61 protein-coding genes and 1 tRNA gene (1 of these 62 running past the window's edge) are annotated in these 57,671 nt (G+C 38.5%); 47 read left to right on the plus strand and 15 right to left on the minus strand.

Going from position 1 to position 57,671, the window contains the following annotated elements; genetic code table 11:
- Positions 1 to 133: 133 nt before the first annotated feature.
- Positions 134 to 2,137, minus strand: a complete 2,004-nt coding sequence (locus AC27HL_RS16290) for a methyl-accepting chemotaxis protein (RefSeq protein ID WP_487082116.1) — start codon at positions 2,135 to 2,137, stop codon at positions 134 to 136.
- A 188-nt stretch (positions 2,138 to 2,325) separates the two neighbouring features.
- Entirely contained in the window at positions 2,326 to 4,413 is a 2,088-nt protein-coding gene (gene fusA, locus AC27HL_RS16295) for an elongation factor G (RefSeq protein WP_487082117.1), read from the minus strand.
- Positions 4,414 to 4,924: 511 nt separating this feature from the next.
- Between fusA and rpsJ the strand changes: the two genes are divergently transcribed.
- The 30 genes from rpsJ (at position 4,925) to AC27HL_RS16445 (ending at position 21,131) form a co-directional block, all read left to right on the plus strand.
- Positions 4,925 to 5,236 (plus strand): 30S ribosomal protein S10, encoded by a 312-nt coding sequence (gene rpsJ / locus AC27HL_RS16300; protein WP_130601364.1) that lies wholly within the window; start codon positions 4,925 to 4,927, stop codon positions 5,234 to 5,236.
- 13 nt (positions 5,237 to 5,249) lie between these two features.
- Positions 5,250 to 5,888 (plus strand): 50S ribosomal protein L3, encoded by a 639-nt coding sequence (gene rplC / locus AC27HL_RS16305; RefSeq protein WP_487082118.1) that lies wholly within the window; start codon positions 5,250 to 5,252, stop codon positions 5,886 to 5,888.
- Positions 5,889 to 5,903: 15 nt separating this feature from the next.
- Positions 5,904 to 6,509, plus strand: a complete 606-nt coding sequence (rplD, locus tag AC27HL_RS16310) for a 50S ribosomal protein L4 (protein WP_487082119.1) — start codon at positions 5,904 to 5,906, stop codon at positions 6,507 to 6,509.
- The gene (gene rplW / locus AC27HL_RS16315) at positions 6,506 to 6,808 is read left to right on the plus strand and encodes a 50S ribosomal protein L23 (RefSeq protein ID WP_303455051.1); all 303 of its coding nucleotides are present in this window, start codon (positions 6,506 to 6,508) and stop codon (positions 6,806 to 6,808) included. The genes rplD and rplW overlap by 4 nt, the downstream gene beginning before the upstream one ends.
- A 12-nt stretch (positions 6,809 to 6,820) precedes the next feature.
- Positions 6,821 to 7,645, plus strand: a complete 825-nt coding sequence (gene rplB / locus AC27HL_RS16320; protein WP_085284013.1) for a 50S ribosomal protein L2 — start codon at positions 6,821 to 6,823, stop codon at positions 7,643 to 7,645.
- Positions 7,646 to 7,670: 25 nt separating this feature from the next.
- On the plus strand, positions 7,671 to 7,946 hold the full coding sequence (gene rpsS, locus AC27HL_RS16325) for a 30S ribosomal protein S19 (RefSeq protein WP_077287496.1): 276 nt from the start codon (positions 7,671 to 7,673) through the stop codon (positions 7,944 to 7,946).
- 10 nt (positions 7,947 to 7,956) lie between these two features.
- Complete coding sequence (gene rplV / locus AC27HL_RS16330) at positions 7,957 to 8,289, plus strand: 50S ribosomal protein L22 (protein ID WP_487082120.1); 333 nt, start codon at positions 7,957 to 7,959, stop codon at positions 8,287 to 8,289.
- A gap of 11 nt (positions 8,290 to 8,300) precedes the next feature.
- Positions 8,301 to 8,999 carry a 30S ribosomal protein S3 gene (rpsC, locus tag AC27HL_RS16335; protein ID WP_487082121.1) on the plus strand — a complete coding sequence of 233 codons (699 nt, stop codon included), beginning with the start codon at positions 8,301 to 8,303 and terminating at the stop codon, positions 8,997 to 8,999.
- Positions 9,000 to 9,010: 11 nt separating this feature from the next.
- Entirely contained in the window at positions 9,011 to 9,424 is a 414-nt protein-coding gene (gene rplP / locus AC27HL_RS16340) for a 50S ribosomal protein L16 (RefSeq protein ID WP_085301057.1), read from the plus strand.
- Complete coding sequence (gene rpmC / locus AC27HL_RS16345; RefSeq protein WP_085284009.1) at positions 9,424 to 9,615, plus strand: 50S ribosomal protein L29; 192 nt, start codon at positions 9,424 to 9,426, stop codon at positions 9,613 to 9,615. The genes rplP and rpmC overlap by 1 nt, the downstream gene beginning before the upstream one ends.
- Positions 9,615 to 9,866, plus strand: coding sequence for a 30S ribosomal protein S17 (gene rpsQ, locus AC27HL_RS16350; protein ID WP_487082122.1), 252 nt, complete (start codon positions 9,615 to 9,617; stop codon positions 9,864 to 9,866). The genes rpmC and rpsQ overlap by 1 nt, the downstream gene beginning before the upstream one ends.
- A 420-nt stretch (positions 9,867 to 10,286) precedes the next feature.
- On the plus strand, positions 10,287 to 10,655 hold the full coding sequence (gene rplN, locus AC27HL_RS16355; protein WP_077287485.1) for a 50S ribosomal protein L14: 369 nt from the start codon (positions 10,287 to 10,289) through the stop codon (positions 10,653 to 10,655).
- A 12-nt stretch (positions 10,656 to 10,667) separates the two neighbouring features.
- Positions 10,668 to 10,982, plus strand: a complete 315-nt coding sequence (gene rplX, locus AC27HL_RS16360) for a 50S ribosomal protein L24 (protein ID WP_487082123.1) — start codon at positions 10,668 to 10,670, stop codon at positions 10,980 to 10,982.
- 12 nt (positions 10,983 to 10,994) lie between these two features.
- Complete coding sequence (gene rplE / locus AC27HL_RS16365) at positions 10,995 to 11,540, plus strand: 50S ribosomal protein L5 (protein WP_487082124.1); 546 nt, start codon at positions 10,995 to 10,997, stop codon at positions 11,538 to 11,540.
- A gap of 4 nt (positions 11,541 to 11,544) precedes the next feature.
- Positions 11,545 to 11,850 carry a 30S ribosomal protein S14 gene (rpsN, locus tag AC27HL_RS16370; RefSeq protein WP_487082125.1) on the plus strand — a complete coding sequence of 102 codons (306 nt, stop codon included), beginning with the start codon at positions 11,545 to 11,547 and terminating at the stop codon, positions 11,848 to 11,850.
- Between the two features lie 19 nt (positions 11,851 to 11,869).
- Positions 11,870 to 12,259 (plus strand): 30S ribosomal protein S8, encoded by a 390-nt coding sequence (rpsH, locus tag AC27HL_RS16375; protein ID WP_487082126.1) that lies wholly within the window; start codon positions 11,870 to 11,872, stop codon positions 12,257 to 12,259.
- A 12-nt stretch (positions 12,260 to 12,271) separates the two neighbouring features.
- Entirely contained in the window at positions 12,272 to 12,805 is a 534-nt protein-coding gene (gene rplF, locus AC27HL_RS16380) for a 50S ribosomal protein L6 (RefSeq protein ID WP_487082127.1), read from the plus strand.
- Positions 12,806 to 12,814: 9 nt separating this feature from the next.
- Complete coding sequence (gene rplR, locus AC27HL_RS16385) at positions 12,815 to 13,168, plus strand: 50S ribosomal protein L18 (RefSeq protein ID WP_487082128.1); 354 nt, start codon at positions 12,815 to 12,817, stop codon at positions 13,166 to 13,168.
- A 9-nt stretch (positions 13,169 to 13,177) separates the two neighbouring features.
- The gene (gene rpsE / locus AC27HL_RS16390; RefSeq protein ID WP_487082129.1) at positions 13,178 to 13,687 is read left to right on the plus strand and encodes a 30S ribosomal protein S5; all 510 of its coding nucleotides are present in this window, start codon (positions 13,178 to 13,180) and stop codon (positions 13,685 to 13,687) included.
- A gap of 6 nt (positions 13,688 to 13,693) precedes the next feature.
- Positions 13,694 to 13,873 (plus strand): 50S ribosomal protein L30, encoded by a 180-nt coding sequence (gene rpmD, locus AC27HL_RS16395; RefSeq protein WP_487082130.1) that lies wholly within the window; start codon positions 13,694 to 13,696, stop codon positions 13,871 to 13,873.
- Positions 13,874 to 13,875: 2 nt separating this feature from the next.
- A complete protein-coding gene (gene rplO, locus AC27HL_RS16400; protein WP_487082131.1) occupies positions 13,876 to 14,310 on the plus strand; it encodes a 50S ribosomal protein L15 in 435 nt (144 codons plus the stop codon).
- Positions 14,311 to 14,318: 8 nt separating this feature from the next.
- Positions 14,319 to 15,644, plus strand: a complete 1,326-nt coding sequence (gene secY, locus AC27HL_RS16405; RefSeq protein WP_487082132.1) for a preprotein translocase subunit SecY — start codon at positions 14,319 to 14,321, stop codon at positions 15,642 to 15,644.
- 28 nt (positions 15,645 to 15,672) lie between these two features.
- The gene (rpmJ, locus tag AC27HL_RS16410; protein WP_077287462.1) at positions 15,673 to 15,786 is read left to right on the plus strand and encodes a 50S ribosomal protein L36; all 114 of its coding nucleotides are present in this window, start codon (positions 15,673 to 15,675) and stop codon (positions 15,784 to 15,786) included.
- Between the two features lie 153 nt (positions 15,787 to 15,939).
- Entirely contained in the window at positions 15,940 to 16,296 is a 357-nt protein-coding gene (gene rpsM / locus AC27HL_RS16415) for a 30S ribosomal protein S13 (protein WP_044833209.1), read from the plus strand.
- Positions 16,297 to 16,310: 14 nt separating this feature from the next.
- The gene (gene rpsK, locus AC27HL_RS16420) at positions 16,311 to 16,700 is read left to right on the plus strand and encodes a 30S ribosomal protein S11 (RefSeq protein ID WP_085300443.1); all 390 of its coding nucleotides are present in this window, start codon (positions 16,311 to 16,313) and stop codon (positions 16,698 to 16,700) included.
- Positions 16,701 to 16,721: 21 nt separating this feature from the next.
- Entirely contained in the window at positions 16,722 to 17,342 is a 621-nt protein-coding gene (gene rpsD / locus AC27HL_RS16425; protein ID WP_077287458.1) for a 30S ribosomal protein S4, read from the plus strand.
- Between the two features lie 25 nt (positions 17,343 to 17,367).
- Positions 17,368 to 18,357, plus strand: coding sequence for a DNA-directed RNA polymerase subunit alpha (locus AC27HL_RS16430; RefSeq protein ID WP_487082133.1), 990 nt, complete (start codon positions 17,368 to 17,370; stop codon positions 18,355 to 18,357).
- 41 nt (positions 18,358 to 18,398) lie between these two features.
- Complete coding sequence (gene rplQ / locus AC27HL_RS16435) at positions 18,399 to 18,806, plus strand: 50S ribosomal protein L17 (protein ID WP_487082134.1); 408 nt, start codon at positions 18,399 to 18,401, stop codon at positions 18,804 to 18,806.
- Between the two features lie 154 nt (positions 18,807 to 18,960).
- Entirely contained in the window at positions 18,961 to 19,860 is a 900-nt protein-coding gene (locus AC27HL_RS16440) for a phosphoribulokinase (protein WP_487082135.1), read from the plus strand.
- A gap of 2 nt (positions 19,861 to 19,862) precedes the next feature.
- Positions 19,863 to 21,131, plus strand: coding sequence for a hypothetical protein (locus tag AC27HL_RS16445; protein WP_487082136.1), 1,269 nt, complete (start codon positions 19,863 to 19,865; stop codon positions 21,129 to 21,131).
- A gap of 31 nt (positions 21,132 to 21,162) precedes the next feature.
- Here AC27HL_RS16445 and AC27HL_RS16450 read toward each other — a convergent pair whose 3' ends face one another.
- Both AC27HL_RS16450 and AC27HL_RS16455 read right to left on the minus strand, forming a co-directional pair.
- Entirely contained in the window at positions 21,163 to 21,567 is a 405-nt protein-coding gene (locus AC27HL_RS16450) for an OsmC family protein (protein ID WP_487082137.1), read from the minus strand.
- A 121-nt stretch (positions 21,568 to 21,688) separates the two neighbouring features.
- Positions 21,689 to 21,765, minus strand: a tRNA-Arg gene (locus AC27HL_RS16455).
- A gap of 295 nt (positions 21,766 to 22,060) precedes the next feature.
- Between AC27HL_RS16455 and AC27HL_RS16460 the strand changes: the two genes are divergently transcribed.
- The 4 genes from AC27HL_RS16460 to prsR are packed head-to-tail and all read left to right on the plus strand — an operon-like array spanning position 22,061 to position 29,527.
- A complete protein-coding gene (locus AC27HL_RS16460) occupies positions 22,061 to 23,053 on the plus strand; it encodes an efflux RND transporter periplasmic adaptor subunit (protein WP_487082138.1) in 993 nt (330 codons plus the stop codon).
- A gap of 4 nt (positions 23,054 to 23,057) precedes the next feature.
- On the plus strand, positions 23,058 to 26,093 hold the full coding sequence (locus tag AC27HL_RS16465; RefSeq protein ID WP_487082139.1) for an efflux RND transporter permease subunit: 3,036 nt from the start codon (positions 23,058 to 23,060) through the stop codon (positions 26,091 to 26,093).
- A gap of 11 nt (positions 26,094 to 26,104) precedes the next feature.
- On the plus strand, positions 26,105 to 28,150 hold the full coding sequence (prsK, locus tag AC27HL_RS16470) for an XrtA/PEP-CTERM system histidine kinase PrsK (protein WP_487082140.1): 2,046 nt from the start codon (positions 26,105 to 26,107) through the stop codon (positions 28,148 to 28,150).
- A 24-nt stretch (positions 28,151 to 28,174) separates the two neighbouring features.
- Positions 28,175 to 29,527 (plus strand): PEP-CTERM-box response regulator transcription factor, encoded by a 1,353-nt coding sequence (gene prsR / locus AC27HL_RS16475; RefSeq protein WP_487082141.1) that lies wholly within the window; start codon positions 28,175 to 28,177, stop codon positions 29,525 to 29,527.
- A gap of 68 nt (positions 29,528 to 29,595) precedes the next feature.
- Here the strand turns inward: prsR and AC27HL_RS16480 are convergent, their stop codons facing one another.
- Genes AC27HL_RS16480 through AC27HL_RS16500 form a run of 5 tightly spaced genes read right to left on the minus strand, consistent with a single transcriptional unit; the run spans position 29,596 to position 35,320 of the window.
- Positions 29,596 to 30,627, minus strand: a complete 1,032-nt coding sequence (locus AC27HL_RS16480) for an XrtA/PEP-CTERM system-associated ATPase (protein ID WP_487082142.1) — start codon at positions 30,625 to 30,627, stop codon at positions 29,596 to 29,598.
- Positions 30,628 to 30,631: 4 nt separating this feature from the next.
- A complete protein-coding gene (locus tag AC27HL_RS16485) occupies positions 30,632 to 32,233 on the minus strand; it encodes a TIGR03016 family PEP-CTERM system-associated outer membrane protein (protein ID WP_487082143.1) in 1,602 nt (533 codons plus the stop codon).
- On the minus strand, positions 32,196 to 33,062 hold the full coding sequence (locus AC27HL_RS16490; protein WP_487082144.1) for an XrtA-associated tyrosine autokinase: 867 nt from the start codon (positions 33,060 to 33,062) through the stop codon (positions 32,196 to 32,198). The genes AC27HL_RS16485 and AC27HL_RS16490 overlap by 38 nt, the downstream gene beginning before the upstream one ends.
- A 3-nt stretch (positions 33,063 to 33,065) precedes the next feature.
- The gene (locus AC27HL_RS16495) at positions 33,066 to 34,658 is read right to left on the minus strand and encodes an XrtA system polysaccharide chain length determinant (protein ID WP_487082145.1); all 1,593 of its coding nucleotides are present in this window, start codon (positions 34,656 to 34,658) and stop codon (positions 33,066 to 33,068) included.
- A 38-nt stretch (positions 34,659 to 34,696) separates the two neighbouring features.
- On the minus strand, positions 34,697 to 35,320 hold the full coding sequence (locus AC27HL_RS16500; RefSeq protein WP_487082146.1) for an XrtA/PEP-CTERM system exopolysaccharide export protein: 624 nt from the start codon (positions 35,318 to 35,320) through the stop codon (positions 34,697 to 34,699).
- Positions 35,321 to 35,558: 238 nt separating this feature from the next.
- On the opposite strand from AC27HL_RS16500, the gene AC27HL_RS16505 reads away from it, so the two are divergent.
- From AC27HL_RS16505 to AC27HL_RS16565, 13 genes are all read left to right on the plus strand, one after another.
- Positions 35,559 to 36,968 (plus strand): TIGR03013 family XrtA/PEP-CTERM system glycosyltransferase, encoded by a 1,410-nt coding sequence (locus tag AC27HL_RS16505; protein WP_487082147.1) that lies wholly within the window; start codon positions 35,559 to 35,561, stop codon positions 36,966 to 36,968.
- Between the two features lie 39 nt (positions 36,969 to 37,007).
- Positions 37,008 to 38,210 carry a TIGR04063 family PEP-CTERM/XrtA system glycosyltransferase gene (locus AC27HL_RS16510; protein WP_487082148.1) on the plus strand — a complete coding sequence of 401 codons (1,203 nt, stop codon included), beginning with the start codon at positions 37,008 to 37,010 and terminating at the stop codon, positions 38,208 to 38,210.
- A gap of 4 nt (positions 38,211 to 38,214) precedes the next feature.
- The gene (locus tag AC27HL_RS16515; protein WP_487082149.1) at positions 38,215 to 39,327 is read left to right on the plus strand and encodes a glycosyltransferase; all 1,113 of its coding nucleotides are present in this window, start codon (positions 38,215 to 38,217) and stop codon (positions 39,325 to 39,327) included.
- Positions 39,324 to 39,836, plus strand: a complete 513-nt coding sequence (locus AC27HL_RS16520) for a serine O-acetyltransferase (protein WP_487082150.1) — start codon at positions 39,324 to 39,326, stop codon at positions 39,834 to 39,836. The genes AC27HL_RS16515 and AC27HL_RS16520 overlap by 4 nt, the downstream gene beginning before the upstream one ends.
- Entirely contained in the window at positions 39,836 to 40,978 is a 1,143-nt protein-coding gene (locus AC27HL_RS16525; protein ID WP_487082152.1) for a glycosyltransferase family 2 protein, read from the plus strand. The genes AC27HL_RS16520 and AC27HL_RS16525 overlap by 1 nt, the downstream gene beginning before the upstream one ends.
- On the plus strand, positions 40,978 to 42,135 hold the full coding sequence (locus AC27HL_RS16530) for a hypothetical protein (RefSeq protein ID WP_487082153.1): 1,158 nt from the start codon (positions 40,978 to 40,980) through the stop codon (positions 42,133 to 42,135). The genes AC27HL_RS16525 and AC27HL_RS16530 overlap by 1 nt, the downstream gene beginning before the upstream one ends.
- Before the next feature lie 3 nt (positions 42,136 to 42,138).
- Positions 42,139 to 43,131, plus strand: coding sequence for a polysaccharide deacetylase family protein (locus tag AC27HL_RS16535; protein ID WP_487082154.1), 993 nt, complete (start codon positions 42,139 to 42,141; stop codon positions 43,129 to 43,131).
- Entirely contained in the window at positions 43,128 to 44,303 is a 1,176-nt protein-coding gene (locus tag AC27HL_RS16540) for a carboxylate--amine ligase (protein ID WP_487082155.1), read from the plus strand. Before AC27HL_RS16535 ends, AC27HL_RS16540 begins: the two co-directional genes overlap by 4 nt.
- 1 nt (position 44,304) lies before the next feature.
- Positions 44,305 to 45,996 carry an asparagine synthase-related protein gene (locus AC27HL_RS16545; protein ID WP_487082156.1) on the plus strand — a complete coding sequence of 564 codons (1,692 nt, stop codon included), beginning with the start codon at positions 44,305 to 44,307 and terminating at the stop codon, positions 45,994 to 45,996.
- 103 nt (positions 45,997 to 46,099) lie between these two features.
- On the plus strand, positions 46,100 to 47,212 hold the full coding sequence (locus tag AC27HL_RS16550; RefSeq protein ID WP_487082157.1) for a GNAT family N-acetyltransferase: 1,113 nt from the start codon (positions 46,100 to 46,102) through the stop codon (positions 47,210 to 47,212).
- 84 nt (positions 47,213 to 47,296) lie between these two features.
- On the plus strand, positions 47,297 to 48,034 hold the full coding sequence (locus tag AC27HL_RS16555; RefSeq protein WP_487082158.1) for a hypothetical protein: 738 nt from the start codon (positions 47,297 to 47,299) through the stop codon (positions 48,032 to 48,034).
- Positions 48,035 to 48,046: 12 nt separating this feature from the next.
- Entirely contained in the window at positions 48,047 to 49,072 is a 1,026-nt protein-coding gene (locus tag AC27HL_RS16560) for a glycosyltransferase family 4 protein (protein WP_487082159.1), read from the plus strand.
- Positions 49,073 to 49,075: 3 nt separating this feature from the next.
- A complete protein-coding gene (locus AC27HL_RS16565; protein ID WP_487082160.1) occupies positions 49,076 to 50,572 on the plus strand; it encodes an oligosaccharide flippase family protein in 1,497 nt (498 codons plus the stop codon).
- Positions 50,573 to 50,575: 3 nt separating this feature from the next.
- Here the strand turns inward: AC27HL_RS16565 and AC27HL_RS16570 are convergent, their stop codons facing one another.
- The 6 genes from AC27HL_RS16570 to xrt form a co-directional block, all read right to left on the minus strand.
- The gene (locus AC27HL_RS16570) at positions 50,576 to 51,871 is read right to left on the minus strand and encodes an O-antigen ligase family protein (RefSeq protein WP_487082162.1); all 1,296 of its coding nucleotides are present in this window, start codon (positions 51,869 to 51,871) and stop codon (positions 50,576 to 50,578) included.
- A 3-nt stretch (positions 51,872 to 51,874) separates the two neighbouring features.
- Entirely contained in the window at positions 51,875 to 52,915 is a 1,041-nt protein-coding gene (locus tag AC27HL_RS16575; protein ID WP_487082163.1) for an acyltransferase family protein, read from the minus strand.
- A gap of 122 nt (positions 52,916 to 53,037) precedes the next feature.
- Entirely contained in the window at positions 53,038 to 53,529 is a 492-nt protein-coding gene (locus AC27HL_RS16580) for a GNAT family N-acetyltransferase (RefSeq protein WP_487082164.1), read from the minus strand.
- Positions 53,530 to 53,720: 191 nt separating this feature from the next.
- Positions 53,721 to 55,214, minus strand: a complete 1,494-nt coding sequence (locus AC27HL_RS16585; RefSeq protein ID WP_487082165.1) for a right-handed parallel beta-helix repeat-containing protein — start codon at positions 55,212 to 55,214, stop codon at positions 53,721 to 53,723.
- Between the two features lie 278 nt (positions 55,215 to 55,492).
- Positions 55,493 to 56,500, minus strand: a complete 1,008-nt coding sequence (locus tag AC27HL_RS16590; RefSeq protein ID WP_487082166.1) for a THxN family PEP-CTERM protein — start codon at positions 56,498 to 56,500, stop codon at positions 55,493 to 55,495.
- 176 nt (positions 56,501 to 56,676) lie between these two features.
- Positions 56,677 to 57,671 carry the 3' portion of an exosortase gene (xrt, locus tag AC27HL_RS16595; RefSeq protein WP_487082167.1) on the minus strand. 343 nt of this gene lie beyond the right edge of the window, so only the last 995 of its 1,338 coding nucleotides appear in the window; the start codon falls outside the window, past its right edge; it ends in the stop codon at positions 56,677 to 56,679.

Below are 57,671 nucleotides of genomic sequence, written 5' to 3' on the forward strand. Positions count from 1 at the left end.
CAAGCGGCCTTTTTTGTTTTTCAGATACTTGAACAATGTCATTTCGAAGGGCGTTTTTTTAAACACGTATAGTAGAAAAAAGGCCACGAAGAAGTGACCTTTAGACGTTGAAACTATTGCTTAGCTGCCATTCCTAAACACTAAATTGATTGACAACCGTAGAGAGAGAATTTGACTGATTAGATAAGCCAGCAAGACTGTTGCGCATGGTACTAGATGCTGCAACGGTGTCGTCAGTAAGAGACCTGACATTTTCAATGTTTTTTGAAACATCGTCGGCAACCGTCGCTTGCTGTTCTACCGCATTAGCAATCTCGAATGTTTGACTTTGAAACTGATTAATAACTTCGGCGATATCAGATAGCACCTGTTGAACCTGTTCCGTTAGTTGAACGCTGTTTTCCGCCTCAGTACAACTCGCCTCCATCACTTGCACTGCATTGGCTGCTGTTGTTTGTAGTTCATCTATAATTCCCTCAATATTAGCTGTAGACTCTTGTGTACGAGATGCCAAAGTACGTACTTCATCGGCAACGACAGCAAAACCTCGTCCTTGTTCACCAGCTCGAGCTGCCTCTATCGCTGCGTTCAAGGCCAGTAGGTTAGTTTGTTCTGCAATACTACGGATCACAGTAACTACATCGCCGATACTTTGTGTGCCAGCTTTTAGTTGCTGGACGACATTCGAGGCATTATCGACATTATCAGATAGTTTTTGCATACCTGATGTTGCTTGCTCAACCACATTAGAACCCAATGACACTTTTTCTTCGGCGCTAGAAACTAGCTCTTTTGATTGATTGGTATTACTTGATATTTCTACGCTGGTTTGTGCCAATTGAGTCGCAGCAGCCGCTACTAAATCTATTTCACGTTTTTGTGACTCTACAATGCTGGCCGTATTGCGACTGATCACTTCTGTTGCTTCGGACGAAGAAGTAACATCTTTCGTAATAGCAACAGTCTTTTGTACTAACTCTTGAATAGAGTCGACAAATATATTGAATTCATCAACGAGCTGGCCTATTTCGTCGTTTTTCAAAGGGGCTATTCTTTGGGTAAGGTCTCCATCCCCTTCAGCAATATCTTTCATTGCATTCTGTAAACGGGTTATGCGTTTTACAAAAGGCAGGACTGTTAACCATACCACTAAAGATATCATGATGATTATGGCGATAACGATAATGCTAGACGACCAGAATGCGTTCCGTACAGGTTCGGTAATGAGGCGCTCGGGAACTAGAAAACCAAGTTTCCAGTTCATCATAGGGTAATCACTTTTAACTTCATTAAAAATAACTTGATACTTTTCTCCCTGCCAAGTGACCATAGCACTGCCATTTGCTTGTTGTGCAAGGGTCATTTGCAATTTGTCGAAGCCACTCGTATCGGTAAATTCATTTTCTATACTTTGCATCGAACTGCCGGGCTTAAAGGTATTATTAAAACCTGGGAAAAATACTAATTTGCCAGTATCAGTGATCAAGAAAGCGTCACCTTCACCTTTGTATTTGATATTTGATAATAAATCTTCACCAATGGTGCTGATCAGAATATCCATACCGCCGATGCCGAGTAATTTGCCATTAGGCAGATAATAAGGCGAGGTGATCGTTGCAGATACTGAACCGTCATTATTATCGACAGCAGGCTCTGTAACATACATTTTTCCTTTGCTTATACCATTTTCCCACCAAGGGCGTTTATTCGTAAAATAAGTTGCATCATCGTAACGACCATTTAAATCAAAGTACTCATAGGTATTCGCACTACCAAAAAAAACACTTTTTATTGCCGGATCTTGAGTTGAAAAGTATTTAAAATAACGAGTTACATCTTGATATGATTGATTGCTACTAATATCACTAAGCCTATTTTGATATTGGCTAAACCAATCAATTACCTGTGGGCTTGAAAAGACACTGTGATTAATTTGCCCTTTGGCGACGAAAAACTCTTTCACTTTTGTCGATTGTAAGGTGACAATGTTCTCAATATCGCTAATTAGCTCTTTACGGGTGCTATCACTAATATTTGATAATATGAAATATGAGGTCACTATCAGCAAAACAGCTACGGTACTTGAAATTGTAATGACCAGCTGACGCATAATAGAGCGGTGTATAAATTTGAACATCTTGATTAGAGCCTATTATTATAATTATTATATATGGGTCACAATTTATATTACTGATTTAAATTGTGCTTAGAAACTCTACCACGTGAATTGTTTTATGGCTAGAAAATGTACGGTTGATGTTGACTGTATTTTAGGCAAAAAAAAGGATGCCGAAGCATCCTTTTAATAATAATTAGCAAGAATTATTATTTTTTCTCGTTACGCTCTTTAACTTCAGCAATTACTGTTTCAGCAACGTTTTGAGGTGCTGCAGCGTAGTGGCTGAATTCCATAGAGAATTGACCACGACCTGAAGTCATTGTACGTAAGTGACCAATGTAGCCAAACATTTCTGAAAGTGGAACGTCAGCCTTGATGCGAACACCGGTAGTGCCAGCTTCTTGGTCTTTAATCATACCACGACGACGGTTAAGGTCACCGATAACATCACCAACGTGATCTTCAGGAGTAAATACGTCTACTTTCATTACTGGTTCAAGTAATTGTGCACCAGCCTTAGGCATAGATTGACGGAATGCACCTTTTGCTGCAATTTCGAAAGCTACTGCCGATGAATCGACTGCGTGGAAACCACCATCGAATAATTCAACTTCAACATCTAGTACAGGGAAGCCAGCAACAGGACCTTCTTCCATCATACTCTTGAAACCCTTCTCGATTGCTGGGAAGAATTCTTTAGGTACGTTACCACCAACAACTGATGATGTGAAAGTAAAGCCTGAGTTTTGCTCGCCTGGCTTGATGCGGTAATCAATCTTACCGAATTGACCAGAACCACCAGATTGTTTCTTGTGTGTATAGCTATCTTCGATCTCTTGCGTGATTGTTTCACGGTATGCCACTTGTGGTTTACCAACTACTAGGTCAACACCGTAAGTACGCTTAAGGATATCTACTTTGATATCTAAGTGAAGCTCACCCATACCTTTAAGGATGGTTTCACCTGAGTCTTGGTCAGTTTCAACTTTAAACGTTGGATCTTCAGCAACCATTTTACCGATTGCGATACCCATTTTCTCAGAGCCACCTTTATCTTTAGGTGCAACAGCAATCGAGATTACCGGCTCAGGGAATACCATAGCTTCAAGCGTACATGGTTCTTTAACAGAACATAAAGTATGACCTGTTTGAACATTCTTCATACCAACGATTGCAAGAATATCACCCGCTTGTGCTGAAGTAAGTTCAGTACGGTCTTCAGCTTGCATCTCAACCATACGGCCGATACGTTCAGTTTTACCTGTGAATGAGTTAAGTACAGTATCACCTTTGTTCAAAGTACCTGAGTATACACGCACGAATGTAAGGGCACCGAAACGGTCATCCATAATTTTGAATGCTAAGGCGCGGAAAGGTTCTTCTGCATTAACGATAGCGAATTCACCAGTAGGCTCACCTTCTTCGTCAGTTAACGGCTGAGGAGGTACTTCAGTTGGAGAAGGTAAGTAGTCAACAACAGCATCAAGAAGAAGTTGCATACCTTTGTTCTTGAACGCTGAACCACAGTAAGTTGGGAAGAATAACAATTCGTTAGTACCTTTACGGATACACGCTTTGATTTGCTCTTCTGTTGGGTCAAGTTCACCTTCAAGGTATTCCATTAATAGATCTTCGTCAGCTTCTAATGCAGTTTCAATTAGTTGCTCACGGTATTCAGCTGCTTGCTCAACCATGTCAGCTGGAATATCTTCAACTTTGTAGTTCTCAGGTTGACCTGAATCATCCCAGATATATGCTTTTTGAGATAATACGTCTACAACACCAACGAAATCATCTTCTTCACCAATTGGTAAAGTCATAACAAGTGGGTTAGCACCTAGTACGTTTTGAACTTGGTCTTTAACGCGGAAGAAGTTAGCACCTAAACGGTCAAGCTTGTTTACAAAAATTAAACGAGCTACTTTAGATTCGTTAGCATAGCGCCAGTTAGTTTCTGACTGTGGCTCAACACCACCAGAACCACAGAATACACCGATGCCGCCATCAAGTACTTTTAATGAACGGTAAACTTCAACTGTGAAGTCAACGTGACCAGGAGTGTCAATTACGTTAAAACGGTGTTTTTTCCACTCACAAGTAACAGCAGCAGACTGGATAGTAATACCACGCTCAGCTTCTTGTTCCATGAAGTCAGTTGTTGACTCACCGTCATGTACTTCACCAATCTTATGGATCATACCAGTTAATTTAAGGATACGTTCAGTTGTTGTGGTTTTACCCGCATCAACGTGAGCGAAAATACCAATATTTCTGTATTTTGATAAATCTGCCATTACTTTACTCTATATAATGTGTGACTAAACCCCGCAAATAGCGCGGAATTGATGAAAATTTGCGCGGGAGTATACCATTACTTTTATCAAATCGACATAAAAATTATTGAAGTTTACAAAATATCCTAAGATAGCGAGAGAAAATTGAACAATATAGTCAACTTGATGTTGAATTTTACATCAGCAAATTTACGCTTGCTCTTTTTCCTATATAATAAGCAGAACAACTGCAAAGATTATTGGTTGTGATAAAGCCTAGTATTATGAAAGTAAAGCCTCAATTAAAGCGAAGAACAGATAATGGTTGAAATTATCATCTGTCTCTGTATAATACGCCTCCACGTCGAGCTCGGCTCTTCGTGTTTTATTAGTTAATGTATTACTTTTTTAAGTAGTAGTTAACACACAGCAGCTCCGATTTGGAGTTGAATGTTATAGCGATACTCCCCCCTTTTACATAAAAAAGGTGATGGGCAGTATTTTGTTGTTCTTTAAAATGGGGATTTGTTTCATGACAAATCAAAGAATTCGCATTCGTTTGAAAGCGTTCGATCATCGTTTGATTGATCAATCAACAGCTGAAATCGTTGATACTGCTAAACGTACTGGCGCACAGGTTCGTGGTCCAATTCCACTTCCTACTCGCAAGGAACGTTTCACAGTTCTGATTTCTCCACACGTTAACAAAGATGCACGTGATCAGTACGAAATTCGTACGCACAAACGCATGATTGATATCGTAGAACCAACTGAAAAGACTGTAGATGCATTAATGCGTTTAGACTTAGCAGCTGGTGTTGACGTTCAAATCAGCTTGGGTTAATAGGAGTTTTAACATGACTATAGGTCTAGTTGGACGTAAAGTGGGTATGACTCGCATCTTCTCTGAAGATGGTGTATCTACTCCTGTAACCGTCCTAGAAGTTGAAGCGAACCGTATTGCTCAGGTTAAAACTGTTGACAATGATGGTTATTCAGCGCTTCAAGTTACTACGGGTAGCAAGAAAGCTAATCGTATAAACAAGCCAACTGCCGGACATTTCGCTAAGGCTGGTATCGAAGCAGGTCGTGGCCTGTGGGAATTCCGCTTAAACGAAAACGAAGGTGAAGGTCTTGAAACTGGCAGTGAAATCACTGTTGAGTTATTCAACGACACTAAATTAGTAGACGTAACCGGTACTTCGAAAGGTAAAGGTTTCCAAGGTGGTATTAAGCGCTGGAATTTCAGCATGCAAGATGCTACTCACGGTAACTCTATCTCTCACCGTTCAAACGGTTCAATCGGCCAGTGTCAAACACCAGGTCGTGTTTTCAAAGGCAAAAAAATGTCTGGTCATATGGGTGCTGCGAAAGTTACTACGCAAAACCTTGAATTGGTTCGTGTTGACGCAGAGCGTAACTTGCTCCTTATTAAAGGTGCGGTTCCAGGTGCTATCAACGGCAACGTAATCATCAAACCAGCTGTTAAAGCCTAGTCCAGGAGATTTGTGATGGAATTAGCATTAAAAGACGCTTCAGGCGCTCTTGAAGTTTCTGAAACAACTTTTGGACTTGAGTTTAATGAAGCTCTTGTACACCAAGTAGTAGTTGCTTATGCAGCTGGTGCTCGTGCTGGTACTCGTGCTCAAAAGACTCGTTCAGAAGTTAGCGGCGGTGGCGCAAAACCATGGCGTCAAAAAGGTACTGGCCGTGCTCGTGCTGGTACTACTCGTGGTCCAATCTGGCGTACTGGTGGCGTAACATTCGCTGCTAAGCCACAAGATCACAGCCAAAAAGTTAACCGTAAAATGTACCGTGGTGCGATTAAAAGCATCCTTTCTGAGTTAGTTCGTCAAGAACGCTTGGTTGTGGTAGAAAATTTTGCAGTTGAAACACCAAAAACTAAAGAGTTAGTAGCTAAACTAAACGGTTTGGAGTTAAAAGACGTATTAATCGTTACTCCAGAAGTTGATGAGAACTTGTTCTTATCAGCACGTAACTTATACAAAGTTGACGTTCGTGACGTAGACGGTATTGACCCAGTTAGCTTGGTTGGTTTCGAAAAAGTTTTGATGACTGCTACTGCAGTTAAACAACTTGAGGAGATGTTAGGATGATAAGCGAAGAACGTTTGTTAAAAGTGCTTTTAGCACCGAACATTTCTGAGAAAAGCACTATGGCTGCTGAAGCAAACAACACAGTTGTTTTCAAAGTTGCTACTACTGCTACTAAAGCTGAAATCAAAGCAGCTGTTGAGAAACTTTTCGAAGTTTCAGTTGAAGGTGTTCGCACATTAAATGTTAAAGGTAAGACAAAACGTACTGGTGCTCGTTTTGGTCGCAGAAGCGATTGGAAAAAAGCATACGTTACTCTTGCTGAAGGCAGCGACATCGACTTCGTCGGCGCGGAATCATAGGAGTTTACGAAAATGGCTATTGTTAAATGTAAACCTACTTCTCCGGGTCGTCGCCACGTTGTTAAGGTGGTTAACGCGGAGTTGCATAAAGGTAAGCCTTACGCACCATTATTAGACACTAAGTCTAAGTCTGGTGGTCGTAACAATACAGGTCGTATTACAGTTCGTCACGTTGGTGGTGGTCACAAGCACCATTACCGCATGATCGACTTTAAGCGCACTAAAGATGGTATCCCTGCAAAAGTTGAGCGTTTGGAATATGATCCAAACCGTAGTGCAAACATTGCACTTGTACTTTACGCAGATGGTGAACGTCGTTACATCTTAGCCCCTAAAGGCTTAAAAGCTGGTGATTCAATCCAGTCTGGTGTAGATGCTCCTATTAAAGCGGGTAACACTTTACCACTTCGCAACACACCATTAGGTAGTGTTGTTCACGCAATCGAACTTAAGCCAGGTAAAGGTGCTCAAATTGCACGTGCCGCTGGTACTTATGCTCAGTTAGTAGCGAAAGACGGTGCTTATGTCACTTTACGTCTTCGCAGCGGCGAGATGCGTAAAATTGAGTCAGATTGTCGTGCTACTTTAGGTGAAATCGGCAATGCTGAACACATGCTTCGCTCTTTAGGTAAAGCAGGTGCTTCACGCTGGCGCGGTGTTCGCCCAACTGTTCGTGGTGTTGCCATGAACCCAGTTGATCACCCACACGGTGGTGGTGAAGGTAAAACATCAGGCGGTCGTCACCCGGTATCACCTTGGGGTGTACCAACTAAGGGTTACAAGACTCGTAAGAACAAGCGTACCGATAAGTTTATCGTACGTCGTCGTACTAAATAGTACTTTTAATTAAAGAGGAATCACCATGCCACGTTCTCTCAAGAAAGGTCCATTTATTGACCTACACTTGTTGACGAAGGTAGAGACAGCGGTGGAAAGCGGGAATAAAAAGCCAATTAAAACTTGGTCCCGTCGTTCAATGATCATACCTAATATGATCGGATTGACCATTGCCGTCCATAATGGCCGTCAACACGTACCTGTATTTGTAACTGATGAAATGATCGGTCACAAATTAGGTGAATTTGCACCAACTCGCACTTACCGTGGCCATGTCGCGGATAAGAAAGCGAAGAGATAGGGGAAATTAGATGGAAGCTATTGCTAAACATAAATTTGCCCGCGGTTCAGCGCAAAAAGCACGTTTAGTTGCGGATCAAATCCGTGGCGAGCACGTTGAAAAAGCACTTGAAATTTTAACTTTCAGCAACAAATCTGCTGCTGTTTTAGTTAAAAAAGTACTTGATTCAGCTATTGCTAACGCAGAACATAATGAAGGTGCAGACATTGATGAGTTATTCGTTAAAACTATTATGGTTGACGATGGTCCAACAATGAAACGTATTAAGCCTCGTGCGAAAGGTCGCGCGGATCGTATCCTTAAGCGTACAAGTCACATTACTGTGATTGTATCTGATAGCTAGGAGATATTAGAATGGGTCAAAAAGTCCATCCAAATGGTATTCGCTTAGGTATCACGAAACCTTTCGCGTCTACTTGGTTTGCAAGTAGCAAAGATTTCGCAGATAACTTACACGGTGACCATTTGGTTCGTGAATACTTATCTGAAAAGCTTAAGCGTGCATCATTATCAAAAATCGTAATTGAGCGTCCAGCTAAATCTATCCGCGTTACAATTCACACGGCTCGTCCAGGTGTTGTAATCGGTAAGAAAGGCGAAGACGTAGAAAAATTACGTTTAGCGGTTTCTAAAATTGCTGGTGTTCCTGCTCAAATCAACATCGCTGAAGTTCGTAAGCCAGAAATGGATTCGCAGCTTGTTGCTGACAGCATCGCTAGTCAATTAGAACGTCGTGTAATGTTCCGTCGTGCAATGAAACGTGCAGTACAAAACGCAATGCGTTTAGGTGCTAAGGGTATCAAAGTTGAAGTTAGTGGTCGTTTAGGCGGTGCAGATATTGCACGTTCTGAATGGTACCGTGAAGGTCGTGTTCCATTACACACTTTACGTGCTGACATTGATTACTCAATCGCACGTGCTGATACCACTTACGGTGTTATCGGTATCAAAGTATGGATCTTTAAAGGTGAAGTAATTGGTAAAATGCCATTGCAAGCTGAGCAACCAGCAGCTAAGCCTAAAAGAAAATCTAACCGTAAGACCAGTAAGTAGAGGAATAAGTAATGTTACAACCAAAACGTACTAAATTCCGTAAGCAATTTAAACTGCGTAACCGTGGTCTTGCACACACTGGTAGCTCAGTTAGCTTCGGTACTTTCGGGTTAAAATCAATGGAACGTGGTCGTATGACTGCGCGTCAAATTGAAGCGGCTCGTCGAGCAATGACTCGTCACGTGAAGCGTCAAGGTAAAATCTGGATCCGTGTATTCCCTGATAAGCCAATTACTAAGAAGCCTCTTGAGGTTCGTATGGGTAAAGGTAAAGGTTCAGTGGAATATTGGGTATGCCAAATTCTTCCTGGTCGTGTTCTTTATGAAATGGAAGGTGTTTCGGAAGAATTAGCACGCGAAGCATTTGCTTTAGCAGCAGCTAAACTTCCTTTCAAAACAACTTTCGTAACTAGAACGGTGATGTAATGAAAGCAAGCGAATTGAAAGAAAAAAGCATTGAAGAGCTAAACGCTGAATTGCTTGAATTGCTACGCGAACAGTTTAACTATCGCATGCAAGCAAGCACTGGCCAATTAGCACAAACTCATTTGCTAAAACAAGTACGCCGTAATATCGCGCGTGTTAAGACTATCATAACTGAAAAGGCAGGTAAGTAATGAGCGAAGCAAAAATTCGTACACTACAAGGTCGCGTTATCAGTGACAAAATGGATAAGTCTATCACTGTCCTGATCGAACGTCGTGTTAAGCACCCAATCTACGGTAAGTTCATGACGCGCTCAACTAAGTTGAAAGCGCATGATGAAACAAACCAATGTACAGCGGGTGATTTAGTAACTATTCGTGAATGTGCACCTATTTCTAAGAGCAAATCTTGGACTTTAGTTGACGTTGTAGAAAAAGCTTAATCGCTGACTCTATTTCACAATAAGTACTTTGAAAAGGCTCTGCTATGGCAGGGCCTTTTTGTTTAAGATATAAAGCTAGCGCACAGTTAAACTTTTGCCATAATGCTACTTCCCTATATTTATTCTAATACTGCAAATCATAAATTCTACAGCTATTGAATTTCTAAATTTTATCCTTATCTATATTATTCCACTTACTGAAAGTGTACTTTTGTTACCTCTTTATTGAAGGATAAAGACACTGAAATACGCCAGTGGTTATTTTTTAGCTAAATAAAGTACCACTTTTAGATAACTGGTGTTATAATCTCGCGCCCGTTCGTTGTGAGCGGGTGGAAAAAGGCAGTGACGGGTCGAATTTTTGGCCTTAAATTTCTATCTTTTTATATGTGTAAAAGATAATTAGCGGAGCAATATTAAATGATCCAAATGCAATCACAATTGAACGTGGCTGATAACAGTGGCGCTCGTCGTGTACAATGTATAAAGGTTCTTGGTGGCTCGCACCGTCGCTACGCACGCATTGGCGATATCATCAAAATTGCAGTGAAGGAAGCAAATCCTCGCGGCAAGGTAAAAAAAGGTGATGTTTTAACTGCGGTAGTGGTGCGCACAAAGAAAGGTGTTCGTCGTACAGATGGTTCAACTATCCGTTTTGACGAAAACGCGGCTGTAATGTTAAATGCTAACTTACAACCAATTGGTACTCGTATTTTCGGGCCTGTGACACGTGAACTTCGTAATGAGAAATTTATGAAGATCGTATCATTAGCACCAGAAGTACTATAAGGAGTCACGATAATGGCATCTAAGATTCGTCGTGATGATGAAGTAATCGTACTTGCAGGCAAAGACAAGGGCAAAACTGGTAAAGTTACTAAAGTTCTTGTTGAAGACAGCAAAGTATTTGTTGAAGGTATCAACTTAATCAAGAAACACCAAAAACCTGTACCTCAGTTACAGCAGCCTGGTGGCATTGTTGAGAAAGAAGCACCTTTACATGTTTCCAACGTTGCGATTGTTAACCCAGCTACTGGGAAAGCAGATCGTGTTGGTTTTAGAGTTGAAGACGGCAAAAAAGTTCGTTTCTTCAAATCTAATAACGAATTAATTTAATTGGAGTAAACGATGGCGAAACTGCATGATTTTTACAAAGATACAGTTGTAGCTGAACTTCAAAAGAAGTTTGACTATAAAAGTGTCATGCAAGTCCCTCGGATTGAAAAGATCACCCTTAATATGGGTGTTGGTGAAGCAATTGCCGATAAAAAGGTATTAGAGCACGCCACAAATGATCTTACTGCAATCTCAGGTCAAAAGCCGGTCACGACAGTAGCACGCAAGTCAGTTGCGGGCTTCAAAATTCGTGAAGGCTACCCTATTGGTACAAAAGTAACTCTACGTGGCGAACGTATGTGGGAATTCTTAGAGCGTTTAATCTCTATTTCAATTCCTCGTATCCGCGATTTCCGTGGCTTGAACCCTAAGTCATTCGATGGTCGTGGTAACTACAGCATGGGCGTACGTGAGCAAATCATCTTCCCGGAAATTGATTACGATAAAATCGATAAAATCCGTGGTATGGATATCACTATCACTACAAGTGCGAAGAACAACGAAGAAGGTCATGCATTATTGACTGCTTTCAACTTCCCATTTAAGAAGAAGGTGTAGAGTTATGGCTAAATCGTCAATGAAAGCTCGTGAAGCAAAAAGAGCTAAACTAGTTGCACAGTACGCTGAAAAGCGCGCTGCGTTAAAAGCAATCATCTCTGGTGTTGATTCTTCTGAAGAAGAGCGCTGGGATGCTGTATTGAAACTTCAAAGTTTACCACGCGACTCAAGTTCGTCACGTCAACGTAACCGTTGTAATGTGACTGGCCGTCCACATGGTTACTTGCGTAAATTCGGTTTAAGCCGAATCAAGTTGCGTGAAGCAACTATGCGCGGTGAAGTTCCAGGTCTTAAGAAAGCTAGTTGGTAATTCACGGGAGTAAATGGTTATGATGACTGATCCTATCGCGGACATGTTTACACGCATCCGCAACGGTCAATCTGCAGCTAAAACTGCAGTTACAATGCCATCTTCAAAGGTTAAAGTTGCAATTGCTAACTTGCTTAAAGAAGAAGGTTACATTTCAGAATTTTCAGTTGCTGAAGGTGTTAAGCCAGAGCTAACTGTAGAATTGAAATATTTTGAAGGTAAAGAAGTAATCGAAACAATTAAACGTGTTTCTCGTCCAGGTCTTCGCGTATACAAAGGTGCTCAAGAGTTACCTAAAGTATTAGCGGGCATGGGTATCGCTATTATTTCTACTTCTAAAGGTCTAATGACTGATCGCGCCGCTCGCAATGCGGGTCTTGGCGGTGAAGTTATTGGTTTCGTAGAGTAAAGGAGCAGAATTATGTCTCGTGTTGCTAAAGCACCTGTCACAATCCCTGCTGGCGTTACTGTTACGTTATCAGGTCAAGACATTAAAGTTAAAGGTCCAGTAGGCGAGCTTTCTCACGTACTTCACGGTCTAGTTGCAGTTTCTCAAGAAGAGAATTCACTTGTAACTAACGTAGCTACTGAAAGCAAAGAAGCTTGGGCACAAGCCGGTACTGCACGTGCTTTAATCAATAATATGGTTGAAGGTGTAAGTAAAGGTTTTGAAAAGAAATTAGTTTTAAACGGTGTTGGTTACCGTGCTAAAGCTGCAGGTAAGAACTTAAACTTATCTTTAGGCTTTTCACATCCGGTAGATCACGCTATTCCTGAAGGAATTACCGTTGAAACTCCTAGCCAAACTGAAATCACGCTGAAAGGCGCTGACAAGCAGTTAGTTGGTCAAACAGCAGCGAACATCCGCGCTTACCGTAAACCAGAGCCTTATAAAGGTAAAGGTATTCGTTATAGCGATGAGCATGTACGTCGTAAAGAAGCTAAGAAGAAGTAGGGTAATACGATGGATAAGAAAACATCTCGTTTGCGCCGCGCTAAACGCGCCCGTGCAAAAATTAGCGAGCTGGGTGCGAATCGTTTAGTCGTTCACCGTACTCCTCGCCACATTTACGCGCAATTGATCGCTCCAACTGGTTCTGAAGTAATCGCAGCAGCGTCTACTTTGGACAAAGAAGTTAGTGCTCAGTTAGAGAAAACAGGTAACGTTGCCGCTGCAGCTGCAGTAGGTAAAGCAATTGCTGAACGTGCAAAAGCTAAAGGCATTGAGTCTGTAGCATTTGATCGCTCAGGTTTCCGTTACCATGGTCGCGTGAAAGCGTTAGCAGATGCAGCTCGTGAAGCTGGTCTTCAGTTTTAGGGGTTGATAATGGCTAATCATAATCAAGAAAACTCACAACAAAGTGATATGGCTGAAAAGCTAATCGCCGTTAACCGTGTATCAAAAGTGGTTAAAGGTGGTCGTATATTCAGTTTCACAGCATTAACCGTAGTTGGTGATGGCGCTGGTCGTGTTGGTTTTGGTTACGGTAAAGCACGTGAAGTGCCTGCTGCAATCCAAAAAGCAATGGAAAAAGCGCGTCGTAACTTAGTAACAGTTGACTTGAAGGGTACAACTCTTCAACACCCTATCAAGGGTCGTCATTCTGGTTCTAAAGTTTACATGCAACCAGCTTCTGAAGGTACAGGTATCATCGCCGGTGGCGCGATGCGTGCAGTACTTGAAGTTGCAGGCGTTCAGAACGTATTGTCAAAAGCATACGGTTCTACTAACCCAATTAACGTAGTTCGCGCTACTGTTTCTGCTCTAGCGAATATGCATTCGCCTGAAGCTGTTGCAGCTAAACGTGGCAAAAGCGTTTCAGACATTTTGGGGTAATTGAGCATGGCTAAAACAGTTAAAGTAACTCAGTTCAAAAGTTCTATTGGTCGTTTACCGAAGCATAGAGCTACATTAAAAGGTCTTGGTTTACGTCGTATCAATCATACAGTTGAGTTAGAAGATACTCCTTCTGTACGTGGTATGATCAATCAAGTATCTTATATGATTAAGGTGGAGGATTAATAATGCATTTAAATACTTTATCTCCTGCACCAGGTGCTAAGAAAGCCAAGAAACGCTGTGGTCGTGGTATTGGTTCTGGCATAGGTAAAACAGGTGGTCGTGGTCACAAAGGTCAGAAGTCTCGTTCTGGCGGTAGTGTACGTCCTGGTTTCGAAGGTGGTCAAATGCCATTGAAACAACGTTTACCTAAGTTTGGTTTCACGTCACGTAAATCTTTAGTTCGCGCTGAAGTACGTTTACATGAACTAAACAACATCACAGGTGATGTTGTCGATATCTTTGCCCTTAAAGATGCAAACCTAATTACACGTAACATTGAGTCAGTGAAAATCATGCTTTCTGGTGAAATCACTCGTCCAATTACTGTACGTGGTTTAGGTGTTACTAAAGGCGCTCGTGCAGCTATTGAAGCGGCAGGCGGAAAAATCGAGGAATAGTACAGGTTATGGCTACACCAGGAATGGATAATAAAGCACAGGGCGGATTGTCTGAGCTTAAACAAAGATTGTGGTTTGTATTCGGTGCACTTATTGTGTTTCGTTTGGGATCATTTGTGCCAATCCCTGGTATTGACGCCGCTGTATTAGCTCAGTTGTTTGAACAACAAAAGGGCACCATTGTAGAAATGTTTAACATGTTCTCTGGTGGTGCACTTGAGCGAGCCTCTGTATTGGCACTTGGTATTATGCCGTACATCTCAGCTTCAATTATTATGCAGTTGCTTACTGTGGTTCACCCCGCAATGGCAGAGCTTAAGAAAGAAGGTGAAGCTGGACGTCGTAAAATCAGCCAATACACCCGCTACGGCACTTTAGTTCTAGCAACAGTACAATCAATTGCAATAGCAAGAAGTTTACCGGGAATGATGCCAGGTCTAGTGATGGACGCAGGTTTCGGATTCTACTTTGCTGCGGTAGTAAGTTTAGTTACTGGTACCATGTTTTTAATGTGGTTAGGTGAACAAATTACTGAACGTGGTATTGGTAACGGTATTTCTATTTTGATATTTGCTGGTATTGTTGCTGGTATGCCATCAGCTGTTGGTCAAACTGCAGAGATGGCGCGTCAAGGTGAATTGCACTTATTAGTATTATTGCTAATTGGCGTAATTATATTTGCTACAACTTTCTTTGTAGTATTTGTGGAACGTGGTCAACGACGTATTGTTGTTAACTACGCTAAGCGCCAACAAGGCCGTAAGGTTTTTGCAGCGCAAAGCACACATTTACCACTGAAAGTAAATATGGCAGGTGTTATTCCACCAATTTTCGCCTCAAGTATCATCTTATTCCCAGGCACGCTTGCGAGCTGGTTTGGTCAAGGTGAAGGTATGGTTGCTGATTTCCTACAAGAAGTATCAATTGCTATTTCTCCAGGACAGCCTCTATACGTAATGTTACTTGCAGCAGCGATAATATTTTTCTGCTTCTTTTACACGGCTCTTGTTTTTAACCCGCGTGAAACAGCAGATAACCTGAAAAAATCTGGTGCGTTTATTCCTGGGATCCGTCCTGGTGAGCAAACGTCAAAATATATCGATAAAGTAATGACTCGTTTAACCTTAGCTGGTGCGATGTATATTACCTTTATCTGTTTAGTACCTCAGTTCATTATCATGGCATGGGACGTTAATTTTTACTTTGGCGGAACATCGCTACTAATTATAGTAGTTGTAATAATGGACTTTATGGCACAAGTACAAACGCATTTGATGTCTCATCAATATGACAATGTACTTAAAAAAGCAAACCTTAAGGGCTACGGTCGTTAGACCCTGCCATTAGGTAACGGAGTATAAAATGAAAGTACGTGCATCCGTAAAAAAGATTTGTCGTAACTGTAAAGTTGTGAAACGTGCTGGTGTTGTTCGTGTAATCTGCGAAGAGCCAAAGCATAAGCAACGTCAAGGTTAATTGTAACCTAAGCGAAAGCTAAATCTTTTAGAAGTGGCATTATGTAGATAACTCTGTATAATGCCGCTTCGATTTGCAAAAAAAGCGGCTGGTTGAGTATCCTAACGGGCTTTTCAACCGGCAAATTTTAAATTTAGAATAGGAGATGTGTTAGTGGCCCGTATCGCTGGCATTAACATCCCTGATCGTAAGCATGCAGTAATCGCCATTACTGCGATCTACGGCATCGGAGCTACACGTGCGAAAGCAATTTGTGCAGCTACTGGTATCGCAGAGTCAACTAAGATCAGTGAATTGGACGAAGCTCAAATTGATTTGCTTCGTGCTGAAGTGGATAAATACACCGTAGAAGGTGATTTACGCCGTGAAGTTTCAATGAACATCAAGCGTCTTATGGACCTTGGCTGTTTTCGTGGCATCCGCCATCGTCGCAGTCTTCCTCTACGTGGGCAACGCACTAAAACTAATGCGCGCACTCGTAAAGGTCCTCGTAAGCCAATTAAAAAGTAACGAGGGATTAGACAATGGCTAAAACACCAGTTAAAACGCGTAAACGCGTAAAAAAACAAGTTGCTGATGGCATGGCTCATATCCATGCATCTTTCAACAACACAATCGTGACTCTTACAGATCGTCAAGGTAATGCTTTATCTTGGGCAACTGCAGGTGGTTCAGGTTTCCGTGGTTCACGTAAATCTACTCCATTCGCTGCACAGGTTGCTGCTGATCGTGCTGGTAAAACAGCACAAGAGTTTGGCTTGAAGAATATTGAAGTGTTCGTTAAAGGTCCAGGTCCAGGTCGTGAATCTGCAATCCGTGCCTTAAATGCTGCTGGTTTTAAAATCACCAACATTACTGACGTTACACCTATTCCTCATAATGGTTGTCGTCCTCCTAAGAAACGTCGCGTTTAATAGGAAAGTTGGAGAAAGAACATGGCTAGATATTTAGGTCCTAAGTTAAAGCTTAGTCGTCGCGAAGGTACAGATTTGTTCCTTAAAAGCGGTGTACGAGCAATTGACACTAAATGTAAAATCGAAACTATTCCAGGTCAGCATGGCGCCCGTCGCGGTCGTTTATCTGACTACGGTATTCAGCTTCGTGAAAAACAAAAAGTTCGTCGTATTTATGGCGTTCTAGAAAAACAATTCCGCAACTACTATAAAGAAGCGGCTCGTCTAAAAGGCAACACAGGTGAAAACTTGTTACAACTTTTAGAGAAACGTCTTGATAACGTAGTATACCGTATGGGCTATGCAAGCACTCGTGCTGAAGCTCGCCAACTTGTTAGCCATAAAGCTATCGTAGTTAACGGTGTTGTTGTTAATATTCCATCTTTCACTGTTAAAGCCGAAGATGTTGTTTCTGTACGTGAAAAGTCTAAAACTCAAGCGCGTATTATCGCTGCTTTAGAATTAGCTGAGCAACGTGAGAAGCCAGTTTGGGTTGAAGTAGATAACAAGAAACTTGAAGGCGTTTTCAAACGTGTTCCTGATCGTTCTGACCTATCTGCCGAAATTAATGAACAGTTGATTGTTGAACTTTACTCTAAGTAAAGTTGCACTTTAAGAGAGGACAAACATGCAGGGTTCTGTAACCGAATTCCTTAGACCACGATTGGTTGATATCGAAACTGTTAGTACTACGCGTGCTAAAGTAACTTTAGAGCCATTAGAACGTGGTTTTGGTCACACTTTAGGTAATGCGTTACGCCGCATTCTTTTATCTTCAATGCCAGGTTGTGCTGTAACTGAAGTTGAAATTGACGGTGTACTTCATGAGTACAGCAGTAAAGAAGGTGTACAAGAAGACATCATCGAAATACTGTTAAACCTTAAGGGACTAGCTATAAGTTTAGAAGGCAAAGATGAAGCTGTTCTTACCTTAACTAAGTCCGGTGAAGGCCCTGTAACGGCAGCCGATATCCAACATGATGGTGATGTAGAAATTGCAAATCCAGAACATGTAATCTGTCATTTGACAGGTGATGGCTCTATCAGCATGCGTATAAAGGTTGAAATGGGACGTGGTTATGTTCCAGCTTCTGCCCGACGCGATGCCGAGGAAGAAGATCGCGCAATCGGACGTTTATTGGTTGATGCTTCATTCAGTCCTGTTGTAAGAATTGCCTATGATGTTGATTCTGCACGTGTTGAACAACGTACAGATTTGGACAAGTTAGTATTAGACATGGAAACTAACGGAACGTTAGACCCTGAAGAAGCAATTCGTCGCGCTTCAACCATCTTAGCTGAACAGCTAGATGCGTTTGTTGAGCTTCGTGATGTGACTGAAGTAGAGCCAAAAGAGGAAAAACCACTGTTTGATCCTATTTTGCTTCGTCCTGTTGATGACCTTGAACTTACTGTTCGTTCAGCGAACTGCTTAAAAGCAGAAGCAATTCAATATATCGGCGATTTAGTACAGCGTGCTGAAGTTGAACTTCTTAAAACACCTAACTTAGGTAAGAAGTCTTTAACGGAAATCAAAGACGTTTTAGCGTCTCGTGGTTTATCTCTGGGAATGCGCCTTGAAAATTGGCCACCAGAAAGCATAGCTGATAACGACTAAGTCGATCATCGTTTTTTAATAGTTGAGATAAGGATTAACTTATGCGCCATCGTAAAAGCGGTCGCCAGTTAAACCGTAATAGCAGTCATCGCCAGGCGATGTTCCGCAATATGGCAAGTTCTTTAGTAAAACACGGCGTTATCAAAACGACTGTTGCTAAAGCTAAAGAATTACGTCGCGTTGTTGAGCCATTAATTACATTGGCCAAAACCGACAGTGTAGCAAATCGTCGTTTAGCGTTTGCTCGTACACAAGATAAAGAAGTTGTAGGTATTTTATTTAGCGAACTTGGTGCTCGTTACCAAGAACGTCCAGGTGGTTACACTCGCATTTTAAAATGCGGTTACCGTACTGGTGATAAAGCGCCTATGGCTTACGTTGAGCTTGTAGACCGCCCAGTAGTTGAAGAAGCTGCTGAAGTAGTTGAAGAAGCTAGCGCAGAAGCATAATTTAGTCTTGTACTAAATTAATTCTGACGGAATTGAAAGCGGGGCTTAGGCTCCGTTTTTTTATGCCTGTAATTTAAGAACATTTCCTAAAAACTTGACCCACTAACTAAATCCTCGTATAACAATTGTCCACCTATAAAAAGGCTGCTATAGAATGTCATCACGTAATCCAATCATTGCTGTTACAGGTTCATCTGGTGCAGGCACATCCACGACTATTGAGTCATTTGAACATATCTTTCGCTCGCTTGGTATTTCGTCTGCGACAGTAGAGGGAGATAGTTTTCATCGTTTCTCGCGCCAAGAAATGGACCTAGAAAAACGTAAAGCTCGTGAAGAGCAACGTAATGTCAGTTATTTTGGGGATGCAGCAAATGATTTTGATGCCTTAGAAAAGCTTTTTAAAGATTATTCGGAAACGGGCAAAGGCAAGATGCGTAGATACCTGCACACTTTTGATGAAGCAGTGCCATATAACCAAATGCCTGGTACGTTTACACCTTGGGAAGAGTTAGGTGAAGGAACTGATTTGCTCTTCTATGAGGGCTTACACGGGGGGGTAGTTACAGAGAAGAACGATGTAGCTAAACATGTCGATCTGCTTATAGGCATGGTGCCGATTGTCAATTTAGAGTGGATACAAAAGATCATTCGTGATACCAATCAGCGTGGTCATAGTCGTGAAGCAGTTACGGCAAGTATTGTGCGAAGTATGGAAGATTATATCTCTTTTATTACTCCTCAGTTTTCTCGCACTCATATCAACTTTCAACGAGTACCAACTGTTGACACCTCAAATCCATTTAGTGCAAAAGCTATTCCGACCTTAGATGAAAGCTTTGTGGTAATTCGCTGCCGCGAGTCTAGTCATTTAGACTTCCCTTACTATTTGAGCATGATCGATGGCGCTTTTATGTCGAGAATGAATACGTTAGTTGTGCCAGGTGGAAAAATGGGCTTGGCTATGGAGCTAATATTAACGCCTTTAATTAAGGATTTAATGCACAAGAAGCAGGAAGCAAATAAGCAATTAGATTGGATGAGTGATTTATAGGCATGCTATGTAATCTAGTTAGAGTATTGCTATTTTACTTACTTGTTTTATCACCTGTTTTCGTTTTTGCTAATAATATTCTTTATACCGAAATTGAAAAGCTAGCCGATAATAGTTGGCAAGTAAGCTATCAAAGCGCTAAGCCTATTAAGGCGGTTATGTTTTCGATTTCACCCGATAATAGCCGCACACAAAGGTGGCAACCAACTTCAGCAGACTTTGCACTTAACTATGTTAATGGTCGCGAGATAGCGACACGTAAAGATGGTCGAACATTTACTAAAGTTAGTTTCCAATTAACACCGAGTTATATACATTTACCCAAGAATTATGCTCCATTTTCGCCGTTTTCAAATGGTGCAATGTTATTCCATAGCGGCCGGTTCTTTGCGTGTAGCAATATTTGTTCGGGCAATGAAAACCTGTGGGCACTGGCCGCTAAGGCACCTGTTGGCGATACAATTATTGCAGACGGTATTGCTTATAATGGCAAAACATCATGGTGGGACAAAAATGATGGACAGAAAATCTATATTGGCCAGCAACAGTTTATAGATAACGGTAGCTATATAGGCATTATTGATCCCAAATTACATGCTAGTGTTGGGCAACAGTTAACTGAGATGTTACCTAAGATGATGGCTTTATTGGAAACATCTTATGGTCGGTTAGTTGATAAGCCTATGTTATTTGCTTCATTTGGCAAAACCGATGACGGAAGCTTTGGTCACCAAGGTGGCACGCTACCAAAGCAAGTGTTTATGCATTGGTATGGTAATCATATCTACAATAAGCAAGATGTTTCGGCTACTTTGTGGTTTTTTGCACATGAAGCCGCGCACATGTACCAAGCACTGCAAGGCAAAGCTATGGCGGCTGTTGATAATTGGTTGCATGAAGGTCATGCCGAAATGATGGCAAAGAAAATAATGTTAAATCTAGTGCCGGAGAATCGAGACTTTATTGACGCTAAAATTAACAAGGCTAGGGCTGAGTGTCAGAAAATCATCGCTAGTTCAACATTGTCAGAGCAGGTTGAACAAGGAAACTATCGTTCACTATATCATTGCGGGCTCTATATTTTTAATACTATTGAGGAACATGATACGGAGCGCAAAAATACGACCGAAGCTTTATGGTTAAATTACATTAAGCATTCGAAGCAAATTGGGAAAGTAGAAACCAGTATGCTGCTTGAACTGGCTGAAACATCTTACGGACTATCTAAAACTTTCTCTCAGCGTTTTCAAACATTGGTAGGGCATCATTAAAGAGTTACTACCAATGCTAAGAACTTAAAAACTAAACTGACTTAATTTCAAAATCGTGAGTAATGTTAACTGCTTTGTTTAACATTAACGCCACTGAACAATATTTATCAGCAGATAGATTAACGGCACGTTCAACATGCTTCTCATTAACCTCATTGCCTTCGATAACAAAGTGTAGGTGAATATCAGAAAATAATTTAGGGACACTATCTACGCGAGTTGCTTGTATTTCAACTTTACAACCCGTGACATCTTGGCGTGCCTTTTCAAGTATGCTAACCACGTCTACCGAAGAACAAGCTCCTAACGAAATTAGTACATTCTCTAGTGGGCTAGGCGCTAAGGCACCGGCGTTTGCATCTAATACAATTGTATGGCCGCTTTCTGAAGTACCCATAAAGAGTTCTTCACCAATCCATTTTACTTCTGCTTTCATGATATATTTCCGCTAACTGATAATAAGCCGTATTGTATGGAATTAATTTTATATTAGCTAGTGCTTATATAAGTAACTAGTGCTACTAAAGTGGATGTAAACATCAAAGAAAGAACTAAAATGGCGCACCCAGCAGGAGTCGAACCTGCGACCTCTGCCTCCGGAGGGCAGCGCTCTATCCAGCTGAGCTATGGGTGCGTATTGAAAAGGGCCAAGCGCGGCAAATAGTATAGATTATCTTACTTTATGTCCATAAAGAATGGCGAAAAATTTAATTATTAGTAAATCTTACTTTATTCCAATATAAATCAACCATAGGGTTATTGTGCAATTGAGTATATTGGCTTTCATATAGTGTTAATTTTTATAGTCGAACAGGGGAATTTAATGTGTGTCTAAATGGGGAAAAAGATGTACTTTCATCGGGAAGATGCCTAAAGTAAAGGCTATAATAAATCATTAAACTCAAAACTCTAAAAGTAAACATTTCACCATGAAACAATTATTTACTGCATTTATTTTGATCTTTACCGTAAGCACTAGCCAAGTCGTGGCACAATCATATGATACTGAGCTTGTTGTTGCTGAATTATACACTGATACGATAAAACGAACAGGTAAGCTTGATTATAAAAGAACGTTAAGTTTGTCTTTTAAAAGTGCAGGTTATTTAACATTACTGAATGTGGATGAAGGAGAAAAGTTCAACCAAGGCCAGCTGTTGGCTTCGCTTGACATTACTGAGTTAAAAGAAGAAAAAAATGCCAACTATGCTCAGCTATTACAAGCAAAACGAGAGGTCAAGCGAATAAGCCGCCTAATGGATGACAAAATGGCTTCAGAGCGCGATTTGGACAACGCCATTACGTTAGTTGAAACAAGTCGAGCGGCCTACCAAGTATCATACTATAACTTAGAAAAAGCACGCATTTATGCGCCTTTTTCAGGCGTGGTACTTGCGAGAAATACTGATTTAGGTGAACTACAAAGTCCTGGCCAAGAAGCCCTCAAAGTGGCGAAGTTAGAATGGGTGGTCAAGGTTGCGCTTACAGGTCAAGAGGTCAGTCAAGTAAAGCTTAATCAAAAAGTTAATGTTACTTTAAATAATCAAGGTATTGTTGAAGGAATAGTTAGTAAAATTCCCGCAATTGCAAGTGCTGAGAGTAATTTATTTGTTATCGAAGTCTTACTTCCTAGTTTAAAAAATACTGCAGGCATGATATCCGGGCAACTTGCAGGCGTTGTTATAGCATTTGAAAGTGATAAGTTTGTTTATCGACTACCCATTGAAGCATTGGTTGCTGTTGATGCTGAAGGAAAGGCTATAGTTGTTGCTCAGTCGCTAGATAGCAGTAAATTTACACAACAACGTTTTGAAATTTCGCAATTAGACAATGACTACGTATACCTTAAAGCCAAACGAAGCGACACTGCGTTAAAGATTATGACTAAAGGCTGGCAGAATTTTTCTGAAGGTGGGCTGTAAACTTATGCATTTACCTCGCGCCGCAATTAAAAACGCTCAATTTACTTTAACGATTGTTGTTCTTCTGGTTTTAGTTGGTATTGTTTCTTATTTTCAGATGCCACGCTCTGAAGATCCTCAGTTTGATATTCCAATAACATTACTTGAAATTATTTACCCTGGGGCGTCACCAACCGACATTGAAACTTTAGTTGTAGACCCATTGGAAGAAGAGTTTGCTGATATTGACGGCATTAAAAAGATAGAGTCGCAAATAAAAAATGGTGGGGCACGTATTGAAGTTACATTTTTATACGGAAGTAATCCTAATGAGGCTTATAACGAAGTTAAACAAGCGGTTTCTACAGTAAAGCCAACGTTACCTGCAGGTGTGCAGGATGTGCTAGTTCTTAAGGCAACACCAACAAGTGTTGCCATAGTTCAATTGGCATTATGGAGCGAAACTACAGACTACAAGGCGATGGAATTTTACGCCAAGCAACTTGAAAAACGTTTAGAAGCAATAGAAGCAGTTAAAAAAGCAGATATCTGGGGATATCCTACGCAAGTTGTCGCAGTTGACTTAAACTTAGCAATGCTAAAGCACTATGGTTTGAGTATTACTGCGGTTAATAACTTATTGAAAGGGCGGGCAGTAAATGTAACGCCTGGCTTTGTAGGTGCTAATACTCGACGATTTAATGTGAAAGCCAGTGGTAACTTTCAACTGTTAGCGGAGTTAGATGAAACCGTTGTATATTCGGATGCCACTTCAGTCATACGTTTAAAAGATATTGCTCGGGTCGGATTTTCAAGTCGTGACCCTAGTTATTTGGCCTATTATGATGGCAAGCCTGTGGTATTTCTAACCGCAGAACAAAGGGCAAATACGAATATATTTGCTCTTACACAAGCGATAGATAATGAGATTGCAGATTTTCAAAAAACCTTACCGGATAGCATTAAAATTGAGACGCTGTTTAAACAGTCAGATGGTGTTGAAAATCGAGTAAACGGGTTTTTTGCCAACCTTTGGCAGGGGTTGGTCCTTGTTGGTTTAATGTCGCTTATCTTTTTAGGTATGCGCGAAGCTGTTGTGGTCATAGTTGCAATACCATTGTCATTTTTAATTGCAATTGGTTGGCTCGACTTTGCTGGTTTTGGCTTGCAGCAAATGTCAATTGTGGGCTTAATAATAGCGCTAGGACTATTAGTTGATAATGCGATTGTTGTGACAGAAAGTATTCATCGTGAAAAAGCTAATCATTCCACGTTAAGTGAAGCTGCAGCATCAGGAACCAGCAAGGTCGGTTGGGCCATTAGTAGTGGCACGTTAACAACCATGTTGGCGTTTTTACCTATGCTTATGTTGGCTAGTGACACTGGGGATTTTATTCGGTCTATGCCGGTTACAGTGGTCTTGGTACTTTTAGCGTCATTGTTAATAGCTTTGACTCTAACGCCGTTATTAGCAAGTAAATTTTTTACTCAAAAAACAAGTAAAGTTAGAACGTTACAATACTTCGCCAATAAGTTTGCAGAACGATATTATGTGCGTTGGCTAAGCAAACTAATGAATGCAAAACTCGTAATGCTAATCACTGCTTTTGTTGCTTTATTTGCTATGGCTTCTCTTTTTAGTCAAGTTGGCTTGAGCTTGTTTCCTAAAGCTGAAAAGTCGATGTTGCTTATTGATGTTGAAACGCCACCAAACTCTTCATTAGATCATACCAATTCCGTAATGCATTCAATGACAAAGTTTATTCAAGAACAAGCATACGTTGATAAAATTGCATTAAACGTTGGTAACTCAAACCCGAGAATTTACTACAATGAAATTCCTAAGCGAGGCGTGGTTACGTACGGACAGGTTTTAGTCGTACTAAAGCAGTATGATGAATCAAAAATAAATACTTTAGTCGCTCAATTACGCAATGAATTTTCAAATTGGCAACAAGCTAAAATAACAGTGAAAGAATTTACTCAAGGGCCAGTAACAGATCAACCTATTACCGTCCGATTAATAAGTGAATCATTGTCTGACTTGGAGCGCGTAGCTGCTGATTTGCAGGCTCATATGGCGGCAACTCCTGGAATTATAAATTTGGATAACCCTATCGGTGTTGCAAATACTGAATTAGCGTTAACAATAGATTATGATAAGGCTGCTCTTTCTGGTATTGGTATTAATGACCTGGACAATACCATTCAAACGGCACTAGCAGGAACTTTTGTCGGTCAATTTAATGATAGTAATGGTGAAAACTATCCTATCCTTGTTCGCCGCCCTAAGAATGATTTAAATGGCTTGGATGATATTACTATTATTAATCAACAAGGCCAAAGTATACCATTAGGTCAATTTGTTGAAACTAAATTACGTAAAGGGCGAACGGACTTTTTTCATTATCAAAAATTGAGAATGGCACGAGTGTCTGCTGATGCAGCACAAGGGCAATCTGTAGCGGAATTAACAACGAAAGTTGTTGATTACTTAGATAATTATCAATTGCCTGCTGGTATGTATTATATTCTTGGTGGTGAGGAAGAGTCTCGACAAGAATCTTTTGCAGGTTTATCACAAATCATGCTTATAACGGCAATTGGTATCTTTGCTATCTTAGTTTTACAATTTAAATCATTTTTGCAACCTTTGGTGATTTTTACCTCTATTCCGTTTGCTATTACTGGCTCTGTTTTAGGTTTATATTTAACAGGCCTTTCATTTTCGATGATGGCATTTATAGGCTTAATTAGTTTATTTGGTATTGTAGTAAACAATGCGATTATTTTGATTGATACAACTAATAGGAACTTACTTAGTACCGCTGATAAAAAGCAGGCTATTTTATTAGCTAGTGCTACCCGCTTTACGCCAATTCTACTAACGACGATAACTACCATTGGTGGATTATTACCATTAACATTACTTGGTGGCAGCCTATGGCAACCTTTGGGCGTTGTTATTATTTCTGGCTTATGTGTATCGGCAATTGCGAGCTTTTTGATTGTACCAATATTAACTGAGCTATTTACTAAAACTGAATCTGATAATAAATAAAAGCATAGAATATGGAATTTATTGGCATAATTGGTTTTTCTTTAGCGAGCGCTGCGTATGCACTTTTTTCGCTATTAATTTTGGCAGCGCGCAATAGTAGCTTATTAGCTCGCTGGGTGTTTTTGTGCACTTTGGTGACATTTGGCAGCTGTTTAGTTGCAACATTTCAAATTGAAATTGGTTATAGCCTTCAATGGGCTATGTTTGCTGATTGTCTGAAAATTGCATGTTGGTCTTTACTGATTATTTTATTCAACACTCAGGATAGAAACATTGGAGCGTTAATAAAAAACTTTTACGTCCGCCAATATTTAGGTGTATGGCTACTGCTCGTCGTAGGTAGTTGGTTAACAAGCTATTGGCTTGATTATGCTTATGAATATATCTTCCTACTGTTCATTGTTCTAAATTTATGGATGCTGGTGCTACTAGAGCAATTGTATCGCAACGCGGATTTGCAAGTAAGGTGGGCTATTTGGCCTTTAGTAATTGCATTGGCGAGTATCTCTGTTTTTGACTTTGTACTTTATGCTCAGGCTACTATGGTAGGCGGTATTGATTTTGATTTCTGGTTTAGTCGAGGTTTTTTAGCGCTGTTTGTTGTGCCTTTGTTATTGATTAGTACGCGCCGAGTAAAAAATGGTGAAGTGCGCATTTTTGTCTCTCGTCATGTTGTGTTTTACAGCTCAATGTTGATGATAGCAGGTGTTTACTTACTGTTAATGGCCTTTGCTGGTTATGTTATTAATTATGTTGGTGGAGAATGGGGAAGTTTAGTTAGTATCGGTTTTTTGATGTTAAGTGGCATAGTACTCTTTGCTCTACTTATTACTGAGTCGCTACGCAGGCGGGTGAAAGTATTCATAGCTAAGAACTTTTTTGCTAACAAATATGAATATCGAGATGAGTGGCTAAATTTAATAGAAAAAATTGAAACTACTAGCGGTGAAAATCACTATCAAATGGCAACGCAAATTATGATGTCAAAGGTTGACGCATTAGGCGGTGCCATTATTAAGCGAGTTACTAACCAAAACTATCAACAACAATACAGTCATGGTATTGATATCAATGAAAATATAGAAGAACAATTGATTAAAGTAGGGATTTTTTGCCAGAAACAAGGTTGGATAGTTGACGTAAATGAATATGAGCAATCACCCAATATTTATCCTGAGCTTTTATTAGATGTTGCTTGTTGCCGACAACAAAATATACAAATAATAGTGCCGGTATTTATTGGTAAGGCTTTTTATGGCTTATTTGTTTTGGCAAATGAAAGCAAAATAAAGCAGTTAAACTGGGAGGATAGAGATTTGTTATTTGCTGTTTCCAAGCAGTTAGGTAACTTTATTTCACTGTATGAAGCCACTGATAAATTAAGTGAATCAAAACAGTTTGATGCTTTTAATCGTATGTCAGCTTTTTTAGTGCATGATTTAAAAAATGTTCAGGCACAGTTAGCATTAATTACGACCAATGCAGAAAAGCATAGAAATAATCCAGAATTTGTTGACGATGTTTTCGAAACTGTTGAATCGGCAACTGAGCGGTTAGGCAAAGTATTATCTCAATTACGTAAAAAGCATGTGGAGCAGTCAACTAATCGGCAAGTCGAGTTATCTACAATTATTGAAAAAGTGGTTTTGCAATGTAATATTAAAAAGCCTGCTGTTAGTTTTGAACATCATGGTAATTGCAGTACTTTAATTGATCACGAATCTTTTCATTCAGTCATTCATCACCTTATTCAAAACGCTCAAGAAGCAACAGAGAAAGATGGCTGGGTGAAGGTGATTTTAGCTGAAAAAAAACGTACCATTAGCATTACTATTGAGGACAATGGTTGTGGAATGAGCGAAGAATTTATGAATACTCGACTGTTTAAGCCATTTGATACCACGAAAGGTAATGCTGGTATGGGGATAGGTGTATTTGAAGCAAAGCAATTTTTTGAAAGCATGGCCGGCGTTATAAAAGTTGAAAGCATACTAGGTCAAGGAACAAAATTTACCATTAATTTACCGACAGAAGTAAAGGGCTCAGATTGTTTCTGAACTCTATAATAAGGATTTCCCAATATGGAAAAGCTGTTAATCGTTGATGACGATAAAGGCATTCAAAAGCAATTAAAATGGAGCCTGTCTGATTACGATACTATTTTAGCTGGTGATCGTGAAAGCGCGGTAGCAGCAGTACGTAGACATGAGCCCAAAGTTATAACTTTAGATCTTGGATTGCCACCAGATGAAACCAATGCATCTGAAGGTTTAGCGGCATTACAAGAGATATTAGCAATAGCGCCACATACCAAAGTTATTGTTATTACCGGTAATGACGATAGAACCAACGCTTTAACAGCAATTGCAGCAGGCGCTTATGATTTTTATCAAAAGCCCGTTGATACAGAAGTCATTAACGTCATTGTGTCTCGCGCTTTTAGCGTCGCAGCTATTGAAGAAGAAAACCGTAAAATGCGCGCAGTTGCCGGTAGTGATATAGGTATTATTGGCAATAGCGAAAGTATTGACCGATTACGTATGATGGTTAAGCGCATCGCACCAACGGAAATTACCGCACTCTTATTAGGAGAGAGCGGCACAGGTAAAGAAGTCACAGCGAAAGCAGTACATTTAGCGAGTGATCGCAAAAAGAAGCCTTTTATTGCCATAAACTGTGCGTCAATTCCGGAAACTTTATTAGAGAGTGAGCTATTTGGCTTTGAGAAGGGCGCTTTTACTGGAGCACATCGTACGACGAAAGGGAAAATAGAGTGTGCAGAAGGTGGTACCTTATTTCTTGATGAAATTGGTGATATGCCCTATAGCTTGCAGGCAAAACTTTTACGTTTTCTACAAGAGAAGCGCATTGAGCGTTTAGGTGGTCGGCAAGAAATTGCGGTTGATGTTCGCGTGGTTTGTGCAACAAATCAAAATCTTGAAGAAATGGTCGCTGAGAAAACGTTTAGGGAAGATTTATTTTATCGGGTTAGCGAAATAACTTTAAACATTCCACCATTACGAGATCGTGACGAAGACGTTATTATTCTAGCGCAGTACTTTTTACAGCACTATGCTACCGAATATAAACGGAATGTTAAAAGCTTCTCAGAGGATGCGTTAAGTGCTATTAAAGAGCATCGTTGGCCTGGGAATATACGCGAGCTGCAGAATAAAGTTAAAAGCTCAGTGATAATGACTACAGGCAGACAAGTCACGGCGATTGATCTTGGCTTTTTTGATCACCAAGATAAGAGTTTTGAATTATCGCTGAATTTACGTACTGTTAGAGAGAAGGCTGAGTCTATTGCTATTCAAAAAGCGTATGCGCTAACTGATGGTAATATGTCAAAAACATCGGAATTGTTAGGTGTTACCCGGCCAACTCTTTACTCATTAATTGAGAAATATGAGCTAACTATTAATAACGATTAGTTTAGGCTAGTCGTGTAGAGTAACTAAAAAAACCGCTATACAGCGGTTTTTTTATGTTAATGAATTTGTTATTCATTATCTGTTGGTAAAGTGTCTGTATAGACTCGGCTTTTATGCTTTAACATTTTGTCGACATAACGCGCCATTTTTATTTTTTCTTTAATGCTTGTTTCTAGTATATCTTCAACTTCACGAAGCACATCTTTAATACTTTCGACTTTTTCTGCAGAATGAACCACTACTTGGCTAGGTTCATTACTTTCTAAGTGCTCGCCATTGAGTGAGCCCGTAAGCTCAACTTCCATTTCTTGAGCCACTTCATTGATGGCTTCAGTATTTATGTTTTCAAGTTCTTCTAAGAAGCCAAAAAGCAGTAATCTATCAACAAAAATGTTTATTTTTCTTGGCACGCCTAAGGTTTTTTCGTGAATAAGATCAAACGCTGCATCTGAGAACACATGCTCTTTATTACAGCCGGCCTGATGCAAGCGATGATTAATATATTCTTTTACTTCTTCATTCGATAATGGCTTTAAGTGGGCAGAGGCGATAATTCGCTGGCGAAACTGCTCCATATTGGGGGCCTGGATAATACCCTTTAACTCTTCTTGCCCAAGTAAAAAGCTTTGAATAAGCGGCTTATTGTCCAATTGAAAATTAGACAACATACGTAACTCTTCAACCGTTTCTGAGGGTAAGTTTTGCGCTTCATCAACAATTAATAGTGCTCGTTTACCTTGCTGGTGTAATTGCACTAGAAATTTTTCAATACCTTGTAGTAAGTCAGCCTTACTATCTCCGTTGACGGTAATATTAAATTCCGATACCACTAATTCCAGTAATTCTTGAGGGTTTAGCTTTGTCGTTACTAGCTGTGCAGCAACAATGCTGGCATCAGCAATGTTGTTAAGTAGATTACGAGCAATAGTGGTTTTTCCTGTACCTATTGGTCCAGTGACCACAATAAAGCCTTCGCCTTGGTCTAAGCCATATTGTAAATAAGATAGAGCACGTTGGTGATGGCTTGAAGCAAAAAAGAACCGTGGATCGGGGCTAAGCTGAAATGGCCTTTCTTTAAAGCCATAATAATTTTCGTACATACTGCTAGAAACCTTTGGTTATTTTGGCGCTTAATCGGCCTTCTTCATAATTGAGAGTATAATCGCTCGAACTTCTATCTAAATAGCTTAAGTCGATATTAAAAGATAAAGACGAGTTTAGTGATTTCTCGTAACCTATTTGATAACGACGGTATCTATCGAGTCTTTCTTGAACGGTGCTTATTTGTAAATTTGTATCTGTATACGATAACTGCAGATTGATATTCGAACGACCACTAACTTTGCGTTTTACACTAAAGCTTAAGAAGTTATTTTCATCTTCTATTCTTGTGTCTAAGTTTTCCCTATTTTCGTTACGAGCAATTAATGTGAAAGTCGTTCTTGGTAAAACCAATGTCGTATTCCAGCTTAGGTTTTTATTTAGGGAGAAAAAGTTATCTTCTGCCAGTTCAAAATCCGAAAGTGTTACAAGTTGATAATTGTCTGGGGCAATTGAAGTTCCGTCCTGAACGATACAGTCAGATACGCTATTGACATTTGTATTGGCTGGACACCAGAAACTTCCTAAAGAAATAGGGATAAAGTTATTACGAGTTAATGTTTGTACGCTTTCATTATAAGTAATAGTGTTGGTTAATCGTTTATTTTTATGTTGTAGATTTAAACCATAACTATCACCATAAAATCGCTCGGAATAGCTTACTTCAAGTTGAGTACGAGCTGAGGGCTCCCAATTAACCCGCGCATTTATATATTCTTCTTGTGTCTTGCCATCGAGGTTTAATTTGTTCCCTATAGGTTTATTGTATGAAGCATCGATATAGAGGCGTGGTGAAATTAGCCAGCGAATACCTGCGCCATAAGAGTTTGACTCTAATGAGCGATTTCCATTGTTGACATTACCTGAATTATCTTCATCATAATAACGAATAAATGGATTAACTCTATAATTAGTAATGAAGCCTATAACGGCTTCTGTTTCAACTATTTCACCTTCATTGCCGTTATTTTTGAGCTTACGATAGTTGTGCTGAATATCCCAAAAAACCGTTCGAGCAGCACGACCATTGCGTGTACTTAAGTTGCTAGTAACACTATTACGGTTGCCGATATTATCTTCTGTATTTGTTTCTTGATAAGTGGCAAGTGAGTTAATAATGAAATCGCTATTATTAACTAAGTATTCAAGGCCGCCATTGTATGTTTCTACCTGTACGGTATCCGCTGAAACTATATCTGCTAACGTATTTCTACTGCCATTTCGAGATTGGTTGCTAATATTGACATCACCAATTAAGGTGATGCCATTTGGCCATAATTGGTATCGAATATCGCTACTAACGGTGTGATAGTCATTATCAAGCTCGTGATCATGACTATAAAATGCATAAGTGCTCTCAGATGCAAAATTAAAATCTATTTGTTGTGCTTTGTAGGATGAGTCTATTAAAACGCCGGTTTGGCTAACTAAACTCGATTGTTCATTATCGCGCACTAAACCTACATTATCGGTGTAAGTTTCATCAATTTTTAAGCTGGGATCAAAATTCCAATCTCCAGCAATTGAGAGTTTAGAGCATAATAATGTAAGACAGAATACACTAACGCTAATTTGCTGCGCCGTATCCGTAGCCGTAATAGCCATACAAATCCTTATGAGATCTAATTGCTTTGTTTAGTACTAGTCCTATTGCTAAGTCTTCGTTAAGGTGCTCTGTTGCTGATTTAATGTCAGCAATTGCAGTCTTTGATTCTTCAACAACGATTATTGCTTGTCCCATCAAGTTCGCTAAGACTAATGTTTCAGTAACACCTATTAATGGTGGGCAGTCAAATATAACGATTCGATCAGGGTAACGGTTAGCTAATTCATTTGCTAACGCGGCCATTTTTTCACTGGCGAGTAATTCGTTAGATAAATGATGCGGTGTGCCAGCAGGAATTAGCTTTAATTTATCTATGTCGGTATTGTAAATAATATCAGCAACGCTTTCTGACTTACCTAATAAATATTCTATGAGACCTGGAGATTCCTCTACACCCAATTCACGTATTACACTAGGCCTTAAAACATCGGCGTCAATTAATAATACTGTTTTATCTTGCTCTAACGCGATGCTAAGTGCCAAATTTATTGCTACAAAGGTTTTGCCTTCATTTGGTTTAGCACTACTAACCATGATTAAATTGCTGTTATCTAGCGTTTTAGCTCCACTACCAAAGGCATTCTTTAGTAACTTGCGCTTTATTTGGCGAAATTCATCTTTGATACTCTTTCGCGTACCATTGTCAATTAGATAGCCACGCTCTTCTAAACTATCTTTATCAAGTGTTAAACAAGCCTTTTTATCGGTATTGCTAGCGATATTTGGTGTTTCCACTGCTGGAAGTTTTTGCTCTATCTCTACTTTCGCTGAATCAGGTTTACTTTCCTTAGCTTGTTGCTTCGCCAGCGCTTTTTCAATAATGCTCATAACTTATAAAACTCCTCTGATCGGCGCTTTTATTGTCTCTGGAGAAATTGCATAGACAATAAACAATACCAGTAACAACATTAAAACAATATTAGAGGCGATGAAAATCAACGTTTTACGTTTATGCCATTGCTGTAACCCTAAGTTTTCCGATGCCGAAACAATACCAAATACTGGAATACCTGTAGCTTTAGAAACTTGACTACTTGAGGTGACAACAGGATTGATCTGACTAAATAGTAACGATAAACCAATACCGACTCCAAACCCCACGACAGTGGCGGCCAATAAAAACAGAATTCTCTTCGGGCCCGCTGGTTCTGTTGGCGCGCGAGGAGGATCTATAACTCTAAATTGAATAGGATTTGTTGACTCATCTGCTTGCTGAGCTAATTGTGCCGTTTCTTTTCGGTTTAGGAGTTCTTCATATTTGTCTTTGGTGATGTCATAGCCACGATTTAATGATGTTAACTCTGCTTCTATTTCAGGTAAAATGTGAATTTTACTTTCTAATTCTTTTACCTGCTCTCGGTAATCTTCTGCCCGAACATTGGTTGAGGCTACTTGGTTTTCAAGTTGGTTAACTTGAATTTGTAATTGCTGAATAACAGGGTTTTGACTGGTAGATAGACTATTACTATCTCCATTACTTGTTGCATTTAAATACTCATCGATTTCCTTTGTTCTTTGAGTATTTAAATGGGCTAGTCGACGCTGCACTTCTTTTACATCAGGATGTTTTTCGGTATACCTTAATTGTAATGAGTCTAAAGTTGCTTCCAATTCAGCAATGCGTTCGTCATATGTTGTTTGAATGCTATTAGAGTTTTTAATCTTGTTTTGTGGATTATTAATCGTTGCAGGTGACGCATTTAATTGGGCTCGCGCTGACTTTAATTGCGTTTCTTGCTCACGCAGGCTTAATTCAACAACCTTAAGCTGCTCTTTGACAACGTTAAGTTTTTGATAGTAACCACCGTATTGATCTGGTAGAACATCACTGTATTTTTGTTTGAAATCGGTAAGACGTGATTCCGCGGCCAATAAGCGATTTTCATAATCTTTGATTTGAGTATCTAGAAATTTTTGAGCAGAATCAGAGTCGCTACGATTTTCACCTAAAGTGTTTTCAATGAATACAGTTAAGGCCGAATTTACAACATTTTTTGCAGTTTCCGGATCTTTATTCTTATAGGTTATTGTAAAAATGTTTTCTTTACGCCCACCTGTTTTTCTAATAATGATATCGGTTCGTAGATCTTCTATGAGTTCTTCATAATCTTCAGGTGTTGCTGCTTGGACATCAAGATCGGTCATACGGGTAATACGTTCTAGATTTGGTCGGCTCAAAAGCGTTTTAATCATTAAACGAATTTGTACCTCCGGGTTTGTTTCGACGGTTAAACCTTTTAGAAGGGGCCCAAGAATCGACTGTGTGTCAGCATAAACACGTGCCTCTGATTCATAAACATTATCTAATTGTGAAACAAACACCCAAGCTAAAGGACAAATTAACCAGGTTGATACTATGATAAAGCGTCGCTTTATCCATATGCCCTTAAGGTAATCTAAAACTTCTTCAATAATTTCTTGCATTCCCGACCTCTAAAACAGGTAACTAAACTTAACTAAACTTAAAACCATGTTTCAGGTATAACGATAATATCGCCGGGCAATACATCGACATTTGCCGAGATTTCGCCATTCTTAATTAAATCTTCAATAAAAATATCATATTGCTTTTGTTGTCCGTTTTCGACACGAACCAATACGGCACCATTGCCATTAGCAAACTCTGTTAAACCGCCGACACGAATCATCACGTCTAATAATGTCATGTGTTGGGTATAGTTTATTGCTTGTGGCTCAGTTGCCTCTCCAATAACACGTATTTGTTCGCTAAAAGGACCTACAAAACTGTTAACAGTTACCGTTACCACAGGATCACGCAAATAAGTTGCTAGTATTCCTTCTATTGAACGTGCCAGTTCAGTTGGTGTTTTTCCTGAAACAGGAATGTCTTCAACTAATGAAGTTGTGATCATACCATCTGGTCGCACAATAAAGGTGCCCGAAACTTCAGGATTACGCCAAACAAAAATATTAACAACATCACCGGCACCAATAAGGTACTTATACGATGAAACATCAACCGTATTAGATTGATGCAATGTAGCAGGAGGTAATGTAGGTGAACTACAACCTGTTATTATGTAACTTAGTGTGAAAAATAAAATTGCTTTTATTGTATTAGTCATACGTTTTTCCATGGTATCAACCTTCTTATTTACAACTGTTTTTGGTGTAAGCTATCAGATTGTATTTGATTTTTACTAATGATGCACATTATTTAATTTCTGTAAATAGTTTGTTATTAGGCTATTTTAAATAACCTCTTGTTTACATTTATCCGTGAATCAATTCTAATATACAACTTATTTATAAAAACTATATGTCGCTGGTTTATTTTCTCATCGAAAGGAATTTCTTGACCTTATGTCTAGCCCTAAATTTCGTGACTTGTCTGCCGGAAGTAAGTCTCTGGTTTTAATCGAGTTTATTTGCTTTGCGGGAGCACTATTACTTAGTGTTTATCTAAATAGTATTTTTCAGTTGGTTTCGCACCAAGTGTCGCAAATAGCAATTAATGTTGTTTTTATACATGCTATTGTTTTTGCTCTGGTTGTCCAGTTGTCGTCATTAGCTATGGGGCTTTATAACTCTAAATTAAGGGAAAGTTTTCGTGGTGTTGTAAGGCGCTTATTGGTTTCTGTCGCTATTGGCTTTTTTATAGCGTCTTTAATTAACCCTTTTTATGGACAGGGGGCATTAGCAATAGAGTTACTAGCAATATCATCATTAATGAGTTTAATTTTTGCTAGTGGGGTTAGATACTTAACATTACAAATTGACTTCTTTGGTTTTAATAAGCGTAATGTACTTGTATTAGGAGCAGGTGAGCGTGCTTCAATTATCGAGAAGCGAATGCGACGAGATGTTGATCGACAAGGTTTTTTCATGCATGGCTTTGTCATCATGAATGGCGATGCAGAAAACGGTATTATCAATGAGAATAGAATTACTCTTGACGGTTCATTGGTTAATTATGCCTTAGAACATGAAATTGATGAAATTGTTGTAGCAAATGATGAACGCCGAGATAATTTGCCTGTAGATGAGCTTTTTGCATGTAAAATTCGCGGTGTAGAAGTTACAGAAATATTAGACTTTATTGAGCGTGAGACAGGACAAATAGCTGTTAACTTAATTTATCCAAGTTGGGTTATATATTCAAATGGCTTTGCTTCTGCGAATCATCTTCGCAATACACTAGATTGGATTTTTAATGCCAGTATGGCATTTGTTTTATTACTTCTTACTTGGCCTGTTATGCTGATTACAGCAATTTTAATTAAGCTTGATGAAGGAATGAAAGCACCAATTTTTTATTTTCAGGAGCGTGTCGGTTTAGATGGGCAGGCTTTTAATATCATTAAATTTAGAAGCATGCGCATAGATGCAGAGAAAAATGGTGCACAAATGGCCTCTGAAAATGATGATAGAACCACAAAAATTGGTAAATTCATTCGTAAATACCGTGTCGATGAATTGCCTCAAATATATAATGTTATGCGCGGTGATATGGGCTTTGTAGGTCCTCGCCCTGAGCGTCCTGAATTTGTTCAGCAACTTATAAAAAACATTCCTTATTATAATGAAAGGCATAATGTTAAACCTGGGCTGACCGGTTGGGCTCAGCTTAAATACCCATATGGCGCAACTCAAGAAGATTCATTAGAAAAATTAAAATATGATTTGTACTACATTAAGCATCGTAGTTTTATGTTGGATTTACTGATCTTAATTCGTACTGTGGAAATTGTATTGTTTGGTAAAGGTAGATAACCGAACGTTTTAATTGACCAAGCAAGAAAAGGACATGCTTTGAAAGTTTTACATGTATTAGAGTACTCAAGACCAAATATTAGCGGTTATTCATTGCGATCTGATGCAATTATTCGTCATCAACGTGAAATTGGGCTTGAAACTGCACAATTGACAAGTCAACGTTACCAAGAATTTAAAAATCTAGAGGAAGATGTTGACGGTGTTCTCTATCAGCGAACCGAGCGCTCTAATTCATTTTTGAGCCGAATACCTGTTATCGGCTATTTTGAACATATTAACCATTTAGCTAAGCGCATAGAAAAAGCTGTTATAGCCGATACTCCAAACATCATCCAAACTCATTCTCCCATGTTCAATGCGTTAGCCGCCATTAAAGTTGGCAGGAAATACAATATTCCCGTGTGTTATGAGGTTCGAGCCCTATGGGAAGATGCGGCGGTTGATACTGGTAAAACAAAAGAAGGCAGTATTAAATACCGAATAATTAAAGCTATTGAGCAAAGCGCATTTGAAAAAGCAGATGCGGTAAGTTGTATTTGCCAAGGGCTAAAAAATGATTTGATTAAGCGTGGCATTCCAGAAAATAAATTATATGTGACACCTAATGCGGTTGATATAGCTAATTTTCAACCTTCAACTTCGCGAGATACAGAGCTTGAACAATCATTGAACTTAGCTGGGAAGAAAGTTTTGGCATTTGTTGGAACGTTCTTCAAATACGAAGGCTTAGCTTATGCCATTTCGGCAATGCAAAAAATTGCTAAACAACGTAGCGATATTCATTTGTTATTGGTTGGTGCTGGGAATGAGCTTGAGAATTTAAAGACGCAGGTCGTTCAATCTGGTTTGGAAAGTGTGGTGACTTTTGTGGGCCGCGTGCCATTTGAAGAGGTTAGTCGGTATTATAGTTTAGCAGATTTGATGGTTTTTCCACGTGAAAGTATTAGGCTAACAGAGTTAGTTACACCACTAAAACCGTTAGAATCTATGGCCCAATTTAAGCCCGTACTTGCCTCGGATATAGGCGGCCATCGAGAGCTCATTAATGACAATAGTACTGGCTTTTTGTTTGCTGCTGATAGTGCCGATGCTATGGCTGATAAAATTTTGACTATTATTGATGATGATGAGTTACTTCAACAAGTAAGTGAGGCAGGGCTGAATTTTGTACGTGAAGAACGCAACTGGTTAAATACTGCAAAACAATATCTGCCTGTTTATCAGCGATTAAGTAGGTAGCTTAATGAATAAGTCTAAAAGCTTGTTGGTTATTACAAACCTCTATCCTGTGCCTTGGGCACCTAATAGAGCGAGTTTTAATAAGCAACAGTTTGACTTAATTGCAGAATCTATGCCGGTTAACATCATTGTTTTAGTTGCTTGGAAGGAGTGGCTGAGTAATCGCGTAGATTGTAAGTCTACTGAAAAAATAAAGTATTGCCCTTATTTTTATTTACCTAAATTTGCACGAAGGTTAGTGCCAATTTTTCAGTTTATTTCTTTATTTTTTTGTCTGCCATGGATTAGAAAAAAACAGCCAAGGGCGGTGCTTGCTTCTTGGGGCTTTCCTGATGCAGTTGCGGTTGCAATGCTTAATTCAATTCTGAAATTACCTTTCTTTGTCAAAGTTCATGGTACGGATGTAAATGAAAATAGCAGGTATCATGCACGAGGTAAGTTAATGAAAAAATGGCTGAATAAAGCCGCTACGATTTTTTGTGCAAGCCAGGCTTTAGCTGAAAGTTTAGCTAAAGTTGGCGTTGAAAAAAAACGTTTGAAAGTTAATTACAATGGTGTAAATCCTAGTATTTTTTATCCAGTTAAAAAGTCGTGTCAAAGTAAGTACTTTGTTTTCGTTGGTAGCCTTATTAAAACAAAAGGCTGTAACGAGTTATTAGCGGCTTTTATTGCATTACTAAAAACACAGCCAGAATGTAAACTAGACATTATAGGCGAAGGTCCATTAAAACAGCTGCTTGAAGAAGAAATTGGCAAAAATAATGTTAATAAAAGCGTGCGATTATTGGGGTCATTACCTCTAGTTGAAGTGGCAGCTGCCATTAGAGAAGCAAATGTTTTAGTGCTACCAAGTTACCGAGAAGGCGTACCAAATGTTTTACTGGAATCGTTTGCAAGTGGCACCCCGGTCATCGCGACAGAGGTTGGTGGCATACCTGAAGTTATTAATAGCGACGTAGGGCTTACGATTCCTGTGAAAAATGAGCAAGCATTGACTTCTGCCATGGAAAGCGCACTTGCGAAAGTGTGGTCGACAGAAGAAATACTAACTCATGCAAGCCAATTTGACTGGCAAAAGAATGTTAGTTTTGTACTAAAAGAATTAGGTGATGAATGAAATTCTTGATAAGTGACGTGAAGCAAAAGCGGCGTGTCTTTAACTCTGAAGGTTATCAAGTGTCAATGATGCGCACTTTATTGAGCGATGGAACTTCAGCTAATATGCTATATCGTGTCACCAGTTGGTTTATGAAATATCGATTAGCGCCTTTAGCCATAGTAACTATTTGGTTAAACCGATTAATCAACGGCTGCATGATAGGTGCGAGTGCTAAATTTGGCGAAGGCTTAGTAATTATGCATCCTGTAGGGGTTGTGGTTAATTCGAAAGTAACTGGCGGTAGAAATATCGTTGTTGAAAGTGGTGTCGTAATTGGCGATGAAAAAGGCCATGCGCCAATATTAGGTAATGATATATTTATTGGTGCTGGCGCAAAAATTATTGGTGGTATTACAATAGGTGACAGGGTGAAAATAGGGGCGAATGCGGTGGTAGTAAAAGACGTACCAAGTGATGTTACTGTGGTAGGTATCCCAGCGAAAATTATTAAAAGAGGTGCGCAATAATGCTGTTACTATTTTGGCTATCTGTTGTGGCACTGCTGTATTCTTATTTTATATTTCCGCTAATTTTACGAATCTTTGTTACACCAAAGCCTGTATCAAGAGTACAGCCTGAAAATCTTCCTTCGGTTGATATCATAATTGCCGCATATAATGAAGAGGCTTGTATAAAGGCAAGAATTGAAAATGCTTTATCACAAGACTATGCAGGTGAATTGCAAATTCTCGTTGCTTCAGATGGCAGCCAAGATAGCACAGGCCAGATCATAGACTCCTTTGAAGATATTCGAGTTAAAGCATTTAATTTTGAAGTCAATCGGGGAAAAATATCTGTATTAAACGATCTAGTAGCTAAATCTACGGCAGATTTATTGGTTTTTACTGATGCTAATACAGACTTTAACTCTGATGCTGTAACCATACTTGTGGAAAGTTTCAGTGGCAATGTAGGGGCGGTTTCAGGGGAGTTAATCTTAGAAACGGAAGATGGTAATCAGAATCTAGATGGGCTTTACTGGCGATATGAACAATTTTTGAAAAAATGCGAGTCAGAACTAGGTAGTTTATTAGGCGCTAATGGGGCTATTTATGCATTAAAGCGAGAACTATATTTGCCATTACCTACAGATACTATTGTCGATGATTTTTGTATCGTGATGAATGTGAAAAAGCAAGGTTTTGACGTGCTTTATAATGACCAAGCGATTGCTAAAGAAGAAGTAGCTCCGTCACTTGAAGATGAAGTAGGACGACGTATACGGATAGGTGTAGGAAATTATAAAGCGTTTTTTGCTAACCTATGGGCATTATCACCTAGCCAAGGATTGTTGAGTTGGTGCTTTTGGTCACATAAAGTATTACGTTGGTTTGCACCACACCTGCTACTTTTAGCTTTAATAAGTAATGCAATGTTATTAGATATAGGTTTTTTTAGGTTAACTTTTATTGCACAAGTTCTATTTTATGCCATTGCATGGCATGGTCAGAAAAAAATTCATAAAGGACAAAAAGTACGAGGCATTGTTGCCATTGTAAGTTTTTTTGTATCTATGAACGTTGCTTTAGGGCAAGGGTTTGTTCGTTTTTGTAAAGGTCACAAAAGCGGTGGATGGAAACGCACGGCTCGCGGAGGAGAAGCGAAGTAATGATGACATTTTTCATAGTATTGGCCATTGTATTTATAGGTTTGTTTTGGCAAGTTCTCAAATTTAAAAACATGGATGTTTGGTTTTTCTCTTACATTAAACAAATTTTTAGCCGACCTAAAGTGAATGGCCCTGTTCATGTAATGTTTTGTTTTGTTGATCACTATGAGCCGCAATGGAGAAATGATGATATTGAGGTCGAAAGAGCGCGTGTAGATCGCTGGTGTAAAGATTACCCCTTAATGGCCAGTCAACATAAGGATGCCGATGGGCACATGCCAAAACACTGCTTTTTTTATCCTGAAGAAGAATATCGCCATGAACACTTAGCTAAGTTATCCGATTTGTGCTACCACGGATATGGCGAGATAGAAATCCACCTACACCACGATAATGACACTGCTGAAAACTTCAGTACAGTTATGACTGATTTCGCGCATAAACTGCATTATGAACATGGTGCTTTACCAAAGCATCCGGAAACAGGGCAAATAATGTATGCATTTATTCATGGTAATTGGGCACTCGATAACTCTCTGCCAAATGGGCACATGTGTGGTATTGATAATGAGCTGGCATTGCTGAAAAAAACAGGTTGTTATGTTGATATGACTTTACCTTCAGCACCAAGCCCTGCGCAAACACGTAAAGTAAATTCTATCTATTATGCCACCGGTGTTGATGGTAAATGCAAAAGTCATGATACTGGCATAGACGTAGAAGTTGGGAAAAAAGCGTCTGGCGATTTAATGTTAATACAAGGACCACTTGGTATTAATTTAAAATGGAGAACTGCTAAGGGTTTGCCACATATTGAGAATTCGGATGTAAGAAAGGCGATGCCACCGATGAAAACTCGTATAGATCAGTGGGTGAATTCTCATATCCATGTAAAAGGAAAACCTGAATGGATTTTTATTAAAATTCATACCCATGGCACGCAAGAAGGTGACATGGAAACACTGCTCGGGCAACCTAGGCATGACATGCACAGTTACTTAGAAACTAAATATAATGATGGTGAAAACTACATATTACATTATGTTTCAGCGCGTGAAATGTATAATATTGTAAAGGCTGCAGAAAATAATGAAATTGGTGATCCCAATCAATATCGAGATTATATACTTGCTAAGCCAGAGTTTATGAGACTATAAACTATGTATCATCGTTTCCAAGAACTATTAAGCAAATTGTTATTGTATACCAAGGTAACAGAGCAACTTTGGAAACGATTACCGGGCGGGCTATATGTTTTTAACTATCATAGAGTCGGTGTTGCAGAAGCGAGCGACTATGACCATGCCATTTTCTCTTGTACTAGCGAAGCATTTGATGAGCATGTATCCCAGTTAAAGAAAAATTTTACAATTATTAATTGTGCCGAGTTAGCTACATTGCTTGAATTAGGTACATTAACTAATAAGCGATACGCTATCATTACTTTTGATGACGGCTATATTGACAACTACACGAATGCTTTCCCGATTTTAAAAAAGCATAATGTTTCAGGCAGTTTTTATATTGCTACAGATTTTGTTGATTCAAACCATATTCCCTGGTGGGACGAAATTGCTTTCATTTTAAGAAATTCATGCGGTCAAACATATCAGTTGCCATCATCGAACTCTACTTTCGTGCTTGATAAAAAAAGCATTAATCAAACAATACGAAAAATCATGAATGCTGCAAAGTTATTGCGCAATTATAGTATTTTGGAGGTGCTCGAAGATATCAGAGCTACGTTCCCTAAAGCGGTAGAGAAATTACAGCTATCTGAGCCCCAGCTATTTATGGATTGGTCGCAAATTAATGAAATGGCCACTTCCGGTATGGAAATTGGCTCTCATACGCTCAGCCATCGTATTTTATCTCAGTTGAGTAAAGAAGAGCAAAAGCAAGAAATTTACAATTCAAAAGTATTAATAGAGAAAGTGCTTTCTAGAGAAGTCATTTCCATCGCCTATCCTGTTGGCCGGTATCACTGTTATAACCAAACTTCCTTTGAGCAAGTTAAAGCTGCAAACTATTTAATTGGTTTTAATAATGAACCAGGCTCGCATCGCTCTATTCATAACCCATTTGATATTAATCGCTATTGCGTCGCTAGAAATGATCTAAATTACCTTAAATTTGAGTGCTGTTTTAAATGAGAGAGTCTTCGCCATCCGTTATTGTGCTATCCGCAGGCCCAAACGGTTTAGGGGCAGTTAGAAGCTTAACAAAAGAAAGAGTTGTAGTAGATATTATTACGGCTAGTAGCCAAGAGCCAGTGATGAGCTCAAGGTTACCACGTAAAAAAGTAGTATTAGAAAAAGCGTTTGATGAGAATGAGCTTTTATCTTTGCTTCTTTCATGGCCAATTTCGCAACAAGTATTAATTCCAACTTCCGATTGGTATGTAGATTTCCTTGTTGCAAATCAAGATACATTGCGAGAAAAATTTAAGTTTGTTTTGCCTAAAGGTGAATTGTCGAGTCAATTTATTGATAAACGAGCAGAAGTTGAATTAGTTAAAGAGTTCGTGGATCTACCTAGCTCTATTACTCAATTACCAGATTCAGCAGAAGAGTTATTAGATATGATTGCGCTACCAATCATAATTAAACCTCGGTCAAATGAAATGAATCGTATTGGTCAGAAAAACATTCTTATTTATACCATTGAACAATTGGCCGATTTTTATCGACAGTTCGGTAGTATAGTAGATTACTGCATTGCCCAAGAAGTGATTGCTGGAAATGATGATAATTTATGGGTTTGTAATTGTGTTTTTGACCTTAAAGGAAAATTGGTTAATGCTTTTACTTTTCAAAGACTACAGTTAACTCCTCCTCATTTTGGTGTTACTTGTTATGCTGAGAGTAAAGAGAACTCAGAGGTATTGGCACAGGTAGAACGCTTGGGGTTAGGTCTAGGCTATGTAGGTCCAGCTATGGTCGAATTTAAAGTTGATGATCGAGATGGGAAATATAAATATATTGAAGTAAACCCAAGGCTAGGTTTATGTAACTACTTTGATACAAGTTGCGATAAAAATAATGTTTATGCAACTTATTGTGTCGCTACTGGAAAGCCATTTATAGAGCAGAAGCAAAAAACGGCTCGAATGTTTTTAAGTTTCTACGAAGATCTATATTCTCGTTATCGGGACGGTCAGAAAACGCCACAAATTTTCTCAACATATTTAAGTAATGCATTTAAATATCATACTTTTATGTATTTTGCATGGCGAGATCCTTGGCCTGCATTTGTCATTGGTTTTCGTCAATGGAAACGTACCTTAAGGTCAATCATTAATAAATTTTCCAAGAAGTCGAAATAATATGAATGGATTCAAAGTAATTCAACAACCTTTAGTCGCGGAACCAGAAAGTTCTAATGATAATACTATTATTGGCAACTATAACTATCAGTTAAATTCAGGTGACTGCTACACACGCACTTTGGCTGATGGTAGCTTATTTATTTTTGACGGCTATATTTTTCCTGAAAGTTTGGAAAGCCTTTCCAATGCTGTAGCATTGGGAGATTTTACGATTTTAGACAGGCTAGAAGGGCACTTTTCAGGCGTATACATTTCTGAAAAAGGGGTGCTGGCGTTTAATGACCGTTTTGGCGGAAAAACCATATATTGGCAAAACTACCAGAAACAATTAATTTTATGTTCTCGAAGTCACCTTATGCCGCTTTATGAGCTTGATGTTTGCTCTAAAAGTGCATCAGAACTTGTAGAGTATCGTTGGACCTCAAATGACAGAACGCTGCTTAGTAATATACAGCAATTAAAAACACACCATCTTGCTCATTTTTATGACAACCATAAAGTTAAACAAAAGAACTATTGGTCGCTTCCCAAAATTAAGATGGATAATGTTGCTGATATTGAAAAAATAACGGCAACCAAAAATGGTTTAGTAAATTGTTTAAAAGAAGCAAGAAAGCGTTATAGCAAAGTAGCGGTGTTTTTAAGTGGAGGTGTTGACTCGTCAATTTTAGCTGCATTAAGTAAAGATATTTTTGAGGATTGCTATTTAGTAACACCAGTATTTAAAGGGGAGGAGAATCCCGAACTTGATAATGCAAAAGCATTTGCTAAGACACTTAATTTACCTCTTCACCTAGTGGAAGTTGACCCTTTAAAGCTAGAAAAAGACCTAAAAACTTTAATTGAGCTAAAGCGTGAACCGTTAAGGCATTATAGTTCGCTTGCTATGATGGCCATGGTGGCGGCAATTCCAAAGGAATATCAAGCAATAGTCTATGGCGAGGCCGCAGATACTCTTTTTGGTTCTAATGGCATTAAACGCGTCTTGACTCATGCAAAATGGAAAAAGCAAGTAAAGTTCTTACCGAAAATTGTTTTGTCACTGCTCAAATACATTGCACCAGGGCGTGCTAATGTTTTGTTAAAACTAAAGCGCTTGTCAATGAAGGAACTTGTGCTTGCGTCGATGAAAATTAAATATACATCAAAGCAGCAAGAGCTTTTAGATGAGCTGTTAGGGCAACCACTAGATTCAGATGTTATGTGGGACTTCAAAACTCAAAGTATTTCAAGCACAGAATTAAGATATGCTACACAAGATCGAATATTATCTTGTGATGCAGGGACTCATTTTCAAGAAGCTGAGCTGATAGCACAAATTTACGACAAGCATATTATTTCTCCATTTCTAACGCCAGAAGTTGTCGACGTAGCAATAACTTTATCCCCACAACAATACTTTGGCAGTGATTATGTTAAGCCGATTTTACGGGAGCTAGCGTGTGAGTTCTTTAATCGAGATTTAATATACCAACAGAAACATGGATTTCCCGTCCCATTTGTTTCATGGCTTAAAGGTCCATTAGCTCATTTAGTAACGAGTGTCGAAACCGAAGATAGTTTTTTTGACGGCAGAGTATTCCAAAACCTAATTGTTGAAGATAATTATGAAGTGATTTGGTTAGCGATAAACTGGCAATTGCTTCGCTACATATTTGCTAAACAGCATACGTTAGAGAATAAGTTTTAATTGTTAATCAATCTTTTAGTGACAATAAATTTGGGGCTTGTCAGTGAGCATGGATGTTTAGTTGTGAAAAATGCGGTATCGAGCTTAGATGAAATAGATTTTTATGAAAGATTTTGATGTTGTTGAAATCACAAGTACTGAGCACTTCGCGGCATTTTCTGCTGATTGGGAAGCGTTTCGTCAACAATACACCGAAGGTAATATATGTTTAAGTCATGCTTGGTTACTAACATGGTGTGAACTCTATTTAACAGCTCAAGATCAACTCTCCATTTATTGTTATTTTAAAGATCAAACTTTAGTTGGTATCTTTCCCGTCTATAAGAAAAAAATATTGGCAGGTTACCAGTTACGTTTTCTTGGCGGAGGCGAAAAAGAAGCAGAAGAAATTTGTAGCGAATTTCAAGACTTTATTTTAGTCCCTCAATATAAAGATTACTTATTTAGCTTGTTTTTAGAGAAAGTGGATGCCATGCCAGATCTGGTATCACTAGCTTTTGAAAATGTTTTATCAACTAGCCTAGTTGCGAAATGGTATCAATGTTTAAATAACAAGGCTTTTTGTAATAAGTGGCAAATAACAAAAGTGTCGCTAGGAAACAGGTTTATTATTCCAGTATTATCGGATGATAGTCACCAAGCACTGGCTTTGAAGAGTAAGAGCAGTCAGCGCCAAGCTAGAAAATATATCTCGAATACAGAATGTAAAGTTCGTCAGCCAGAAAATGAACAACAAGTCGTTGAACATTTAAAAATGCTTAGCAAATTGCACAATAAGCATTGGCAAAGTCGAGGTAAAACTGGAGCGTTTGAAAATGATAAGTTTAGTGAGTTTCACCACAAAATAGCGTTAGATTTGTTCAAACTAAAGCAACTTGTCCTATTTAGTATTGAGCATCAAGAAGAAGTGATTGCAATTTTCTATGGCGCGAAAGATCGTAAAGTATTGCAGTATTACCAAAGTGGAATTGCAAATTGCCAGCAAATACCTTCAGTAGGGGTGGCTATGCATGTAGAGGCTTTAAGAATTGCGAGAACTCATCAGCTGGCAATGTATGATCTTATGAAAGGGGGTGGTAATAGCTATAAAAAGCGATTAACACGCTCTGATCACCCAGTAACGAACTTAGTGGCTTTTAAACGATATTACACTTGGCTACCATATATTTGGAAAGTTCAGTCGAAATGTCAGCGTATTTTCAAGTTTTTTAAATAAAGTAAACGTCTAATTAACATTATAAAATTGTTAAGTAATTAGGTACAATATTGTGACAAAATCAAAGGATTCGATCAGTTTAGAATGAAAGATAAATTAGCGAAGATAAAACAAATTTGGCAAATGATACGCACGATGCCAAGGGTTGAGATTAATTTAATGAGGGAAGCCTGTGAGGGAAATGACCCATTCTATGAACGTATCACAGATGAATTGTATCGCGAGGTTAATGGACGCCATCCTAAGCTGCCTATTATTCGCAAAAAAGTTTATGGCGTTGCGTTGTACCAGCTTGGCAAAGAAGCTGACAATTACTTAAAAGCTGTTGAGAGTTCGGCACGACGAAATTTTAAAAAGGCAGTGCGCAATGGTTACACGTTTCGACGTATAAATTTTAATGAGCACCTGGATGATATCTGGGATATAAGACGTTCAGCAAAAGTTCGTCAAGGTGAGATGCCAGAAGATTTTGTCACTAAACGCCCTGTGGAAGTTTGTGTTCCGCAAAGTAACTCTAAAACGCATGATTACCCTTATTTCGGAATTTTTAATAGTGATAATAAATTAGTCGCATATGCTGGTTGTATTGTCGCTGGCGAGTTAATCGAAGTAGAACATATTTATGGTCATAGTGAGTTTCAAACGGATGGTATTGTGCCTATGTTGTATATTTCCATTGCTGGTTATGCCATTACAGAGTTTCCACAGATAAAATGCTATGGCTACGGCACATTTTTAGGGGCGAGTGATACGATGAAGCGCTTTAAGAAAAAGTTTAAATTCTTGCCACATAAAGTCACTTGGAAGTTAGCCAGCAGATAATAGGGAAGCCATGTGCGTGTATTACATGTAGTAAGCAGTTTAAATGTAGGTGGTGCTGAGCGTTTTGTTATTGACTTAGCGCGACAACAGAAAAAAGCCCTGTCATTAGATGTTGGAGTGATATCTATGGGGAAAGCTGGTGAGCCTTTAGAAAATGAAATCAAGACTGCAAATATCTCACTATTTTTTGCTATAAGCATTAGAGATATTCGTAAAGTCATTAAGCACTACGACGTGATCCATATTCAAAGTAGTCATTGTTTACTTAGAGTTATGTTGGCCTCCTTAGGTTTGCCGATTAAACTGGTTTACACGCGCCACAATGAAGTGGTACATCAAGGTCTTAAATGGCAAGGAATATATTTTCTTGCCAATTTGTTACTCAATAAAATGCTTTTTGTTGCAGAAAAAGCTAAAAGCAATTATTTAAATAAATATCCTCAATACAAGTCTAAAGCTCAAACTATCTTAAATGGTGTGCTACCCATTGAAAAAAATATAGAGCGAACGTCGGTATTTAGGCTCGGTCATGTTGGCCGTTTTGTGCCACTAAAGTCACAGCATGTATTAATTAAAGCGGTTGCTGAGTTACCTATTGAAATTCAACCCAATATCGAAATTTCTTTTTTCGGTACGGGAGAGTTAATGGGGAAAAATCAAGCTATGGCAAAGTCACTTATTCCTAATACAAAAACTATATTTCATGGATTTGAAACTAATCGCGATGTTATTTATCAGTCATTTGATGCCTTAATAGTAACATCTGAAACTGAAGGATTGTCGTTAGCAATATTAGAGGCATTTGCAAGCGGCACTCCTGTTATTGCTTCAAATGTTGGTGGCAACCCTGAATTAGTTAAAGATAAAGAGAATGGCTTTTTATACGAATACGCGGATGCCAAAGCACTTGCAAAAGCCATTGAGAAGCTAATGGATGAGACAACTTATAAGGTATTCTCTGAGAAATCTCGTCAGCGCTATTTTGATGAATTTTCTATGGAAATATGTGCCTTAGAATATTTAAAGAGCTATCAGTAATTTATGAGAACAATTTTTCAAGCCTCGCTCGCTGCAATTAATTTGTATAGTGAGTATTTTCTCGGTTTATTAGTCTCTATTATTATCGCTAGAAATCTTTCTACAGAAGAATACGGCATATACTCAAGTGCCATATGGTTAGCTGGCTTAGTAACAATAGCAATTAATGCCGGTTTATCTATTACGGTGACCAAGTTTGTTGCCGAATTTAAAAAAAACAACCAGCAACAGCTAAGTAATTTACTTGCCTTTATTCGAAAGGTCTTGGTTAAACGCATTATTTTTGTTGTAGCTGTCTTTCTTTTGCTAATATTTTTTGATGTTAGTGCGGTTACTGTGCCTGTTTGGCTCATATTGGCGTTATTAGTGTGTGCGGTATTTAAGGCCACATATATTTATCAAATATCTATATTTAAGGGCTTACAGCGCTTTGATGTGCTGGCTAAAACTAGCATGATAGCTAACCCAATCAATCTATTGAGTGTTGCTTTATTCGCCTACTTTTCGCCATCAATTGAAGGTTTTTTAGTTGCTTATTGTATTGCATGTTTAGCATTCGCATTGAGCATTTTATCGTTTAAAAAACAAATGCCTCAAGGTTGCACTGATGCTCTTTTAATTGACGAAGATAAACAGCGCGTCATAGGGCAAATATATGCTGCATCTGTCATTATTTTTTTTGGCGCTTTAATTTTTAGACAAAGCCAAATTTTGGTATTGGAAGGTAGTGGCCTGTTCTCTGAAGCAGGATATTTTAATATAGCTTACATTTTAGCAACATCAGCAGTTACTTTAATTCCAGGTATCTACCAAGAGGTTTTGTTACCTAAAATAACTCAAGCGGTTGGTAATAATGGGCTAAGAAGTAATGTACTGCAAGCTCAGCGCTATTTAACTATTTTATGCCTATTAGTTTTAGTACCTGTACTAATGTATGCTGATGTTGTCATTGATATTTTATATGGTGAAAGATACCAAGAAGCTGTTTTTGCTTTGCAAGTGCTAATAATACTTAGGGTAGTAGTTGTTATCAATGATGGGGCAAACCTAACTTTAATTAGCCATGACCGTCAAAGAATTATGGCGAAAGTAAACTTTTTTCTATTCTTAATTGCCGCTGTATTGAGTTATTTAATTACACCGCAATATGGCGTTGAAGGTGCATTAGTCGTTTATGGCATTTTAATCTTCTTGTTAGTCATATTCTACAATCGAATTGCTAAAGGCGATGGCTATTGTTTAATGCCAACGAAAGTGTTCTTTTCGATAATTGGTGCCGCCGCGTTAGCGTCAATGCCAAGCATGCTTCTTAATCAATATATCTCTGGTTTATTGTCTGCTGCTATTGGTAGTGCGCTTTTTGTTTTAATATACGCTAATCTATTATTTGTTGTAAAAGGCTATGATCACTCTGTTACTTTTTTACTAGAGAAATTTGCGCCTAAAATGCCCAAGTTAGTAGAAAATTACATGTCTTGGGCTATCAATCGATTAAAGTAGACGCTAGCTTAACAGTAATGTGGCTAAGCGATTAAAGAAGTACAAGAATATAATAAAACCAAAACTAATGCCTGCAAGTTTTATAAATGGAATTGCATTTATATGTTTAGCGTGTAATTCCGGGCAATACACCCGAATATAAGTCATCATAATTGCGATATATAAATAGGGTAATAAAGCATAAGTTCTTGAAATAAAGAATATAGAGATAAGTATCCCTAACATTCCGCTCACTAATGCAATAATCTCAGTACTTCTTTTGGCATCTGTTACTGAGTATGCAACTTTAACCATGGTGTAAACTGATAGCGCTACTAAGCCAAAATAACCTATAAAGCCGACAATTCCGTTCTCAACCATTGCCAATACATAGCTATTATGAGTTGTTAAATAGTGAAAATCTAAGAAATGGTTAGCGCCAATACCAAAAACTGGGTTCATGGCTAAAAGCTCAAGAGCTAAAATCCAAGCGTAAACACGACCCATTGCACTGTGATCACCAGAGCCTAATTCAGCCATACGAGAAGGCGCAACAGCTAATAACGCCAATGCTATTAATCCTGCTGTTACATAACCTGTCATTGAGCGCTTTTTAATAATATAAAAGCATGCCAGGCCACCAATGAGTGAAAGCATAGAACCGCGTGAATTAGTCAATATTATTGTGTAGCCAATTATTAACATCGCAACGGCCCAAAAAAGCTTACGAGGTAAGGTTAGACCTTGGTAAAAAATTCGATTCATAATATAAGGCATGAATGCGATAAGCAGCATGCCTAAATCATTAGGGTCTTGTAATATGCCATACCAAATTACTTGTAATTCTCTCTGGGTCTCTCCCGTATCAGGATCTACACTGGATATTATACCACGAGAATACGGCTCTAACCCTCCCCAGTTTGCTCCAACGGTAACTTGTAAATGACATTGATAACAAATAAATAAAATCAGTCCGATAATCACAAGTATGAAATTGTCAATTTGCTTTTCTTTTGTTATAGCTGTTTGCGTTAATACAAATACAACGATTGTAGATACAAGCTGAGATACATAACTGGAGATTGTGTTGAATTGGCCATTAAAGATGTTTGAAAGGAGCATAGATGTAAAAAACCAAAGTAAAAATATAGTACTTCGATCATAGGTAAACTTTCTATTTTGGTTTATCGCAAATCCTGCCATGACAAGTAAACCAAGCAAGTTCAAAACCATATTCCAGTTAAAGTAAAGGGCGGGTATCCACTCCGCTGGTCTAATTAAATACACAACAATGGTTAGTATAAGTACAAAATATCCCATGAATTAGTTTTTCCTTTTAAGCATTAACGAGCTAACAGTGCTTGGGAATAGAAAACGCTCTAAGAACAGCATCTTGTGTATTATGTGAGAGACTAACAAACTAAAAATTATTGTCCAAATAAATGAAAGAAGCGGGTTGCTAACGAGCGGGACGACCTGAGTAATTCCTATATATATAAGTGGATGAAATATATATACCTTTAAGCTGTGTTTACCGATAAATGCGAAACCCTGAGCGAGAAACTTAGGGAGGCAATAGAACAAATTGTAGATGCCTGGAATTGCTATAAGCATAAAAACTGAATAGTAAAGTAACAATAATGGCTCTTTAAAAGAGGGGATAATTCCCCCGGCTAAAAAAAGCTTCCAACCTACGCTGTAACTTAAAAAACAACCTGATATAAAGAGGGTAATGGTGATTCCTCTTATTATAGGAGATGGTGCCATTAGTTTTTTATGTACCTTCTGGTAACAAAGACCAATGATTAGGATAAATGCAATGACATGTAAGGAAAAAGGGGTTTTAACGAGTAAATCACTATCGAGTTCACCTACAAGTAGCCAAGCGACAAGCCCGAGCAGGAAAGCGATGTAGCCTAAATTATCGAGAAATCTTCGTGTTAAATATAAAAAACATAAGCAGGGTAAAAACCAAAAATACATAAACCCCGAAGATGTTTTAATTTGCTCCGGAGACGAAAGAACTATTGCTTGAATATAATGTTTCATTGTCTCTGGGACTGCGTATGGGCGGTATAGAACCCAATTTAATATCGTCGTCAAGGTTACAAAAACAATAAACGGCCACCAGTAGGAAAAATTCTTATCTACAAACTTACTCAAACCTTCTTGCTTTAACGGCCATGTAAACGTCAGAATTAGGAAGCAACCCGCTGCAAAAGCGTCGGAAAATGGGCGAATCCAATCAAACTGTGCTGTCAATAGGTGGTTGTGTTCTAGCACAATACATAAAATTAGGAAGCCTTTAACAGCATCTAAGTATATGTCTCTAGTTTTTTTAATCGTTGACACTTTGTTCGTCATTCAATGCTAGCCTGTTTATATCATTAATAAGTATAGATAATCTTCTATGCTGCAACGCCTATAAATTCCGTGGAGCTATAATACATAGCTGATCTTGTCGCATAACTTTTACTGAGCGTTGTTTATCGTTCATAACTCGATTTTACTTCGCCGAATCCTGACTTTTTTATTACTTTTTGCATAGCAAAGTTATCTTCTCGGGTATCTATATATACCTTTGAGTATGCAGATTTTTGTTTGAGGTAAGATAAACAACTGACCAAGCCGAAAGTGGCTAAACCCTTACCTGTATATGTACCATCGGTATTGACCGGGCCTATAATACAATCACTTTTATCTACCGTGTAATGCGAACATAGACCAAATGAAATCAGTCCGTCAGATGCGATTACATCATTGTATTTTACAAAATATAAGCTATTTCGTTTTGTGATCAACTTAATAAACATTTTTATAAAATCACTAGTTAAACCATAGCGTTTGAGCAAACAAAAAAGATTTTTACATGTGCCTGAAAAAGAGTTAATAACCTCAAATTTAGCATTGTCAGCTCTTTCTAGTTTTATTTCTGGAGAATATAAGGAAATATCGAGATGGTATATATACTGCTTCATTACTGCTTTCCCTGCTTTGAAAGTTATTAGAATAAGTGGGGAATATAGTAACAATTTAGTGTTTTTGAATATAGTGATAAATCGAACAATGAATACAAATTTTTATTCTCATTATGAACGGGTTGTTTGTAAGTTATTTATTAGTCTATATTTTTTGTTATAGGCTGTAATATAACTGTCCGAATAAAAAGCTATTTTACAGAGAAAGCTCCTAACGAATGAGGAGGGGTTCTTTGCTTATTGAGTATGTCTTTTTGTGGGAATGAATTTATTTTTTCTTGTTTATTTATAATATGGTTTCTTTGCCTTGGAATTGCGTAAAAATAGACTAGTTTCTTGAATGCTTCACGGATGCTAAGAGAGCCATCTGAAAATACCTGCTTATTTGTATTCCAAGTTGGAATCTTAAGTGTTTCGTGATCGTTTAGGAGTGGATTTATGACACTTCTGTTAGGGTCATCCTGATAATTGATTTTATCAAATATTGAGCTGGGAATTTTTTTGCTGCCATTCCAATACAAATTGTTATCTAAAGTAAAGTGGTTAAGGTTATAAATAAGAGTATCTGAAAAATCAGAATTTGGCTCGAATTCACCTTGCCCCATAGTCCCAGTATTGTCAGACCAAATATTATTATATAAATTAATATTCGTAGGTTTTAGGTTTTGCCTTTCTTTTGTGATCCTAATTACGTACGCATTGCTTGGTAAATCTCCAGTAATAGTATTGTTATAAAAATTAATATCTTTAGCTCCTTTGATCATCAATGGAGATCGCATAGATAAAGGGCTATTACCTAGCATTAGATTATTGTAGATATTGATATTTTGTGCTTCAAAATACGGTTTTCCATCCTCACCTATGAGGATAAAGCCTTGCCCATGGGAACCTTGCCAATTAAGAAATATGTTCCGATGAATATTAACATTTAAAGAGCCAATTAAATCGTCTTCATGGGCATTACTATCCTTAACTACAATAAAACTAGAGGATTTTTTAGAAATTTCTCGATTACTTACGAGAAAGTCATTGAGGAAGATATTGTCAGAAATAGAAATATCTTTAACACTGTTTACATCAATATGCTCGTCAGAATCTCCTTGATTATAAAAGATGTTGCATTGAACCTTAATATCTTTTGCACCATTATTAATTTTAAGCAAGTCGTTATTGTAACTATCGTGAATTATGTTATTTCTTAATGTGATATTTGAAACCGTTTTTTTTGTGCCATAACTTCCATAGCCATCTATATGCACTAAAACAGGGCTAACCTTCTTAGCGTTGTGAGTAATTTCAAAACCCTCAATAGTAATGTTTTTTGCACTACCAACAATAGCCAATACTCTTGAGCTATGGGTGAGCTTTGCTAAATAAGGAAGCTGAGATTTAATGAGAAGTTTTTTATTAAACTCTTTTTTAATTCTTGTAGAGCCAGTATAAATACCAGGTTTGACAATAATAGTGCTAGATTCTTTGGCCTGGGAAATAGCAAACTCTATGTTTCTCCATGGTTTTAAGCGGCTGCCTGTTCCACCGTAATCATTTCCAGTTGTTGAAACATAATATATATTTTCGGTGTTATCACTGGAGGCACATAATTCTGCTTCGATACCTGAGGCGTAAGCTGATGAACAAAATATAAGAAAAAAATACGTTGAGATTAGCGCGTTTAAATATTTCATGTTTTGATGTTAACCCAAATTAAAGACTTTTACGCCTTAAAGCTAGAATTAATGATGAAGGCTAAATAATTAATTCTAGCTTTGATTATTCCCGAATCTAAGCTAGCCAGTGTAACTACTTGTATATTAGTAAACCATATCGCTTGTAATTGGCATATTTCTATTCCTATTTTAAGTCATCTATCTATAGACTATATTGCCGAGTTATTTTATTACTCAAAAAGCTGAATAAAAAAATCCGGCTTAAAAGCCGGATTTTAGTGGGATATACTTATGGTTTATACGTTGCGCTTTTTGCGACCTGCAAAACCTGTAGCAAGTAAGCCTAGACCAAATAATGCAATAGTTGTAGGTTCTGGAACAGTACTAACTCTAAATTGTGCGTCAAGTACGTTGGTTCTCTCTTCAACGGTTACAAAACCAAAACATGCAGGTTGACCATTTGAACATTCATAGTCAGCAGGCAATGTAGTTAAACCAGATAAACGAGTAGTTACGAAGTACTCAACATCGTTCCAACCAGGAATTGGACCATTAATATCTTGTAATACAAATGGAACTGTGAATTGAATGAAATCAGGACCAACTACAGGGACTAAAGGTAAATTCTCTAAACCAGTAATTTCAAAGATATCACCACAACCATTCGCATTATCACCTTGGAAATTAGCTTCACCATTTGGACAGCTTACGCCGCCATTAGGAGTTTCGAAAAAGTTAATACCAAATTCTAGTTGTGGTGCGAAGTATGGTTGACTGTTAGTTAATAATGCATCATATGCAGCGTCATCGCCTTTACCTTCCCAATCAGTAGGAATTAGTGCTAAGCCATCTAATACTGATGCACTCGTAAGAGAGTCACCTACAATTACCCAGTTTTCATGTGTAATTGCCGTACCTTGTGCCCATGCACCATCTGTAACCATAGTATCGTTAATTGGACTATCAATGCTTAGAGAGCTTTGTGGGTTGCCAGCACCCGCGGCTGGAGTACCCCATGTTAATGCAGTAGATAAAGCGTCATCGCCTGCTACGCCATTTGCCCAGTTACCATCAGTATTTAAAATATTACCTGCATTATCAGAAAGATCATTAACATCCCCCCCAGCTGAGTTACCAGTTGCAACAACATTGTCGCTAGTGATTGCTGTGTTTGACGTATCAGTATAACCAGCTTCAAAACCAGCTTGGTTAGTGTAAGCCCAGTTTGTAATAAGGTTGGCATTCGCTGTATTTGCTAGACCAGCGATAAGCAAACCTGATAGTAATTTCAATTTAGTGTTCATGCTTCATCTTCCTTAGAAATAATACAGATTTAATTCATAATTTCCTTAGTTAATGCAGAAGGTGTGCCATGTATTAAAAATCGTTTTGTTTCAATGCTTTAATGTTTCGTTGCTGGCAAGTGTGTAACAGTCTGTAAAATTAATTGACAATATTTTTTTGCAAATTGCAGCAATGTTTAAAGTTGTCGACATTTATTTTCACAACGAGTTGCTTGCCACTTCAATTTGGTAACACTTGGTTTTGTTAATGCTTGTAACAACTTCAATTTTTTTAACGTTTTTAGGCTACTCGTAGCAATACCATGGCTTTCAAATAGATAGGAGATTTGATAATACTGCCCATTTTTCGATACGACTAAATTATTACTTTCATCAGTTTGCAACATACTCTCTATAAGCCAATGTTGAGGAGTAAACTCATTAAGATAATAATCAACAGCACCTTCAAGCTTTGCATCGTTGTAGATATAGGTAATAGTGAACTTATCTTGGGTATTGGCTGTTATATTGCATTGAGCTGCAGGTAAAAATAGGTCTGGGGTGGGGTGAATTGAGTTAATTTCTAGGCATTGATTACCTTCGCTACTTGATGTTAGAAGCAAATTTCTTAAAGGGTTAGATATAAGAATTATAGCAGTTAGGCAAAGCATCACATTTTTATACTCAATAGTTGTTTGAGAAATTTCAGTTACTTTTTTATCCTCCGCAATTACATAGCGTTGTCCAAAATAAAAAAGCCAAGCCATAAAAGGCATATATATATACCAGCCAAAACTATTGTGATCTTGCATTAAATCACTTTGCATTTCTGTGACGTGTCCAATTACTATGAGTGCAGTTATTCTGATCCAGTTGGTGATCAATGCTCCAATAATAGCTATAGATATAAATAGAACGGCGTGACTATATTTTCGAATGTTTAAGAAGATAAATAAGCTTGAAATTGCCAATGAAACAATTAAATAGCGTAAACCACTGCACCCTCCAGCAATTTCAAATACGCCAGATGGTATTGCAATGGTATTGCCTTCAACAAAAATTGGAATTCCGGAGAGGTTCATTAAGTATGTTACAGCGTAGGTCGATATATTTTGTAATATTACCGTTGCCGCGCCCCAAATAGGGGTGAGAAAAATTAAAAATAGCGCTGGAAATAGCACTTTTATCGATG

It is taken from the genome of Colwellia aquaemaris (genome assembly GCF_057548755.1).

Bases quoted from the DNA above. Each gene is read 5' to 3' on its own strand.
- AC27HL_RS16290 (WP_487082116.1), bottom strand. From the start codon at position 2,137: ATGTTCAAATTTATACACCGCTCTATTATGCGTCAGCTGGTCATTACA.
- fusA (WP_487082117.1), bottom strand. From the start codon at position 4,413: ATGGCAGATTTATCAAAATACAGAAATATTGGTATTTTCGCTCACGTT.
- rpsJ (WP_130601364.1), top strand. From the start codon at position 4,925: ATGACAAATCAAAGAATTCGCATTCGTTTGAAAGCGTTCGATCATCGT.
- rplC (WP_487082118.1), top strand. From the start codon at position 5,250: ATGACTATAGGTCTAGTTGGACGTAAAGTGGGTATGACTCGCATCTTC.
- rplD (WP_487082119.1), top strand. From the start codon at position 5,904: ATGGAATTAGCATTAAAAGACGCTTCAGGCGCTCTTGAAGTTTCTGAA.
- rplW (WP_303455051.1), top strand. From the start codon at position 6,506: ATGATAAGCGAAGAACGTTTGTTAAAAGTGCTTTTAGCACCGAACATT.
- rplB (WP_085284013.1), top strand. From the start codon at position 6,821: ATGGCTATTGTTAAATGTAAACCTACTTCTCCGGGTCGTCGCCACGTT.
- rpsS (WP_077287496.1), top strand. From the start codon at position 7,671: ATGCCACGTTCTCTCAAGAAAGGTCCATTTATTGACCTACACTTGTTG.
- rplV (WP_487082120.1), top strand. From the start codon at position 7,957: ATGGAAGCTATTGCTAAACATAAATTTGCCCGCGGTTCAGCGCAAAAA.
- rpsC (WP_487082121.1), top strand. From the start codon at position 8,301: ATGGGTCAAAAAGTCCATCCAAATGGTATTCGCTTAGGTATCACGAAA.
- rplP (WP_085301057.1), top strand. From the start codon at position 9,011: ATGTTACAACCAAAACGTACTAAATTCCGTAAGCAATTTAAACTGCGT.
- rpmC (WP_085284009.1), top strand. From the start codon at position 9,424: ATGAAAGCAAGCGAATTGAAAGAAAAAAGCATTGAAGAGCTAAACGCT.
- rpsQ (WP_487082122.1), top strand. From the start codon at position 9,615: ATGAGCGAAGCAAAAATTCGTACACTACAAGGTCGCGTTATCAGTGAC.
- rplN (WP_077287485.1), top strand. From the start codon at position 10,287: ATGATCCAAATGCAATCACAATTGAACGTGGCTGATAACAGTGGCGCT.
- rplX (WP_487082123.1), top strand. From the start codon at position 10,668: ATGGCATCTAAGATTCGTCGTGATGATGAAGTAATCGTACTTGCAGGC.
- rplE (WP_487082124.1), top strand. From the start codon at position 10,995: ATGGCGAAACTGCATGATTTTTACAAAGATACAGTTGTAGCTGAACTT.
- rpsN (WP_487082125.1), top strand. From the start codon at position 11,545: ATGGCTAAATCGTCAATGAAAGCTCGTGAAGCAAAAAGAGCTAAACTA.
- rpsH (WP_487082126.1), top strand. From the start codon at position 11,870: ATGATGACTGATCCTATCGCGGACATGTTTACACGCATCCGCAACGGT.
- rplF (WP_487082127.1), top strand. From the start codon at position 12,272: ATGTCTCGTGTTGCTAAAGCACCTGTCACAATCCCTGCTGGCGTTACT.
- rplR (WP_487082128.1), top strand. From the start codon at position 12,815: ATGGATAAGAAAACATCTCGTTTGCGCCGCGCTAAACGCGCCCGTGCA.
- rpsE (WP_487082129.1), top strand. From the start codon at position 13,178: ATGGCTAATCATAATCAAGAAAACTCACAACAAAGTGATATGGCTGAA.
- rpmD (WP_487082130.1), top strand. From the start codon at position 13,694: ATGGCTAAAACAGTTAAAGTAACTCAGTTCAAAAGTTCTATTGGTCGT.
- rplO (WP_487082131.1), top strand. From the start codon at position 13,876: ATGCATTTAAATACTTTATCTCCTGCACCAGGTGCTAAGAAAGCCAAG.
- secY (WP_487082132.1), top strand. From the start codon at position 14,319: ATGGCTACACCAGGAATGGATAATAAAGCACAGGGCGGATTGTCTGAG.
- rpmJ (WP_077287462.1), top strand. From the start codon at position 15,673: ATGAAAGTACGTGCATCCGTAAAAAAGATTTGTCGTAACTGTAAAGTT.
- rpsK (WP_085300443.1), top strand. From the start codon at position 16,311: ATGGCTAAAACACCAGTTAAAACGCGTAAACGCGTAAAAAAACAAGTT.
- rpsD (WP_077287458.1), top strand. From the start codon at position 16,722: ATGGCTAGATATTTAGGTCCTAAGTTAAAGCTTAGTCGTCGCGAAGGT.
- AC27HL_RS16430 (WP_487082133.1), top strand. From the start codon at position 17,368: ATGCAGGGTTCTGTAACCGAATTCCTTAGACCACGATTGGTTGATATC.
- rplQ (WP_487082134.1), top strand. From the start codon at position 18,399: ATGCGCCATCGTAAAAGCGGTCGCCAGTTAAACCGTAATAGCAGTCAT.
- AC27HL_RS16440 (WP_487082135.1), top strand. From the start codon at position 18,961: ATGTCATCACGTAATCCAATCATTGCTGTTACAGGTTCATCTGGTGCA.
- AC27HL_RS16445 (WP_487082136.1), top strand. From the start codon at position 19,863: ATGCTATGTAATCTAGTTAGAGTATTGCTATTTTACTTACTTGTTTTA.
- AC27HL_RS16450 (WP_487082137.1), bottom strand. From the start codon at position 21,567: ATGAAAGCAGAAGTAAAATGGATTGGTGAAGAACTCTTTATGGGTACT.
- AC27HL_RS16460 (WP_487082138.1), top strand. From the start codon at position 22,061: ATGAAACAATTATTTACTGCATTTATTTTGATCTTTACCGTAAGCACT.
- AC27HL_RS16465 (WP_487082139.1), top strand. From the start codon at position 23,058: ATGCATTTACCTCGCGCCGCAATTAAAAACGCTCAATTTACTTTAACG.
- prsK (WP_487082140.1), top strand. From the start codon at position 26,105: ATGGAATTTATTGGCATAATTGGTTTTTCTTTAGCGAGCGCTGCGTAT.
- prsR (WP_487082141.1), top strand. From the start codon at position 28,175: ATGGAAAAGCTGTTAATCGTTGATGACGATAAAGGCATTCAAAAGCAA.
- AC27HL_RS16480 (WP_487082142.1), bottom strand. From the start codon at position 30,627: ATGTACGAAAATTATTATGGCTTTAAAGAAAGGCCATTTCAGCTTAGC.
- AC27HL_RS16485 (WP_487082143.1), bottom strand. From the start codon at position 32,233: ATGGCTATTACGGCTACGGATACGGCGCAGCAAATTAGCGTTAGTGTA.
- AC27HL_RS16490 (WP_487082144.1), bottom strand. From the start codon at position 33,062: ATGAGCATTATTGAAAAAGCGCTGGCGAAGCAACAAGCTAAGGAAAGT.
- AC27HL_RS16495 (WP_487082145.1), bottom strand. From the start codon at position 34,658: ATGCAAGAAATTATTGAAGAAGTTTTAGATTACCTTAAGGGCATATGG.
- AC27HL_RS16500 (WP_487082146.1), bottom strand. From the start codon at position 35,320: ATGACTAATACAATAAAAGCAATTTTATTTTTCACACTAAGTTACATA.
- AC27HL_RS16505 (WP_487082147.1), top strand. From the start codon at position 35,559: ATGTCTAGCCCTAAATTTCGTGACTTGTCTGCCGGAAGTAAGTCTCTG.
- AC27HL_RS16515 (WP_487082149.1), top strand. From the start codon at position 38,215: ATGAATAAGTCTAAAAGCTTGTTGGTTATTACAAACCTCTATCCTGTG.
- AC27HL_RS16520 (WP_487082150.1), top strand. From the start codon at position 39,324: ATGAAATTCTTGATAAGTGACGTGAAGCAAAAGCGGCGTGTCTTTAAC.
- AC27HL_RS16525 (WP_487082152.1), top strand. From the start codon at position 39,836: ATGCTGTTACTATTTTGGCTATCTGTTGTGGCACTGCTGTATTCTTAT.
- AC27HL_RS16530 (WP_487082153.1), top strand. From the start codon at position 40,978: ATGATGACATTTTTCATAGTATTGGCCATTGTATTTATAGGTTTGTTT.
- AC27HL_RS16535 (WP_487082154.1), top strand. From the start codon at position 42,139: ATGTATCATCGTTTCCAAGAACTATTAAGCAAATTGTTATTGTATACC.
- AC27HL_RS16540 (WP_487082155.1), top strand. From the start codon at position 43,128: ATGAGAGAGTCTTCGCCATCCGTTATTGTGCTATCCGCAGGCCCAAAC.
- AC27HL_RS16545 (WP_487082156.1), top strand. From the start codon at position 44,305: ATGAATGGATTCAAAGTAATTCAACAACCTTTAGTCGCGGAACCAGAA.
- AC27HL_RS16550 (WP_487082157.1), top strand. From the start codon at position 46,100: ATGAAAGATTTTGATGTTGTTGAAATCACAAGTACTGAGCACTTCGCG.
- AC27HL_RS16555 (WP_487082158.1), top strand. From the start codon at position 47,297: ATGAAAGATAAATTAGCGAAGATAAAACAAATTTGGCAAATGATACGC.
- AC27HL_RS16565 (WP_487082160.1), top strand. From the start codon at position 49,076: ATGAGAACAATTTTTCAAGCCTCGCTCGCTGCAATTAATTTGTATAGT.
- AC27HL_RS16570 (WP_487082162.1), bottom strand. From the start codon at position 51,871: ATGGGATATTTTGTACTTATACTAACCATTGTTGTGTATTTAATTAGA.
- AC27HL_RS16575 (WP_487082163.1), bottom strand. From the start codon at position 52,915: ATGACGAACAAAGTGTCAACGATTAAAAAAACTAGAGACATATACTTA.
- AC27HL_RS16580 (WP_487082164.1), bottom strand. From the start codon at position 53,529: ATGAAGCAGTATATATACCATCTCGATATTTCCTTATATTCTCCAGAA.
- AC27HL_RS16585 (WP_487082165.1), bottom strand. From the start codon at position 55,214: ATGAAATATTTAAACGCGCTAATCTCAACGTATTTTTTTCTTATATTT.
- AC27HL_RS16590 (WP_487082166.1), bottom strand. From the start codon at position 56,500: ATGAACACTAAATTGAAATTACTATCAGGTTTGCTTATCGCTGGTCTA.